The following is a 55700-nucleotide window of genomic DNA, read 5'->3' as shown; positions in this document are numbered from 1 at the left end:
GTGCATCACGGCGATTTTCGGGCTGTCGTGCAGGTAGTCCTTGAGCGCGTACAGGCTGACCTGGTCGATCAGTTGCAACAGGCTGCCGCCGTCGGTGCGGGCGCGCCACATCGGGATCACTTGCTCGGTCAGGTAGCAGTCGAAGTCGCATTGCAGCGCACGCTTGAGGAACGGCGTGAGGCTGGTGCCTTCGGTGATCGGGAATTTCGGCGGCGTGATCAGGCCGCGGCGGTTGATCAGGTCGGAGGTGAAGGCAATGTCGGCCGCCGAGAAGCGGAACGAGGTGCCGATCAGCATCGCCATCTGCTCGTTGGTCAGGTGCTGCTTGGACTGTTGCAGGTCGTAGAGCAGCGCGTCGTTGAGGTCGATGTAGCCTTTCTGCTGGAAGTAGCGCGTCAGCTTGGCCAGTACCAGCTCATAGAACGTGGTGCTGTTGTTGATGCCCTTCACTTCGGTCTGCACCAGTTTGTCGAGGTTGGTGATCGACGTGTAGAGGTTGACCGGCGGGTTGAGCAGCAGGACTTTCTTGAAGTTGAAGCTGCGGCGGGTTTCGTCCAGGTGGGCGACGAAGGCTGCGTCGAGGGCGCCGAGGCTGTAGCCGCTGAGGTAATAGTCGGTGACCGGCACTTTCGGGTTCTGCGCGCGCACGGCCTGCATCACCCGGTACATGTCCTCGGCGTCTTCCTTGGTCACGCCCGGCGTGGCGAAGCGCGAAGCGGCGCTCATGAAGTCGAAGCTGGTCGGCGACGACAGTTGCACGACGTGATAGCCGGCCTTGTAGTAGAGCTTTTTCAGGTATTCGTTGAGCGTGCTGTCATAGCGCGCGCCCGTGCCGGCGATCAGGAAGATCAGCGGCGCGGCCTTGTCCTGGGTGGCGATGCGGTAGGTCAGCTTCTTTACCGCCCAGAAGTTGTCCGGCAGGACGAACTCGCGCTCCGGGCGCAGGGTGATGCTGCGGTCGGACTGGTTGATGTCATCGTCCAGTGGCAGCTCCGGGCGCAGGTCCGGCGGCGTGGTCGCGATGGTCGCTTCGAACGGGTTGGTCAGGGGATAGCCATAACTGGCGGCGTCGATATCCACCGCCAGTGCGGACGCACTCAGAATAAGGCCGCCAAACAGGGCGGCGAAGCGCAAGGAACGGAGCATGACTGGATCCCTTAAAGGAAGGTGCCGAATGAAGTTCGCAGGCTATGACCACAGCGGTTGCGTCAAAGTGCCATGCAGCGGCACCAAACAGACGGAATTCGGGGTAATAGTAGCTGGACGATACACTTTGCAAGGTGCCGATGAACAGTTAACTGTTGTTAGTGCTTGCGTAAGCATGACGGCAGATTAAGCTGGCCGCCGATTTCCTCGATTGGAGTGTTCCATGTCCCGCCGTTTGCCCGTGATTCTGCTGCTCGTTCTGCTGCCGCTATGGCTGGCCGCCAGTTATGGCGCGCGTTATGGCTTCATGGAGGACGGGCAGTGGGTTGGCATCTGTGTCGATGAGGCCAGTCGCTGGGAATGCCAGGTGCGTTCGAACCTGGGGCTGCTGATTCATTTCCAGGTACTGGGCTGGACTGCGCTGGCGGCGGCGGTGTGCGGTTTTGTCGTGCCGGGGCGGGCCGGGTGGTGGCTGGCGGTGCTGGCGCTGGCCTGCGGTCTGCCGGCGCTGGCCTTGTACAACACCACGCTGGCGGTGTTTGCGCTGGTGATCGCCGGGTTGCGCCTGGTCCGGGCATCGCGCAGCGCTTGACCAACAGCCTTCGCGAGCAGGCTCGCGGCCACCGGTGAAATGCAATCCCTGTGGCAGCCAGCCTGCTCGCGCAGAGGCCTGATGTCTGGTTGCAGATCAGGCTTTGCGAACACGCAGGCAGCGCCACAGCGCGGCCACCATCAACCCACTCACCAGCGCCCAGCCCCACGCCTGCTGATTCAGCAGGCCTTCGCGATACAGCTGCGGCGCAATCCCCGCACCGACAATAAAGGTCAGCAAAGCAATCTCGCGACGCGGCACGCTCACCGGCCGGCACAGATAAACCAGCGCTGGCAGCACAAATGCCATGCTGGCAAAGCTGCGGTAACGCGGATCGAACACCATCTCCAGCATCATCACTGCGGCGGCAAACCCGGCTGCGGCGACCAGCCAGCCGGCGCTGCGCTCGAGTAGATTGAACGTCCGCTCACGCCAGCCAGTCCGTGCGCTCAGCGTCAGCGCAGCGTGCGCCAGCACCAACAGATTCAGCGCCGTCAGCAAGCCGACCCACAACCACTCACTGGCAAACCGCGTGGTCACCCGCGCCAGATCGCCCCAGGCGCCGATCGAGCAGGCGGCGAGGGCGCCCAGCAGCGGCAGCACCAGCGCCGAACGCGTCGTGCGAACACCACCGCCAAGGATCAGGGTGCCAAGGAAAATCAACCCACCGACCGCCAGCCATTCTTTCCAGAACGGCACATTGGTCACCGGCCCGGCGAGTACGCCCTTGTCCAGACGATCCGCGTCGAACAGCCCCCAATAGCCGCCGACCGCACCTTCACTGGCGCGCTTCCACGGCTGGTCGAAGGCTTCGATCAGGTTGTAGTGCCAGCCTTTTTGTTCGGCGAGCGTGACAAAGCCCCGAATGAACTTGGCTTCGTTGACCCGGCTCGGCAGGGCGGTTTCACGCTGGCGGCCTTCGCTGGGCCAGCCGGTTTCGCCGATCAGCACGTCCTTGGGCGCGAATTTCTTGCCGAACACCTCGCGCACCTGCGCCACGTGCTGCAGCGCCGCGTCGATGTTCGACGGATCGTCTTCCCAGTACGGCAGCAAATGGATGGTCAGGAAATCCACCGCCGGCGCGACTTCCGGGTGCTTGAGCCAGAACTCCCAGACATCCGCGTAGGTCACCGGTTGCTTGACCTGGCTCTTGACCTTGCCGATCAGCCGGGCCAGTTGCGCGCCGGTGACTTCCTTGCGCAGCAGGGCCTCGTTGCCGACGATCACTGCGCTGACCACATCGGGGTTGGCATTGGCCGAGGCGATCAACAGGTCGACTTCTTTGGCGGTATCCACCGGGTTGCTGTTGACCCAGGCACCGATCATCAGCTTCAGGCCATGCTTGCGCGCCAGTTCCGGCAAGGCCTCGAGGCCGGTCATGGAATAGGTGCGGATGCATTCGAAGCGGGTGGCCAGCAACGCGAGGTCGGCATCCATGCGTTCGGGGCGCAGCTTGAAGGGCACGTCGAACGGTGACTGATCCTTGTCGAACGGGGTGTAGGAGGCGCACTGCAATTTGTGCGTCGGCGTCGCAACGTCGGGCAACAGCACCGGTTTGCCGAGGCCGTACCAGAAGCCGCCAAGCGCAAACAGGCCCAGCAGACAGGCGAACAGATAAGGAAGAAACGGGAAGCGGGAAGTCGCGGACATGGTCAGGCCGAGTGGCTGCAAAGCGACGCATGTTACCTGCATTTATCCGGAGGTTGGTGGCCCGCATGCTTTTGCCATGCAAAGTTCGGGCGGATTATTTGGCGTCATTTATATAGACGCGCTTAATGGCTTTCTGATGTCGTTTCTCGTTGCCTCGAGGTCGCTGGCAGAGCAGGTCGCCAAGGGCGTCAGGTTGATGATCGAAGGCGTCAGTACCCTTATTGATTATTCGGCTGATGTTCGAACGAGTTTGCGGTCAGGCGTGATGGGGGCGCTGTGCACCATAACAATACGTTGACGTCGTCCGGCATCCGTCGGGCGCAGCATTTCGGGGAAGTAACGATGAAGATGCGACGACTTTTAGGCGCAGGTGCCGCTCTGGTGCTTGCGATGAGCTCCACTTTCGCCAGCGCAGAAAAACAGACCCTGAACATCGGTTACGTTGACGGCTGGTCCGACAGCGTCGCGACCACCCACGTGGCGGCCGAAGTGATCAAGCAGAAGCTCGGCTACGACGTGAAGCTGCAGGCGGTCGCGACCGGGATCATGTGGCAGGGCGTTGCCACCGGCAAGCTCGACGCGATGCTCTCGGCCTGGCTGCCGGTCACCCACGGCGAATACTGGACGAAGAACAAGGATCTGGTCGTCGACTATGGCCCGAACTTCAAGGACGCGAAAATCGGCCTGATCGTGCCGGAATACGTCAAAGCCAAATCCATCGAAGACCTCAAGACCGACGACACCTTCAAGAACCGCATCGTCGGCATCGACGCCGGTTCGGGCGTGATGCTCAAGACCGACCAGGCAATCAAGGACTACGGCCTGGACAAATACACCCTCAAGGCCAGTTCCGGCGCCGGCATGATTGCCGAGCTGACCCGTGCCGAGAAAAAGAACGAATCGATCGCGGTGACCGGTTGGGTGCCGCACTGGATGTTCGCCAAGTGGAAACTGCGCTTCCTCGACGACCCGAAAGGCGTGTATGGCGCGGCTGAAACCGTCAACAGCATCGGCAGCAAGGAGCTCGAGGCCAAGGCGCCGGAAGTGGCCAAGTTCCTGAAGAACTTCCAGTGGGCGTCGAAAGACGAGATCGGCGAAGTCATGCTGGCGATTCAGGACGGTGCCAAGCCTGACGCCGCGGCCAAGGATTGGGTCGCCAAGCACCCGGATCGCGTCGCCGACTGGACCAAATAACCCCGACAGCGCTGTAACCCGTGTGGGAGCGAGCCTGCTCGCGAATGCAATCGTTCAGTTGATGCTTATCTCGACTGATCCGACGCTTTCGCCAGCAGGCTCGCTCCCGCATTTATTTATGCATGCTTGAAATTGGCCAAACAGTCATGGCGTTCTACTACTAAGGTCGTCTGTTACCGCGCTCGCAGCCGCATACATTAGCTATGTTCCAACAATAATCTGTGCTGCGAGGATAAAAACAATGAACGACAGCATTTACCTCTCGATTCAAAACAGCCCGCGCTTCAAGGAGCTGGTGCGAAAACGGGAAAAGTTCGCCTGGATTCTCTCGGCGATCATGCTCGGGCTCTACTCGGGCTTCATCCTTCTGATTGCTTACGGCCCGCAGGTCCTGGGGGCAAAGATCAGTGCCGAATCATCCATTACCTGGGGTATTCCGATCGGAGTGGGGCTGATTGTCTCGGCCTTCATCCTTACCGGTATCTACGTGCGCCGCGCCAATGGCGAGTTCGACGACCTGAACAATGCGATTCTCAAGGAGGCTCAGCAATGATCCGGCGTCTACTGGCTCTCCTGAGCATCGCAGCGTTCGCACCTGCCGTCTGGGCTGCTGACGCCCTCACCGGCGAAGTGCACAAACAACCGCTCAACGTTTCCGCGATCGTCATGTTCGTGGTGTTCGTCGGCGCCACCCTGTGCATCACCTACTGGGCCTCCAAACGCAACAAGTCGGCCGCCGACTACTATGCGGCGGGCGGCAAGATCACCGGTTTCCAGAACGGTCTGGCGATTGCCGGCGACTACATGTCGGCAGCGTCCTTCCTGGGTATTTCCGCGCTGGTGTTCACTTCCGGCTACGACGGCCTGATCTACTCGATCGGCTTCCTGGTGGGCTGGCCGATCATTCTGTTCCTGATCGCCGAGCGCCTGCGTAACCTGGGCAAGTACACCTTTGCCGACGTGGCGTCCTACCGCCTCGGGCAAACCCAGATCCGCACCCTGTCGGCCTGTGGTTCGCTGGTGGTGGTGGCGTTCTACCTGATCGCGCAAATGGTCGGTGCCGGCAAGCTGATCCAGCTGCTGTTCGGCCTCGACTACCACGTCGCGGTGATTCTGGTCGGTATCCTGATGTGCCTCTACGTGTTGTTCGGCGGCATGCTGGCAACGACCTGGGTGCAGATCATCAAGGCTGTGCTGCTGTTGTCCGGTGCGTCGTTCATGGCGCTGATGGTGATGAAGCACGTCAACTTCGACTTCAACATGCTGTTCTCCGAGGCGATCAAGGTTCACCCCAAAGGTGAGGCGATCATGAGCCCGGGCGGCCTGGTGAAAGATCCGATCTCGGCGTTCTCCCTTGGTCTGGCGCTGATGTTCGGCACCGCCGGCCTGCCGCACATCCTGATGCGCTTCTTCACGGTGAGCGACGCGAAAGAAGCCCGTAAGAGCGTGCTGTATGCGACCGGTTTCATCGGCTACTTCTATATCCTGACCTTCATCATCGGCTTCGGCGCGATCCTGCTGGTCAGCACCAACCCGGCCTTCAAAGACGCCGCAGGCGCTCTGCTCGGCGGCAACAACATGGCGGCGGTGCACCTGGCCAACGCGGTGGGTGGCAGCATCTTCCTCGGCTTCATCTCGGCCGTGGCGTTCGCGACCATTCTCGCCGTGGTGGCGGGCCTGACCCTGGCTGGCGCTTCGGCGGTGTCCCACGACCTGTACGCCAGCGTGATCAAGAAGGGCAAGGCCAACGACAAGGATGAGATTCGGGTTTCGAAGATCACCACCATCGCCCTGGGCGTCCTGGCAATCGGCCTGGGCATCCTCTTCGAAAGCCAGAACATTGCGTTCATGGTGGGCCTGGCGTTCTCCATTGCGGCTAGCTGCAACTTCCCGGTACTGCTGCTTTCAATGTACTGGAAGAAACTGACCACCCGCGGCGCGATGATCGGCGGCTGGCTGGGTCTGGTGAGCGCGGTGGGCCTGATGATCCTCGGCCCGACCATCTGGGTGCAGATTCTGCATCACGAGAAGGCGATCTTCCCGTACGAGTATCCAGCGCTGTTCTCGATGATCATTGCCTTCATCGGCATCTGGTTCTTCTCGGTCACTGACAAGTCGGCGGCAGCGGACAACGAGCGGGCGCTGTTCTTCCCGCAGTTCGTGCGTTCGCAGACGGGTCTGGGGGCGAGCGGGGCGGTTTCGCATTGATGGTTTGATGATTTGACGTTGTAGCGAATGCCCCGGTTGAGAGATCGGGGCATTTTTTTGTGGGCGGTTATCGGACTGTCTTGGGGGAGATTTTGGTTTGTGTGTATATCCATTGCTGCGGTAACGGCCACTCAGGGTTCCGCCCTTACGGCGGGTCACTTTTGGCAAACGCCCCAAAAGTAACCAAAAGGTCTATGCCCTGACGTTCGGCCCTCGCTTAGGCTCGGGTTCCTTCGCTCCGGGATTCATCCGGGGGGCAGCGCCTCCGGTTTGCTTCGCTGCACCTCCTCTCGCTGTGTTTGGCTTCGCCAAACGGTCGCTACGCTCCCACCCCCAGATAAATCCCTCCACTCAGCCTTCCGGCGGGCCTTGAGATCAAAAGCTTTACTCGAGCTAACGCTCATCGTGTTGAGTGGGGCGGCTTTGTCGCGGGGGTAGCATGCAATTTGAACTGTATCTGCTGGCGATGGCGGCCTACGAGCCGACCAATGTCAAACTGAACACCCCCAAGCCCACTGTGGGAGCGGGCTTGCCCGCGAAGGCGGCCTGACAGCCGACCAGTCTTTAACTGAAAAAAACCAATCCCCTGTAGGAACTGCCGAAGGCTGTGATCTTTTGATCTCGCTCTGGCTCTTGATGTTGCTTTTGATCTTCATCCCCTTCGGCAGGCCGAGTGGAGGTGTCCATCAGGGGGTAGGCGCGCAGCGCCGTGCGGCGAAGCCGCATACATCGAGAGGAGGTGCAGCGAAGCAAACCGGAGGCGATGCCCCCTGGTGGGCACCGTAGCGAGGGACACTGAGCCTCAGCGAAGTGCCGTACGCCGGGGGAAGCCTTTTTGGTTACTTTTTCGCTGGGCCGGCATTCCGGCGTTTGTCAAAAGTGACTCGCTGTAAGAGCGAAACCGTCAGCGGCCGCACCCGAAGCAACGGATATACACTCAATCCGAAAGATCGTAAAAACCGCAACAACCGCAACAACCGCAACAACCGCAACAACCCAAAACGAAAAACGGCCCCCATTCTCATGGAGGCCGTTCCCGGTGCAGCGTTAAGACGCTATCGCAAGACAGCTCTTATTTGCGGTCTTCCAGCTTGGTGATGTCACGCGACTCGTAGCCGGTGTACAGCTGGCGCGGACGGCCGATCTTGTACGGGCTGGAGAGCATTTCCTTCCAGTGCGAGATCCAGCCGACAGTACGTGCCAGGGCGAAGATCACGGTGAACATGCTGGTCGGAATGCCGATCGCCTTGAGGATGATCCCCGAGTAGAAGTCGACGTTCGGGTACAGCGAGCGTTCGATGAAGTACGGATCGGTCAGGGCGATCTCTTCCAGGCGCATGGCCAGTTCGAGTTGCGGATCGTTGTTGATGCCCAGTTCCTTCAGTACTTCGTCGCAGGTCTGCTTCATTACAGTCGCGCGCGGGTCGCGGTTCTTGTAGACGCGGTGACCGAAGCCCATCAGCTTGAACGGATCGTTCTTGTCCTTGGCCTTGGCGATGAACTTGTCGATGTTCGACACATCGCCAATCTCGTCGAGCATGGTCAGCACGGCTTCGTTCGCACCGCCGTGGGCAGGGCCCCACAATGCGGCGATACCGGCGGCGATACAGGCAAACGGGTTGGCACCCGAGGAGCCCGCCAGGCGCACGGTGGAAGTCGATGCGTTCTGCTCGTGGTCGGCGTGGAGGATGAAGATGCGGTCCATGGCCTTGGCGAGCACCGGGCTGATCGGTTTGATCTCGCACGGGGTGTTGAACATCATGTGCAGGAAGTTTTCCGCGTACGTCAGGTCGTTGCGCGGGTACATCATGGGTTGGCCCATGGAGTACTTGTAAACCATCGCTGCCAGGGTTGGCATCTTGGCCACCAGGCGGATCGCGGAGATTTCGCGATGCTGCGGGTTATTGATGTCCAGGGAGTCGTGGTAGAAGGCCGAGAGGGCGCCGACTACGCCGCACATGACGGCCATCGGGTGGGCGTCGCGACGGAAGCCGTTGAAGAAGGTTTTCAGCTGCTCGTGAACCATGGTGTGGTTTTTCACGGTGCTGACGAACTGGGCCTTCTGTTCTGCGGTCGGCAGTTCGCCGTTGAGCAGCAGGTAGCAGGTTTCCAGGTAGTCCGACTTTTCAGCCAGCTGTTCGATCGGGTAGCCGCGGTGCAACAGAATGCCGTTGTCGCCGTCGATATAGGTGATCTTCGACTCGCACGAGGCGGTCGACATGAAACCAGGGTCGAAAGTGAAGCGGCCCGTGGCCGTCAGGCCCCGAACATCAATGACATCGGGACCAACGGTGCCGGTTAAAATGGGCAGCTCGACGGGGGCTGCGCCCTCGATGATCAACTGCGCTTTTTTGTCAGCCATGTGGCCTCCTATTTATGCTTGAACCATCAGACAGACCCCCCACGCAGGGCCCGCACCACTATAGTGAGATAAATTCGAATGTCAATTTGCCTAAAGTCTTGCTCCAGAAGGCTTTAAGCGCACTTTTTCCTCGAAATTGCCTGCCATTTACGCCTTTTATTCAACTTGTGCAATCAGCTATTGGGGGTAGGTGATTGCGTTGTCATTAGTAGCCTAACTGTCTATACTCGGCCACCGACCGCCAAGGGCTTTTGGGCCTGCTTTATTGGGGGTCGCATCCCTGGGTGGTGGTTACCTGACCAGTGCACTCCCCAACAACTTTGCCCTGATTGTTAGGGGCTCTTCAGTGTGAAAAAAAAGCCGTGAAAAGCCAACGACCTGTAAACCTAGACCTAAGGACCATCAAACTCCCCATCACCGGCGTTACGTCGTTTCTTCACCGTGTTTCCGGCATCATCCTCTTCCTGGGCTTGGGCTTCATGCTTTATGCATTGGGCAAGTCTCTGGGTTCCGAGGAAGGTTTCGCCGAGGTGAAGGCATGCTTGACCAGCCCGCTGGCCAAGTTCGTAGCATGGGGCCTCCTGTCCGCTCTGCTGTATCACCTGGTAGCCGGTGTGCGCCACTTGATCATGGATATGGGCATCGGTGAGACGCTGGAAGGCGGCCGCCTGGGCTCGAAAATTATCATCGCCGTTTCCGTGGTGTTGATTGTTCTGGCAGGAGTTTGGATATGGTAACCAGCGTTACGAACTTTTCGCGTTCGGGCCTCTATGACTGGATGGCGCAACGTGTGTCTGCGGTTGTTCTCGCGGCTTATTTCATTTTCCTGATCGGATACCTCGCAGCGAACCCGGGCATTGGCTACGACCAGTGGCACGGCCTGTTCGCCCACAACGGGATGCGTATCTTCAGTCTGCTGGCCCTCGTTGCCCTCGGCGCTCACGCCTGGGTCGGCATGTGGACCATCGCGACCGACTACCTGACGCCGATGGCGCTGGGCAAGTCCGCGACCGCAGTACGTTTCCTTTTCCAGGCAGTTTGCGGCATCGCGATGTTCGCTTACTTCGTCTGGGGTGTGCAGATTCTCTGGGGTATCTGATTCATGGCTAACATTCCAACGATTTCTTTCGACGCCATCATTATTGGTGGTGGCGGTGCCGGCATGCGCGCAGCGCTGCAACTGGCACAGGGCGGTCACAAGACGGCCGTGATCACCAAGGTTTTCCCGACCCGTTCGCACACTGTGTCGGCCCAGGGCGGCATCACCTGCGCGATCGCGTCTGCCGATCCGAACGATGACTGGCGCTGGCACATGTACGACACCGTCAAGGGCTCCGACTACATCGGTGACCAGGACGCTATCGAATACATGTGTCAGGAAGGCCCGGCCGCGGTGTTCGAGCTGGACCACATGGGTCTGCCGTTCTCGCGTACCGAGCAAGGTCGTATCTACCAGCGTCCGTTCGGTGGTCAGTCCAAGGACTACGGTAAAGGCGGCCAGGCTGCCCGTACCTGCGCAGCGTCCGACCGTACCGGTCACGCCCTGCTGCACACCCTTTATCAGGGCAACCTGAAAGCCGGTACCACGTTCCTCAACGAGTACTACGCAGTCGACCTGGTGAAAAACCAGGAAGGCGAATTCGTCGGTGTGATCGCGATCTGCATCGAAACCGGCGAAACCACCTACATCCGCGCCAAAGCCACCGTACTGGCGACCGGCGGTGCAGGTCGTATCTACGCATCCACCACCAACGCCCTGATCAACACCGGTGACGGCGTCGGCATGGCTCTGCGTGCTGGCGTGCCGGTACAAGACATCGAAATGTGGCAGTTCCACCCGACCGGCATCGCCGGCGCCGGTGTACTGGTGACCGAAGGTTGCCGTGGTGAAGGTGGTTACCTGATCAACAAGCACGGCGAGCGTTTCATGGAGCGTTATGCTCCGAACGCCAAGGACCTGGCCGGTCGTGACGTGGTTGCGCGTTCGATGGTCAAGGAAATCATCGCCGGCAACGGTTGCGGTCCGAACGGCGACCACGTGATGCTCAAGCTCGATCACCTCGGCGAGGAAGTGCTGCACAGCCGCCTGCCAGGCATCTGCGAGCTGTCGAAGACGTTCGCGCACGTTGACCCGGTGGTTGCTCCGGTTCCGGTTGTTCCAACCTGCCACTATATGATGGGCGGCGTTGCCACCAACATTCATGGCCAGGCGATCACCCAGAACGCCGAAGGTCAGGACGAAATCATTCCTGGTCTGTTCGCCGTGGGCGAAGTGGCTTGCGTATCGGTTCACGGTGCCAACCGTCTGGGCGGCAACTCGCTGCTCGACCTGGTGGTCTTCGGCCGTGCTGCCGGCCTGCACCTGGAGAAGGCGCTGACCGACGGCATCGAATACGACGACGCTACCGAAGCCGACATCGAAGCTGCCCTGGCGCGCCTGAACGCACTGAACAGCCGTACTGATGGCGAAGACGTGGCAACCCTGCGTCGCGAGCTGCAGAGCTGCATGCAGAACTACTTCGGTGTGTTCCGTACCGGCGAATACATGCAGAAGGGTATCGCCCAGCTGGCTGACCTGCGCAAGCGCATCGCCAACGTGAAGATCAACGATAAGTCGCAGGCGTTCAACACTGCACGTATCGAAGCGCTGGAACTGCAGAACCTGCTGGAAGTGGCTGAAGCTACCGCCATCGCGGCCGAAGTACGCAAAGAGTCCCGCGGTGCTCACGCCCGTGAAGACTACGAAGACCGTGACGACGAAAACTGGCTGTGCCACACCCTGTATTTCCCGGGTGAGAAACGCGTCGCCAAGCGTGCCGTTAACTTCTCGCCGAAGACTGTTCCGACTTTCGAACCAAAAGTCCGGACTTATTAAGGGTGATCGCCATGTTGCAAGTCAGTGTTTATCGTTACAACCCTGATCAGGACGCTGCGCCGTTCATGCAGGAATTCCAGGTCGATACCGGTGGTAAGGACCTGATGGTGCTGGACGTGCTGGCTCTGATCAAAGAGCAGGACGAGGGTTTCTCCTATCGTCGCTCTTGCCGTGAAGGCGTCTGTGGCTCCGACGGCATGAACATCAACGGCAAGAACGGCCTGGCGTGCATCACGCCGCTGTCCGCTGTCGTCAAAGGCAACAAGTTGATCGTTCGTCCGCTGCCAGGTTTGCCGGTTATCCGTGACCTGGTTGTCGATATGAGCATCTTCTACAAGCAATACGAGAAGGTTAAGCCATTCCTGCAGAACGACACGCCGGCTCCGGCCATCGAGCGTCTGCAGTCCCCTGAAGAGCGTGAAAAGCTCGACGGTCTGTACGAGTGCATCCTGTGCGCCTGCTGCTCGACCTCTTGCCCGTCCTTCTGGTGGAACCCGGACAAGTTCCTGGGCCCGGCCGCACTGCTGCAAGCGTACCGCTTCCTGGCAGACAGCCGCGACACCAAGACTTCCGAGCGTCTGGCTTCGCTCGATGACCCGTTCAGCGTCTTCCGCTGCCGGGGCATCATGAACTGCGTCAACGTATGTCCGAAAGGCCTGAACCCGACTAAGGCCATCGGTCACATCCGTAACATGCTGCTCTCGAGCGGCGTGTGATTCAGCTGCTGTACCCGTAGAACCGCTGTACCCGCAGAGGTCAAGGCGCGGGCTTCAACCCGCGCCATGGCTATAACCAGAGCAGCAGCCATAAGCTGCGGCTCTTATTTTGAAGAAATGAGACAAGCAGGGGCATCCGGGCTGGTACCCGGACTATCAGCGTGATCCTAAGTGGCTTGTTTTGGTCGCTGCATTCGGACTTCTGCAAGTTTGCTCGGTGTCGACGCCGATGGTGTTCCCCTAACCGAGGGTGACCAAGCATGCAAGAAAGCGTGATGCAGCGCATGTGGAACAGCGCCTACCTTTCAGGTGGAAACGCTGCCTATGTGGAAGAGCTCTACGAGCTCTACCTGCACGACCCTAACGCTGTGCCAGAAGAGTGGCGCACCTACTTTCAGAAGTTGCCAGCCGACGGCAACTCTGCCACTGATGTTTCGCACTCCACAATTCGCGATCATTTCGTGCTGCTGGCAAAGAACCAGCGCCGCGCCCAGCCGGTTTCCGCCGGCAGCGTGAGCAGTGAGCACGAGAAGAAGCAAGTTGAAGTGCTGCGATTGATCCAGGCCTACCGTATGCGTGGCCACCAGGCAGCCCAGCTTGACCCGCTGGGGCTGTGGCAGCGTCCTGCACCTGCAGACCTGTCGATCAATCATTACGGCTTGACCAATGCCGATCTTGATACGACCTTCCGTGCCGGCGACCTGTTCATCGGCAAAGAGGAAGCGAGCCTACGCGAAATTCACGAAGCGTTGCAGCAGACATATTGCCGCACCATCGGCGCTGAATTCACGCACATCACCGATTCCGAGCAGCGCCAGTGGTTCCAGCAGCGTCTGGAAAGCGTGCGTGGTCGTCCGACGTACTCCGCCGACATCAAGAGCCACCTGCTCGAGCGCGTCACTGCCGGTGAAGGCCTGGAAAAATACCTGGGCACCAAATACCCGGGCACCAAGCGTTTCGGTCTGGAAGGCGGCGAGAGCCTGATTCCGATGCTCGACGAACTGATCCAGCGTTCCGGTTCCTACGGCACCAAGGAAGTCGTCATCGGCATGGCCCACCGTGGCCGTCTGAACGTGCTGGTCAACACCTTCGGCAAGAACCCGCGCGAGCTGTTCGACGAGTTCGAAGGCAAGAAGAAGGTCGAGCTCGGTTCCGGTGACGTGAAGTATCACCAGGGCTTCTCGTCCAACGTGATGACCACCGGCGGTGAAGTTCACCTGGCCATGGCGTTCAACCCGTCCCACCTGGAAATCGTTTCCCCGGTGGTCGAAGGTTCGGTGCGTGCCCGCCAGGATCGTCGCAACGACCCTACCGGCGAGAAGGTTCTGCCGATCTCCATCCACGGTGACGCGGCATTCGCCGGTCAGGGCGTGGTCATGGAAACCTTCCAGATGTCGCAGACCCGCGGTTTCAAGACCGGCGGTACCGTGCACATCGTGATCAACAACCAGGTCGGTTTCACCATCAGCAACCCGCTGGACTCGCGTTCCACCGAGTACGCCACCGACGTCGCGAAAATGATCCAGGCGCCGATCCTCCATGTAAATGGTGATGATCCGGAAGCCGTGTTGTTCGTGACCCAGCTGGCCATCGACTACCGCATGCAGTTCAAGCGTGACGTGGTGATCGACCTGGTCTGCTACCGTCGTCGCGGCCACAACGAAGCGGACGAGCCAAGCGGCACCCAGCCGTTGATGTATCAGCAGATCACCAAGCAGCGCACCACCCGTGAGCTGTACGCCGACAGCCTGACCCAGGCCGGTGTCCTGGATGCCGAGCGCGTTCAGGCCAAGGTCGACGAATACCGCAACGCGCTGGACAACGGTCTGCACGTAGTGAAATCGCTGGTCAAAGAGCCGAACAAAGAGCTGTTCGTCGACTGGCGTCCGTACCTGGGCCACGCCTGGACCGCGCGTCACGACACCCGTTTCGATCTGAAGACCCTGCAGGAACTGTCCGCCAAGCTGCTGGAAATTCCGGAAGGCTTCGTGGTGCAGCGTCAGGTCGCGAAGATCTACGAAGATCGCCAGAAGATGCAAGCCGGCGGCCTGCCGATCAACTGGGGTTACGCCGAAACCATGGCGTACGCGACCCTGGCGTTCGAAGGTCACCCGATCCGCATGACCGGTCAGGACATTGGCCGCGGTACGTTCTCGCACCGTCACGCCGTCCTGCACAACCAGAAAGATGCCAGCACCTATGTACCGCTGCAGCATCTGTATGACGGTCAGCCGCGTTTCGACCTGTACGACTCGTTCCTTTCGGAAGAAGCCGTACTGGCGTTCGAATACGGTTACTCGACCACCACGCCGAACGCGCTGGTGATCTGGGAAGCCCAGTTCGGCGACTTCGCCAACGGTGCGCAAGTGGTGATCGACCAGTTCATCACCAGTGGCGAGCACAAGTGGGGCCGCCTGTGCGGTCTGACCATGCTGCTGCCGCACGGTTATGAAGGTCAGGGCCCCGAGCACTCCTCGGCACGTCTTGAGCGTTACCTGCAGCTGTGCGCCGAGCACAACATTCAGGTGTGCATGCCGACCACGCCGGCGCAGATCTACCACTTGCTGCGTCGTCAGGTGATTCGTCCGCTGCGCAAGCCGCTGGTCGTGCTGACGCCGAAGTCGCTGCTGCGCCACAAGCTGGCCGTCTCGACCCTGGAAGATCTGGCCGAAGGTTCGTTCCAGACCGTTATCCCGGAAATCGATGCCCTGGACCCGAAAAAGGTCGAGCGCATCGTTCTGTGCAGCGGCAAGGTCTACTACGATCTGCTGGAAAAACGCCGTGCCGAAGGCCGTGACGATATCGCCATCGTGCGTATCGAGCAGCTGTACCCATTCCCTGAGGACGACCTGAAGGAAGTCCTGGCTCCGTACACCAACGCCAAGCATGCCGTCTGGTGCCAGGAAGAGCCGATGAACCAGGGCGCGTGGTACTGCAGCCAACACCATCTGCGTCGCAGCATCAGCCACCTCAACAAGTCTCTCGTACTCGAGTACGCGGGCCGTGAGGCTTCTGCTGCCCCTGCATGCGGTTATGCATCGATGCACGCCGAGCAGCAGGAAAAACTGCTGCAAGACGCGTTTACCGTTTAACGCCTTCGCGCACCTGAAACCGAATTTAAGGAACCACAGACAATGGCTATCGAGATCAAAGCCCCCACTTTCCCGGAATCGGTTGCCGATGGCACCGTTGCCACCTGGCACAAACAACCGGGCGACGCCGTCAAGCGTGACGAACTGATCGTCGACATCGAAACCGACAAAGTCGTACTGGAAGTGCTGGCAACGGCCGACGGCGTGCTGGGCGCAATCGTCAAGGGCGAAGGCGAAACCGTGCTGTCCGACGAAGTCCTGGGCTCCATCGTTGAAGGCGGTGCTGCTGCCGCTGCTCCGGCTGCCGCTGCTGCTCCGGCCGCTGCACCTGCCGCAGCCCCGGCTGCCGGCGCTGACGAAGACGCTATCGCTGCTCCGGCCGCGCGCAAGCTGGCTGAAGAAAACGGCATCAACCTGGCGTCCGTCAAAGGCACCGGTAAAGACGGCCGTATTACCAAGGAAGACGTGGTAGCTGCAGTTGAAGCCAAGAAAGCCGCTCCGGCTGCCGCACCGGCCAAGGCTGCTGCTCCGGCCGCTGCCGCTCCTGTGTTCGCCGCTGGCGACCGCATCGAGAAGCGCGTACCGATGACCCGCGTTCGCGCGACCGTCGCCAAGCGTCTGGTAGAAGCTCAGTCGAACATGGCCATGCTGACCACTTTCAACGAAGTCGACATGACCGAAGTCATGGCCCTGCGTTCGAAGTACAAGGACCTGTTCGAGAAGTCCCACAACGGCGTACGCCTGGGCTTCATGTCGTTCTTCGTCAAGGCAGCCACCGAAGCGCTGAAACGCTTCCCGGCGGTCAACGCGTCGATCGACGGCAACGACATCGTTTACCACGGTTATGCCGACATCGGCGTGGCAGTTTCCAGCGACCGCGGTCTGGTCGTTCCGGTGCTGCGTAACGCCGAGCACATGAGCCTGGCTGAAATCGAAGGCGGCATCGCCACCTTCGGCAAGAAAGCCCGTGACGGCAAACTGTCGATGGACGAAATGACCGGTGGTACTTTCACCATCACCAACGGTGGTACCTTCGGTTCGATGATGTCGACCCCGATCGTCAACCCGCCGCAGGCAGCGATCCTGGGCATGCACAACATCATCCAGCGTCCGATGGCCATCAACGGTCAGGTCGTGATCCGTCCGATGATGTACCTGGCACTGTCCTACGATCACCGTCTGATCGATGGCAAAGAAGCTGTGACTTTCCTGGTGACCATCAAGAACCTGCTGGAAGATCCGGCTCGTCTGTTGCTGGATATCTAAAAAACAGCTGCAAGCTTCGAGCTCCAGGCCACCCGCTCAACGCGAGCGCGGTGGCTGGGAGCTTTTAGCCTGCGGCTTGTAGCTTTGTTGCTAAAGAGGATTTTTTGAATGTCGCAGAAATTTGACGTAGTAGTGATCGGTGCCGGCCCTGGCGGCTATGTAGCTGCCATCAAGGCCGCGCAGCTGGGTCTCACCACTGCCTGCATCGAGAAGTACACAGACGCTGAAGGCAAGCAAGCCCTCGGCGGTACTTGCCTGAACGTCGGCTGCATTCCGTCCAAGGCGCTGCTCGACAGCTCCTGGAAGTACAAGGAAGCCAAAGAGAGCTTCAACGTTCACGGTATTTCGACCGGCGAAGTGAAAATGGACGTCGCCGCGATGGTTGGCCGCAAGGCCGGCATCGTCAAGAACCTGACCGGCGGTGTTGCCACCCTGTTCAAGGCCAACGGCGTGACTTCGATCCAGGGCCACGGCAAGCTGCTGGCCGGCAAGAAAGTCGAAGTGACCAAGCCGGATGGTTCGGTTGAAGTCATCGAAGCGGAAAACGTCATCCTGGCGCCAGGTTCGCGTCCGATCGACATTCCACCGGCTCCGGTCGACCAGAACGTCATCGTCGATTCGACTGGCGCCCTGGAATTCCAGGCCGTACCTAAACGTCTGGGCGTGATCGGCGCTGGCGTGATCGGTCTGGAACTGGGTTCGGTTTGGTCGCGTCTGGGTGCAGAAGTGACTGTCCTGGAAGCCCTGGACACCTTCCTGATGGCCGCCGACTCCGCGGTATCCAAGGAAGCACTGAAAACCCTGACCAAACAGGGTCTGGACATCAAGCTGGGCGCTCGCGTCACCGGTTCGAAAGTGAACGGCGACGAAGTCGTGGTGAACTACACCGACGCCAACGGCGAACAGACCATTACTTTCGACAAGCTGATCGTAGCCGTTGGTCGCCGTCCGGTGACCACTGATCTGCTGGCGGCCGACAGCGGCGTGACCCTCGACGAGCGCGGTTTCGTGCACGTTGACGATCATTGCGCCACCACCGTACCGGGCGTCTACGCCATCGGTGACGTGGTGCGCGGCATGATGCTGGCTCACAAAGCCTCGGAAGAGGGCATCATGGTGGTCGAGCGCATCAAGGGCCACAAAGCCCAGATGAACTATGACCTGATCCCTTCGGTTATTTATACTCACCCGGAAATCGCGTGGGTTGGCAAAACCGAGCAGGCCTTGAAAGCTGAAGGCGTTGAAGTTAACGTCGGCACCTTCCCGTTCGCCGCCTCCGGGCGTGCCATGGCCGCCAACGATACCGGTGGTTTCGTCAAGGTCATCGCCGATGCCAAGACTGACCGCGTATTGGGCGTGCACGTGATTGGCCCGAGCGCTGCAGAACTGGTTCAGCAGGGCGCGATCGGTATGGAATTCGGCACCAGCGCTGAAGACCTGGGCATGATGGTTTTCTCCCATCCGACCCTGTCTGAAGCCTTGCACGAAGCTGCTTTGGCAGTGAATGGCGGCGCCATCCACATTGCCAACCGCAAGAAGCGTTAACAGACAATAAGAAACCACGGCGGTAACGGCCCGTCGTGAGCCTTGCGAGCAAGTCTCACCGCGGAATGTCCGCTGGACGCAGTCTTGCGTAGCTGCACCGGGTATCCGGAAAGGCTACGCAAGCAGCAGTCACAGGTGGCGCGGCACTCAAACGAGCGCAGCGCCGAATGCGCAGTACCTAACGAAGACGGTAAAAAGCATGAATCTTCACGAGTATCAGGGTAAGCAGCTGTTCGCTGAATACGGCCTGCCAGTTTCCACTGGTTACGCAGTAGACACCCCGGAAGCAGCAGCAGAAGCTTGCGACAAAATCGGCGGCAGCGAGTGGGTTGTCAAAGCCCAGGTTCACGCCGGTGGTCGCGGTAAAGCGGGCGGCGTCAAGCTGGTTCGCAGCAGAGAAGACGCCAAAGCCTTCGCACAGCAGTGGCTGGGCAAGCGTCTGGTGACTTACCAGACTGACGCCAACGGCCAGCCAGTCACCAAAATCCTGGTTGAATCGTGCACTGATATCGCTAAAGAGCTGTACCTGGGCGCTGTCGTTGACCGTTCGAGCCGTCGCATCGTGTTCATGGCTTCCACCGAAGGCGGCGTGGACATCGAGAAAATCGCTCACGACACGCCAGAAAAAATTCTGAAAGCCACTATCGATCCACTGGTTGGCGCTCAGCCATTCCAGGGTCGCGAGCTGGCATTCCAGCTGGGTCTGGAAGGCAAGCAGGTTGCTCAGTTCGCCAAGATCTTCACCGGTCTGGCCAAGCTGTTCAAGGATCACGACCTGGCTCTGCTGGAAGTGAACCCGCTGGTGATCAAGGCTGACGGCGATCTGCACTGCCTGGACGCCAAGATCAACATCGACGCCAACGCCATGTACCGTCAGCCTAAGCTGAAGACTTTCCACGATCCGTCGCAGGACGATCCGCGCGAAGCGCACGCTGCCAAGTTCGAACTGAACTACGTAGCGCTGGAAGGCAACATCGGCTGCATGGTCAACGGTGCCGGCCTGGCCATGGGTACCATGGACATCGTCAACCTGCACGGCGGCAAGCCAGCCAACTTCCTCGACGTAGGTGGTGGTGCTACCAAAGAGCGCGTGACCGAAGCCTTCAAGATCATTCTGTCCGACAGCAATGTCGCCGCAGTACTGGTCAACATCTTCGGCGGCATCGTTCGCTGCGACATGATTGCCGAAGGCATCATCGGCGCCGTGAAAGAAGTCGGCGTGAAAATCCCGGTTGTTGTTCGTCTCGAAGGCAACAACGCTGAACTGGGCGCTAAAGTACTGGCAGAAAGCGGTTTGAACATCATCGCTGCTACCAGCCTGACCGACGCTGCTCAACAAGTCGTTAAAGCTGCGGAGGGCAAGTAATGAGCGTCCTGATCAATAAAGACACCAAAGTCATCTGCCAGGGCTTCACCGGCGCGCAGGGTACTTTCCACTCCGAACAAGCCATTGCCTACGGCACCAAAATGGTTGGCGGCGTGACTCCAGGCAAAGGTGGCACCACTCACCTGAACCTGCCTGTGTTCAACACCGTGAAAGAAGCAGTAGAAGCCACTGGCGCCACCGCCAGCGTGATCTACGTTCCGGCTCCTTTCTGCAAGGACTCGATCCTGGAAGCGGCTTTCGGCGGCATCAAGCTGATCGTCTGCATCACCGAAGGCATTCCTACCCTGGACATGCTGGACGCGAAAGTTAAGTGCGACGAGCTGGGTGTTACCCTGATCGGCCCTAACTGCCCAGGCGTGATCACTCCGGGCGAATGCAAGATCGGCATCATGCCAGGTCACATTCACTTGCCAGGCAAGGTCGGTATCGTTTCCCGTTCCGGCACCCTGACCTACGAAGCTGTGAAGCAGACCACTGACGCCGGTTTCGGTCAGTCGACCTGCGTCGGCATCGGCGGTGACCCGATCCCGGGTTCGAACTTCATCGACATCCTGAAGCTGTTCCAGGAAGACCCGAAGACCGAAGCGATCGTCATGATCGGTGAGATCGGCGGTTCGGCTGAAGAAGAAGCGGCGGCCTACATCAAGGCTCACGTGACCAAGCCGGTTGTTTCCTACATCGCAGGTGTGACTGCTCCTCCGGGCAAGCGCATGGGCCATGCTGGCGCAATCATCTCTGGCGGCAAAGGCACTGCAGACGAGAAATTCGCTGCACTGCAGGACGCAGGCGTGAAAACCGTGCGTTCGCTGGCAGACATCGGCAAGGCCCTGGCCGAGCTGACCGGTTGGGAAGTGAAGAAGTAAGCTTCGGCTGACTTTTCAGCTCCAGCCAACAAAGGCCACCTTCGGGTGGCCTTTGTCGTTCTGCTGGCTTTGAAAGGAAAAATAGATGCGTAAACGCGACACGGACACGTCGCGTATCGGATAGTTCGCCCTCAAACAGTGCGTTTGTCAGGCAAATTCGTTAGGCTAGCAGCCATTTTTGCGTCTGCCGCCCACAAGGTATGCAACGCGCTAAACGGGTCAGTCCCATACGGATTGACAGCATTTCCCTCACCCCACAGGGAAATCCCCCTCTAAATTCCGATTCAGTAGTGTGGTATTTCCTTAATGAAAGTTTTGAAAGGTCAGGACATCCTGGCACTTGGCTTTATGACATTCGCCCTGTTCGTCGGGGCCGGCAACATCATCTTCCCGCCTATCGTCGGCTTGCAGTCCGGACCCAACGTCTGGATGGCGGCGCTGGGCTTCCTGATCACCGCGGTCGGTCTGCCGGTGATCACTGTCGTCGCGCTGGCCAAGGTCGGTGGGGCGATGGATGCGCTGAGCAGCCCGATCGGCAAAATCGCCGGTGGCGTGCTCGCTGCCGCGTGCTATCTGGCGGTCGGCCCGCTGTTCGCCACGCCGCGCACCGCGACCGTATCGTTCGAAGTGGGTCTGGCGCCGCTGACCGGCGAGAGCCCGCTGGCGCTGTTCCTCTACAGCTCGGTGTACTTCCTGCTGGTGTTCTTCATCTCGCTGTATCCCGGGCGTCTGCTGGACACCGTGGGGCGTTTCCTCGCACCGCTGAAAATCATCGCCCTGGCCGTACTCGGCATCGCCGCGTTCGCGCTGCCGGCCGGTGATATCGGCGTGGCTACCCCGGAATACGTTGCGGCACCGTTCTCCCAGGGCTTCATCAATGGCTACCTGACCATGGATACCCTCGGCGCCCTGGTGTTCGGCATCGTCATTGTCAACGCGATCCGTTCCCGTGGCGTCGAGTCGCCAGCGCTGATCACCCGTTACGCGATCATCGCCGGGCTGATCGCCGGCGTTGGCCTGGCACTGGTGTACATCAGCCTGTTCCGCCTCGGTTCGGGCAGTCATGAAGTGGCGGCCGGTGCAACCAATGGCGCGGCCGTGCTGCACGCCTACGTGCAACACACCTTCGGTTCGCTGGGCAGCGGTTTCCTCGCGGTGCTGATTTCCCTGGCATGTCTGGTGACGGCGGTAGGCCTGACCTGCGCCTGCGCCGAGTACTTCAGCCGGGTGCTGCCACTGTCCTACAAGACCCTGGTGATCATCCTCGCTGCGTTCTCGCTGTTGGTGTCCAACCTGGGCCTGACCAAGCTGATCGCGTTCTCGATCCCGGTGCTGACCGCCATCTACCCGCCCTGCATCGTTCTGGTAGCCCTGAGCTTCTGCAAGGACTTCTGGCATGAGCACGGCCGAATCCTCGGCCCGGTGATGCTGGTGTCGTTCCTGTTCGGCACTGTCGACGCGTTGAAAGGCGCCGGTCTGGCCGACTGGATGCCATCGCAGCTGGCGCATCTGCCGCTGAGCGAGCAAGGCCTGGCGTGGCTGGTGCCGTGCGTGATGACCCTGGTGGTTGCAGTGATTTGCGACCGCCTGCTGGGCAAGCGCAGCGAAGCCATGGCGTAAGGCTGCCGGACCTGCCACAAGCGGGTCCTGCGCGGTTAAACGGAAATGCCCCGTATCAATCGATACGGGGCATTTTTTATGGTCGTCTGGCAGTGTCTTTTTCCCTGAGCCAACGTCGAAAGGTTGCCTGATTTCCCTCAGGTGTCCGATTGACCGCTTTTCATCACAAGGAATTGCATGTCGTTCATCCAAGCCAACCTGATCCATCTGCTCGCCGCACTCTGGTTTGTCATCTGCTGGGGCGGTTATACCCGCTATGCCACCTGGAAGGGCCGTGACACCGCGTGCCTGGCCAGCGTGCTGCATCTGTATCGCGAAGACTGGATGCGCCGCATGCTGCTGCGTGACAACCGCATCGCCGATGCCAGCGTGATCGGCAACCTCGAGCGCAACGCCTCGTTCTTCGCTTCCAGCACCCTGATCATCCTGGCCGGTATTCTCACCGTGCTCGGTGCATCCGAGCGGGCGGTGTCGTTACTGGCGGACATCCCGATGGTGCAACAGGCTTCCCAGGGCATGTCGGAGATCAAGTTGCTGTGCCTGGCGCTGGTATTCGTCTATGCGTTCTTCACCTTCAGTTGGTGCATGCGCCAATACAACTTCGCCGCGATCCTGATCGGCTCGGCGCCGATGATTGGCGAGCGACATGTCTCGGAGCAAGAGCGCAAAGCCTTTGCTTCGCGGGCGGCGCGGGTTATTTCGATGGCGGCCAACCAGTTCAACTTCGGCCTGCGTTCCTATTACTTCGGCATGAGCATGCTGGCCTGGTTCGTCAGCCCGTGGTTGTTCATGTTGATGAGTGCCGGCGTCGTGCTGGTGCTGTATCGCCGCGAGTTTCATTCCGACGTTCTCGACGTGATGGTCTATACCCCTACAGAGGCACCATTGCCCGAAGTCAACAAAGAGGCGGCTTGATGAGTATTCCGTTCTGGTGTGTGTTTATCAGTGCATTGTTGATTTACATTGCGCGGATTCCGGTGGGCAAGGCCATGAAAGAGCAGGGTGGTTACAACAATCACCTGCCGCGCCAACAACAGGCGCAACTCACTGGCTATGGTGCGCGGGCACTGGCGGCGCATCAAAACAGCATCGAAGCGTTCATTCTGTTTGCCGTCGGCGTGCTGATGGCGCACACCACACAAACCCAAGGCTGGTTGATCGATGCCCTGGCGATCATCTTTGTGATCGCGCGGATTCTCTACCTGTGGTTTTACCTGGCTGATAAACCATCGCTGCGCAGCCTGATGTGGCTGGTCGGCCTGATATGCTCTTTGCTGTTGATGATTAGTCCGACTTTTAGAACCGTGTTGCTCTAAGCGGCCCGGGTGAAAAATCACAGGCAAAAGAAAACCCGCACTTGGCGGGTTTTCTTTTTTCTGCAGCAAGTCGCAATTATTGCTTCTTGGCAGCTTCTTCCTGAGCAGCTTGATTCGATTCAGCCTGAGCTTTGGCAGCTTCGGCGTTTTCTTTTGCTGCGTCGTTCACTTTATCCTGAGCTTTGTTCATGTCTTGCTGAGCTTGCTCAGCATGTTGGTTGGCATCTTGAGCTTTGTCCTCGGATTTTTTATCGCAGGCAGCGAGACCGAGGGAAGCGGTCAACATCAAGGCAATAGCTAAAGTCTTACGCATGGGGTGTTTCTCCTTATGGAAAATAACTACTGGCCTTAAGAGCGTGAGGCCAAAGGTTAAGTTCCTCATTTTGTTCAGATATATAAGTTTGTTTTTCAGTGGAACTTTTGCCGTATTTCTCACTACTGGCAAAAGGCTTTAACGAGAGTAATTATCAAATGGCTGAAAACCCCGTTTTTGAGCGCGCAACGCGATTTCTTTCGGCCTTGCGCCATTGTCAGGTGCTCGGTTTGACCGTCCACAGCGCCAGTAGCGAGGGGCTGACGGTGAAGCTGCCGTACAGCCCGCAAATCGTCGGCAACCCGCAGACGGGTGTCATTCACGGCGGCGCCCTTACTTCGCTGATGGACACCGCGTGCGGCATGTCGACCCTCTGCGTGCTGCCGGAATTCGAGGTGTGCCCGACCCTCGACCTGCGCATCGACTACATGCACGCCGCCGAGCCGCACAAGGACGTCTATGGCTTCGCACAATGCTATCGCGTCACCACTGATGTGATTTTCGCTCGCGGCTTTGCCTATCAGGATGATCCCCAGCAGCCGATCGCCCACGTCGTCGGCACCTTCATGCGCATGGGCAGGGGCCTCAAGGGCACCAAGGGTTTTGCCGGCGCGATCAAAGGGGGCGGACAATGAGCAGCGACTTCAAGCAGCAATTGCAGGACGCGCATGCCAAGGGTGATTACGCGCCCCTGCTGCAATTGATCCCCTATGCCGGGCTGATCGGCGTCGAATGTTCCCGGGTTGGCGATGAGCTGCTGTTCAAGCTGCCGGCGAACAAAGACAACATTGGTAACCCTTTATTGCCGGCGATCCACGGCGGGGTGATCGCCGGGTTTATGGAGTTGTCGGCGGCGCTGCACCTGCTGATCTTCACCGGAGCGCCGGGGGTGCCGAAAATCATCGACTTTTCCCTCGATTACCTGCGCGCCGGGCAGTTTCGCGACACCTGGGCCAAGTGTCAGGTCTGCCGTCAGGGGCGCCGCGTGGCCAACGTCGCGGTCTCTGCATGGCAATCGACCGAAAGCGAGCCGATCGCCACGGCCCGGGCCCATTTCAAAATCGACGAGCCCTTGAAATCCTCAACAGCGCCCCCAACTCAGTGAACAACCCGCCGCCGACCATCTGGGTCGCGGCCAATGCCATCTGATTGGAGTTTGATGACCATGAGTGTGGAAACTCAAAAGGAAACCCTGGGCTTCCAGACCGAGGTGAAGCAACTGCTGCACCTCATGATCCATTCGCTGTATTCCAACAAGGAAATCTTCCTTCGCGAATTGATCTCGAACGCCTCTGACGCCGTCGACAAATTGCGCTTCGAAGCCCTGGCCAAGCCTGAGTTGCTCGAAGGTGGCGCTGACCTGAAAATCCGTGTGAGCTTCGACAAGGACGCCAAGACCGTCACCCTCGAAGACAACGGCATCGGCATGAACCGCGACGATGTGATCACCCACCTGGGGACCATCGCCAAATCCGGCACCGCCGATTTCATGAAAAACCTGTCGGGCGACCAGAAGAAGGATTCGCACCTGATCGGTCAGTTCGGCGTCGGTTTCTACTCCGCGTTCATCGTTGCCGACAAGGTTGACGTGTACAGCCGCCGTGCCGGCACCCCGGCCAGCGAAGGCGTGCACTGGTCGTCGAAAGGCGAGGGCGAGTTCGAAGTCGCCACGATCGACAAGCCAGAGCGCGGCACCCGCATCGTCCTGCACCTGAAGGCCGGTGAAGACGAGTTCGCCGATGGCTGGCGCCTGCGCAACATCATCAAGAAATACTCCGACCACATCGCGCTGCCGATCGAGCTGCCGAAAGACGTCGCACCTGCCGAAGGCGAAGAAGCGCCGGCGGCCGAGTGGGAAACCGTCAACCGCGCCAGTGCCCTGTGGACCCGTCCGCGCACTGAAGTGAAGGACGAGGAATACCAGGAGTTCTACAAGCACATCGCCCACGACTTCGAAAACCCGCTGGCCTGGAGCCACAACAAGGTCGAAGGCAAGCTTGAGTACAACTCGCTGCTGTACGTGCCGGGCCGCGCCCCGTTCGACCTGTACCAGCGCGAAGCGCCGAGAGGCCTGAAGCTGTACGTGCAGCGCGTGTTCGTGATGGATCAGGCCGAATCGTTCCTGCCGCTGTACCTGCGCTTCATCAAGGGCGTGGTCGATTCCAACGACCTGTCGCTGAACGTGTCGCGGGAAATCCTGCAGAAAGACCCGATCATCGATTCGATGAAAACCGCGTTGACCAAGCGCGTGCTGGACATGCTGGAAAAACTGGCGAAAAACGAGCCTGAGCAATACAAGGGCTTCTGGAAGAACTTCGGTCAGGTCATGAAAGAAGGCCCGGCAGAAGATTTCGCCAACAAGGAAAAGATTGCCGGTCTGCTGCGTTTCGCATCGACCCATGGCACCGACGGCGAGCAAATCGTCGGTCTGGCCGACTACCTGGCACGCGCCAAGGAAGGTCAGGACAAGATCTACTACCTCACCGGCGAAACCTACGCGCAGGTCAAGAACAGCCCTCACCTGGAAGTCTTCCGCAAGAAAGGCATCGAAGTGCTGCTGCTGACCGACCGCATCGACGAGTGGCTGATGAGCTACCTCAGCGAATTCGACGGCAAGAGCTTCGTCGACGTGGCACGCGGTGACCTCGACCTGGGCAAGCTGGACTCGGAAGAGGACAAGAAGGCGGCAGAAGAAGTCGCCAAGTCCAAAGAGGGGCTGGTCGAGCGTTTGAAAACTGCGCTGGGCGATTCCGTTGCCGAGGTTCGCGTGTCCCATCGTCTGACCGACTCGCCAGCCATCCTGGCCATCGGCGAACAGGACCTGGGCCTGCAAATGCGCCAGATCCTCGAAGCCAGCGGGCAGAAAGTGCCGGATTCCAAGCCGATCTTCGAATTCAACCCGAGCCACCCGCTGATCGAGAAACTCGACGGCGAGCAGAGCGAGGAGCGTTTTGGCGACCTGTCGCACATCCTCTTCGATCAAGCCGCGCTGGCGGCTGGCGAAAGCTTGAAAGACCCGGCCGCCTATGTGACCCGTCTGAACAAGCTGCTGGTTGAGCTGTCAGCCTGATCACGTTGCATAAAAACCCGCTTCGGCGGGTTTTTTCATTCTGGTGTTTACCCTTCAGGAGTCAGAAATGAGCCAAGTCACTGTACGTTCCGTGGTCTATCAGATCGACGGCCAGCCTTATGAAGGTCGCCTGGCCTTTGACGCCGAGCACAAGGGCGCGCGCCCCGGCCTGTTGATGGCGCCGAACTGGATGGGCGTCAGCGCCGGGGCGGAAGAGATCGCCAAGTCGGTGGCGGCCAAGGGCTACGTGGTGTTGATTGCCGACGTGTACGGCCAGGCAGTGCGTCCGCAGAATGCGGATCAGGCTGGCGCGGCAATGATGCCGCTGAAGAACGACCGGGCCCTGCTGCGCGAGCGCCTGCAGGCGGCGTTCGAGCAATTGCAGCAGCAGGGCGAGGCCGCTGTCGATACGACGAAACTGGCGGTGTTCGGTTTCTGCTTCGGCGGTTGCTGTGCCCTGGATCTGGCGCGTACCGGTGCGCCGGTGAAAGCGGCGGTGTCGTTCCACGGCACGCTGGACTCGCCGAACCCGGCGGACGCGCAGAACATCAAGGGTTCGGTGCTGGTGCTGCACGGCGCATCCGACCCGTTGGTGCCGAAGGAGCAGTTGCCGGCCTTCGAAGCTGAAATGAATGCGGCCAATGTCGACTGGCAGTTGCTGAGCTACGGCGGCGCAGTGCATTCGTTCACCGATCCGCACGCCAATGTGCCGGGCAAAATGATGTACGACGCGAAGACCGCTGCGCGGGCGTTCAAGTCGATGCATGACTTGCTCGACGAAGTGTTCAAGGGCTGATTGTGCAGTCAGGCACTGACTCGGTCGGTGCCTGATCTGGCCTCATCGCTGGCAAGCCAGCTCCCACAAGTTTTTTCGTCGGACTCAAATGCTGCAGACGACGCGAATACTGTGGGAGCTGGCTTGCCAGCGATGACTGACTGACAGGCGACACAGCGCTAAGGCAATTCGATCCGCTCGACTTCCCCCGGCACCGTCGGCCAATCGCCGGATGCCCACTTGCGTCGCGCCTCATCGATGGCTGCCGGATCACTGGCGACGAAATTCCAGTTGATCCGCCGCGGGCCGTCCAGTGGCGCGCCGCCGAATACCACGGCATGGACATCGCTGTCGGCAAACAGACTCATCTCTTCCCCAACCGGCAACACCACCAGCGCATGCGGCTCGATCGCTTCGCCATTCAACTGCGCATCACCACTCAACACATACACCGCGCGTTCTTCATGCTCGGTGGGGATCAGCAGGGTGGTCGCCGTTTGCATCTTCACTTCGGCGTACAACGTAGGAGAAAGCACCGGCACCGGCGATTCCAGGCAAAAGCCTGACCCGGCAATCATCCGGATCTGCACGCCGAGGTTCTCGCTGACCGGCAACGTCGCCGCTGGATGATGACTGTAGTGGCCCGGGCCCTGCTCATGAGCCTGGGGCGAGGCGAGCCAGATCTGCAAGCCATGCATTGTGAACCCTTGATCCCAAAGTGCCGCAGGCGTGCGCTCGACGTGGGCGATGGCGCTGCCCGCGGTCATCCAGCTGACGTCGCCGGCGTTGACCACCTGATCCGAGCCCAGGCTGTCCTTGTGCTGGATCTGGCCTTGAAACAGATAGGTGAGGGTCGACAGGCCGATGTGCGGGTGCTGGCGGATATTCATGCCTTTGCCCGGCGGATAAACCGTTTCGAGCATGTGGTCGAAAAACACGAACGGCCCGACGCTGCGGCATTTGGCCGACGGCAGCGGGCGCAGGATCGGCTGGCCTTCGACGTCTTCGGCGCGCGGGCGGATGATCAGGGGGTGCGTGTCCATGGTGCATTCCAGGCTGGGCGGGTGATGCCAGAAGCATAACCCGCCGCTGGCAAGAGGGTGATTACTGGCTGTCGAAGCCTTGTGGAGCGTGGGTTTCGATGGTCACTTCGCTGGTGGTCATCAGCTTGTGGATCGGGCAGCGATCGGCCACCCGCAGCAGCTCTTCACGCTGGGCGTCGGTCAACACACCCTTGAGCGTGAGGGTGACGTGCAGGGCGTACTTGCCTTTCTGCTCTTCGCTGTTGTCGCGTTTGACTTCCACACCGACGCCGGTCAGCGGGATGTCCTTTTTCTTCGCGTACATCTTCAGGGTCAGTGCCTTGCACGCGCCGAGGGCGGCGTCGAAATAATCGTGCGGTTCGGGCGCCGAGCCTTCGCCGCCGACTGTTTTCGGTGCGTCGGCAAACAATTCGTGGTCATCGATCTGTACGGAGTGACGCAAACCTTCGGCGGAGACGGTATTGACGGTAACGGTCATGGGAACCTCGCAAGCAGTAGGAAAAAGTCAGTCGATCAAACAAGACCTTGCAGTTATAGAGCATTCCCACAGAAGCGCGTTCCACTTTCCTGCAGGGTGAACCCTTGTTGTCGGGTCGGGGTCTAGGCTAGGCGCACTTGCCGGAGATTACTTGTGTCCCTGTTTCGTTTAAGCCTTGCCAGTCTGTTGTTCGTTGCCGGCGCAGCCCATGCCCGGGAATACACCTACAGCGACGCGCACTTGCACTACGTGGATTTTTTTCAGGAAACCGCTGGCATGCCGAAACTGCTGACGGCCATGAGGGACAATGCCATCGAGCACGTGATGATTTCCGGGATTCCCGTGGCCAAGAAATGGCACGAAGACGAGCCGAAGCGCCCGCGCTACTACGCCGGCGATGACGCCGACGCCTACTGGTACAGCGCCACGGACGTTATCGTCGCCGACGCGGTGCAGAAACTGACGCCCGAGCAGCGCGCGCATTTCCATCCCTTTCTCTCGGGCTTCAATCCCAATGACAAGAACTCCGCCGCGCACATCCAGCGCATGCTCGACCTGTATCCGGGGCTGTGGCAGGGCATCGGCGAGGTCTTCACCCGTCATGACGATCTCACCGCACTCACCTCCGGCGACACGCCGCGAGCCAATAACGAAGCCATGACCCGTATCTATCACCTGGCGGCGGAAAATGACTTGCCGGTGATGCTGCATTCCAACATCACTTCCAAGCGTGAGAAAAATCCTCTGTACCTGAAGGAAATCGAGGAGCCGTTGCGCAATCATCCGCATACGCGATTCATCTGGGCGCACGCGGGTACAAGTGCCGAGATCCATCGGCATCAGACGCAGCTGGATTTCCTCCTGCCGACCCTCACGCGCCTGCTCGAGGCGTACCCGAATCTGTTTATCGATCTGTCGTGGAGCATGCTCACGCCGTATCTGCTGGACGAACAGGGCACGCCACGCCGGGAATGGCTGGCGCTGGTGGAGCTTTACCCGCAGCGCTTTATGCTTGGCTCGGATGTGGTCGGGCGTTTCAACAAGCTCGGTCAGGAAATGCACAGCTTTCAGCCGTTTCTCGATGCGTTGCCGGAGGAGGTCGCCAACAAAGTCGCGCGGGATAACTTCCTGGCGATCCTGCCGCGATCAGCGCTCAAGTCCGGCGACCAGCGCTGAATCGTTCATGCCAGGCATTCGAAGTATTAAGGCCTTTTGATATCACGTTTTGGTCTTACGCAATTTTTCCCCGGGCCGATACCTTCTAAAGCAACCAGCTGCAGGGTTGATGCAGCGCTTTTGGAAGGAACCAGAGCAATGAGTATCCGTAGTCTCAATATTGCCCCGCGCGCCGGACTCGGCTTCGGTCTGCTGGCGTTGATGGTGTTCGCCCTGGGGGCGTTCGCCCTGCTGCAAATGTCCAACATGCGTGCGCAGTCCGATGAAGTCGACAACAACTGGCTGCCCAGCGTGATGGCTGTCGGCGAGATGAGCCAGGACATGCTGCGCCTGCGTGCGTTGACCATGCGCCTGCTGCTCAACCGCGATCCGCAGGCGCTGGAGCAGAATGTGGCCAAGCTCAATGACCTGCGCGGAGTGCTCAGTGAGGCGCAGCAGCGTTATGACGTGCTGATCGTGTTGCCCGAGGAGCGCGCGCTGTTCGATCGCTTCAAGGTTGCCGAGCACAAGTACCTGGAGTTGCAGGCGCAGGTGATGGCGTTGTCGGCCCAGGGCCGGGTGGAGGAAGCAGCGGCCATTCTCAACGCCCAGATGAGCCCGTTGGCCGACGACATCGCCGTGACCCTGCGTGAATTGGTGGAGCTGAACAAACACAACGCCAACCTGGCGACGGAGGCTGCGCGGCTGGTGTTTATCAATTCGCGGGTGTGGGTCGGGGTGATGATCGGCATCACGGCGCTGATCACCATCGGCCTGGCTGTGTGGCTGACCCGCAGCATCGTCGTGCCCCTCGCGCAATCGCTGGGGGTCGCCGAAGTCGTGGCCGCTGGCGACCTGACTGGCGACATCCGTGTCACCGGCAAGGATGAGCCGGCGCGGCTGCTGGATGCACTGAAAAGCATGCAGCACAATCTGCGCGACACGATCCGGCGGATTTCCGAATCGTCCAGCCAGTTGGCTTCGGCGTCCGAGGAGCTCAGTTGCGTCACCGAAGACGCGACGCGCGGGTTGCACCAGCAGAGTCTGGAGATCGAGCAGGCGGCGACCGCAGTGAACCAGATGACGGCGGCGGTGGAGGAGGTGGCGAGTAACGCGGTGGCGACGTCCGAGGCCTCGCGCGAGTCGGATCGCATTGCCCAGCATGGTCGCGAGCAGGTGCGCCAGACCGTGTCGTCCATCGAGTCGCTGGCGGACGACGTCACCGCCAACGCCGTGCAGGTCGAGGATCTGGCGCAAAAGGTCTACAGCATCAGCAAGGTCCTGGATGTGATCCGTTCGATTGCCGAGCAGACCAACCTGCTGGCCCTGAATGCGGCAATCGAAGCGGCTCGCGCCGGCGATGCCGGGCGCGGCTTTGCGGTGGTGGCCGACGAGGTGCGGGCGCTGGCCCACCGTACGCAGCAATCGACCCAGGAAATCGAGCAGATGATCGGTGGCATCCAGCAGGGCACCGATTCGGCGGTCAGTTCGATGCAGCAAAGCAACGTCCGTGCGCGCTCGACCCTGGAGCTGGCCAAGGCCGCCGGCGTGGCACTGGAGGAAATCGCCTCGGCATTCACCCTGATCAACGAGCGCAACCTGGTGATCGCCAGTGCCTCGGAAGAGCAGGCGGCCGTGGCGCGGGAGGTCGACCGCAATCTGATGAACATTCGTGACCTGGCGATGCAGACTTCGGCCGGCGCCAATCAGACCAGTGCCGCGAGCCAGGAGCTGTCGCGGCTGGCGGTGGAACTGAACAATATGGTGGCGAAGTTCTCGGTCTGAGCCTGTCCCAGCAGGCATTGGGAAAAACGCCAGGCACAAAAAAGCCCCGCATGTGCGGGGCTTTCGGTGTAGCGGCGGGTCAGCTGCCTTTGACCGTCTTGCCGTTGACCGTGCCGTCGAGGAGCATGATGTTGTACTCCTTGCCGTCGGTTTCAACCTGTTGCAGACGAACCAGCAGGTAATCCCAGTCCTTGGCGAACCAGAGGACGGTAATGCGCTTGCTCTGTGTCGGGTCGCGGACACGCTCGACCTTGATGGCGTCGATCTTGCCCGCCTTGGTGTCGACTTTCTCGGCACCCAGCACACGGAAATCGTAGGTATCGACTTCGCCATCATCGACTACCTGATAGCTCATGCTTTTCTTGCCGGCGGCCACGTCATGCTGCAGCGCCAACTGGTAGGTGGACTTGTCGACCATGCCGCGATTGAGCGGAATCTTCACCGCGTCGCCGCGATCGGTGCCGGTCACCAGTTTGTTGGCCCAGTCGAAGTCCAGGTCAGCCTTTTTCGCCTTGCCCAGGCCACCGCGTTCGAAGTGGTAGGACTGTGGCAGCAGGGTGTCCTTGTCCAGGGTCAGGGTGCTTTCTTCAGTCAGGCTGGCGATCATCATCGACGCCTTGAAGCTGAGTTTCCAGACGCCGTTGGCTTCCTTGGTCAGGCTGCGTTCGGCGGTGCCGCTCATGGGCAGCTGCTTCCAGTCGGCGGTGTAGCTGGCGGAGAACGGTTGAAGGTCTGCCGCCTGTGCAAAGGGCAGGGCGAGCAGAGCGCAAGCGAAGAGCAGGGCGCGACGCATAATATCTCCTAGTTTCGAATCAAGTGACCGCTGGCCGGCAATGGCTGGCCATTCAGTAAAGCACCTTCCTCGCCGAGGGTAAGCCGTCCTTCGGCAAACCAGCGTACGGCCAGCGGGTAGATCAGGTGTTCCTGAGCGTGAACCCGTTGCGCCAGACTCTGCGGCGAATCGTGCAACTCTACCGGTATTACTGCCTGTACGACCAGTGGTCCGCCATCGAGTTCCTCGGTGACGAAGTGCACGGAACAGCCGTGTTCGGCGTCGCCGGCCTCCAGCGCGCGCTGATGGGTGTGCAGCCCCTTGTACTTGGGCAGCAGCGACGGATGGATGTTGAGCAGGCGGCCCTGGTAGTGACGCACGAAGCCGGCGCTGAGGATGCGCATGAAGCCGGCGAGTACCACGAGTGCGGGGTTGAAGGCGTCGATCAGTTCGATCAGTGCGGCATCGAAGGTCTCGCGACCTTCGAAAGCCTTGTGATCCAGCGAGCGGGTAGCGATACCCGCGTCCCTGGCGCGTTGCAGGCCGTAGGCGTCGGCGCGGTTGGAAATCACCGCAGCGATGCGGACCGGGCTGTCGCCGGTCCGCGTGCTGTCGATCAGGGCCTGCAAGTTACTGCCGGTGCCGGACAACAGCACCACGACATCACAGGTCTGGGACATCAGTGAGCCTTGAGGTTTTTCAGCTCGACCTGAGCAGCGCCTTCGGCAGCGGCAGCGATCTGGCCGATGACCCAAGGCTGTTCGCCGGCGTCACGCAGGGTATTCAGGGCGACTTCGACGTGCTCCTGGGCCACGCAGATCACCATGCCCACGCCGCAGTTCAGCACGCGGTGCATTTCAGTCTCGTCGACGTTGCCTTTCTCTTGCAGCCAGTCGAAGACCGCCGGGCGAGTCCAGCTGGCCACGTCAACCACCGCCTGCGCGCCTTTTGGCAGTACGCGCGGGATGTTGTCGAGCAGGCCGCCACCGGTGATGTGGGCCATGGCCTTGACCGCGCCGGTGTCCTTGATCAGCTTGAGCAGCGGCTTGACGTAGATGCGGGTCGGGGCCATCAGCAGGTCGGTCAATGGCTTGCCGTCGAGCTGGGTGTTTTCGATGTCGGCGCCGGACACTTCGATGATCTTGCGGATCAGCGAGTAGCCGTTGGAGTGCGGGCCGGAGGACGGCAGGGCGATCAGGGCGTCACCGGTGGCGACTTTCGAGCCGTCGATGATTTCCGCTTTTTCCACGACGCCGACGCAGAAGCCGGCCAGGTCGTAGTCTTCGCCTTCGTACATGCCAGGCATTTCAGCGGTTTCGCCACCGACCAGCGAGCAGCCGGACAGTTCGCAGCCGGCGCCGATGCCGGTGACAACCTGAGCGGCGGTGTCGACATTGAGCTTGCCGGTAGCGTAGTAGTCGAGGAAGAACAGCGGCTCGGCGCCGCACACCACCAGGTCGTTGACGCACATGGCGACCAGGTCGATGCCGATGCTGTCGTGTTTGTTCAGGTTCAGTGCCAGGCGCAGCTTGGTGCCGACGCCGTCAGTGCCGGAAACCAGCACAGGCTGCTTGTAGCCGGCCGGGATTTCGCAGAGGGCGCCGAAACCGCCCAGGCCGCCCATGACTTCCGGGCGCGCAGTGCGCTTGGCGACGCTCTTGATGCGTTCGACCAATGCTTCACCGGCGTCGATGTCTACACCGGCGTCCTTGTAGCTCAGGGAGGGTTGCTTGCTCATGATCCAGGCCTTTAGGGGAGGGGATTCAGGGGTAACGACCGAGTTCAGCGGGAACGCCGAATTCGCCAGGGGCGATTGCCTCACGCGAAGTTCGGGGTGCCCGGCTGTTGCCGGTCTGCGAAGGCGCGCGATTTTATCAGGCTTGAGGGGCAGCGGCCATCCTCACGCCGACGGGCAGGGGCATATCGCCGGAAAAATTTTCCAATTGCGCCGGTGGCCGACAGCGCGGCTGCCTGTATAAGGTGTCGCGATTAACCGTCTATCGTTAGGACGAAGGAAAAACTTACCGCCCGCGTGTGAATGTTTTGCAACGCCCCGTGGTCACAGGCTTGCTCAACCGGTTCACGCGGCCTGTTCCAGCCGCTCTTGTCGACGGGAATTCTCCATGCGTTTTTGCAAATTGTTGGTTGTGGGATGTTTGTCGCTGGTCAGCCTGGCCAGTCACGCGGAAAACCTCAAGGGCCTCTATCAAGTGCGGCAGCCGGTCACGAGCCAGGCGCCGGAAGAGCGCGACCGGGCCACGCAGGCGGCACTGGACACGCTGGTGCTGCGTCTGACCGGCGACCCGAAAGCCCCGCAGAACCCCGGGCTGGCGGCGATTCGCAAGGATCCGCAGCAGATCATCAGCCAGTACGGCTTCGACGCCGGGCCGCCGGAAGTGCTCAAGGTCGATTTCGATCCGGGCACCACCGAGCAGGCCTTGCGCCGCGCCGGGCTGGCGCTGTGGGGTGGCAATCGGCCGTCGATCCTCGGCTGGTGGCTGAACGATTCCACCGAAGGCTCGAGCCTGGTCGGTGACGGCCAGGCCAGTGCCGCGGCGTTGCGCCGTGCCGCCCAGCATCGCGGCCTGCCGTTGCGTCTGCCTCTGGCGGATCTGAGCGAGCAACTGGTGGCCACTGCGCCGACGCTCGAAGGCAGCGATCCGGCACCGTTGCGCGCCGCCTCCGAACGCTACAACGCCGATGCGTTGCTGGCGGTGCACGCCCGTGAAGAGGGTGGGCAGTGGCAAGGCAAATGGCACTTGTGGCTCGGCGATCAGAAAGAGGCCGGCAGCGTGCAGGGCGCCGATCAGGCCGCCCTGGCCGATGCCGTGATGCTGGCGGTGGCCGAGCGTCTGGCGCCGCGCTTCGTCGCCAAGCCCGGCGCGTCGGGGCAGCAGACCCTGGAAGTGCAGGGCATGAATCTGGAGCACTACGCGGCGCTGCTGCGCATGCTCGAGCCGTTTGGCGTGCGCGTGCAGAGTGTCGACGGCGACCGGATCGTCTATCGGGTCAACGGCAGCGCCGATCAGTTGCGCGCGCAATTGTCGCTGGCGAAGTTGCAGGAGCTGCCGGCCGAAGCGCCCACGCCGGTACCGGCACCGCAGCCGGCCACGGCGGGGGCGGCGCCTGTCGCAGCGCCAGCGCCGACGCCGGTTGCACCGTCGTTGCGGTTCCGCTGGTAACGTTTTTCCTTATATAGAAAGCAGGAGGCTACATGGCCGATACACGGCGTTGGTTCTGGCTCGGTGGGGTAGTCCTGCTTTGCGCGTTCGTCTGGTTGCTGCACCCGATTCTCACGCCGTTCCTGGTGGCGCTGTTGCTCGCCTATCTGTTCGACCCGCTGGTGGATCGCCTGGAGCGGCTCGGCCTGTCGCGCACCTGGGGCGTGATTGCGGTGTTTGCCTTGTTCACCCTGATCGTCACGGCGCTGCTGCTGGTGCTGGTGCCGATGCTCGCCAAGCAGTTGCTGCGTTTGTATGAGCTGGCACCGCAGATGCTCGACTGGCTGCAACACACGGCAGTGCCGTGGGCGCAGTCGAAGCTGGGGCTGTCGGACGGGTTCTGGAAATTCGACAAGGTCAAGGCCGCGATCAGCGAGCACATGGGCCAGACCACCGACATCGTCGGCGTGGTGTTGAGCCAGGCCACTGCATCGAGCCTGGCGCTGATCGGCTGGCTGGCGAATCTGGTGCTGATTCCGGTGGTGAGCTTTTATCTGCTGCGCGACTGGGACGTGATGATGGCGAAGATCCGCAGTCTGCTGCCACGCGATCGCGAAGAACGCGTGGTGGCACTGGCCGGCGAATGCCATGAAGTGCTGGGCGCTTTCGTCCGCGGGCAGTTGCTGGTGATGCTGGCGCTGGGGGTGATCTACGCCGCCGGGCTGATGATCGTCGGCCTCGAACTGGGGCTGTTGATTGGCCTGATCGCCGGCCTGGCGGCCATCGTGCCGTACATGGGCTTCGTGATCGGTATTGGTTCGGCACTGGTTGCCGGGCTGTTCCAGTTCGGCGGCGACCTGTATCCGATGATCGGGATCGTTGCGGTGTTCATGGTCGGCCAGGCACTGGAGGGCATGGTGCTGACGCCGTTGCTGGTGGGCGACCGCATCGGCCTGCATCCGGTGGCGGTAATCTTCGCGATTCTCGCCGGCGGCGAGTTGTTCGGCTTCACCGGGGTGCTGCTGGCGCTGCCGGTCGCGGCGGTGATCATGGTACTGGTGCGCCATGTGCACGACGTATACAAGGACTCCGACATCTATAGTGGTGTGGATGATCCGCAGTTGTAGTCTCGGCAGCGGGCGACCCGGCAGGCACCGGGTTGGCCCGCGTTGTGCACGCGCGGCGTCAGAGAAACTGTCATGAAACCAGTGTGTTAACGCAAACCTTTGATTTTGCTTGGAGTCTGTCGCATTGTGCGCTCCGTCTCACGGGTATAAACTTCGCACACTTTACACAGAGGCCACTAACGGTTCCTTGAGAACTGTTCAGTCAGCATGAAACCGATTCAGCTGCCCCTAGGTGTGCGTCTGCGTGACGACGCCACCTTTATCAACTACTACCCAGGCGCCAATGCCGCTGCACTCGGCTATGTCGAGCGTCTATGCGAAGCCGACGCCGGCTGGACCGAAAGCCTGATCTACCTGTGGGGCAAGCACGGGGTAGGGCGTACGCACCTGTTGCAGGCCGCATGCCTGCGTTTCGAGCAGATGGGTGAGCCGGCGGTGTATCTGCCGCTGGCCGAGTTGATGGATCGCGGCATCGAAATTCTCGACAACCTTGAACAGTATGAGCTGGTCTGCCTCGACGATCTGCAGGCGGTCGCCGGCAAGGCTGACTGGGAAGAGGCGCTGTTTCATCTGTTCAACCGTCTGCGCGACAGCGGCCGGCGTCTGCTGATTGCCGCGTCGACCTCGCCGCGCGAGCTGCCGGTGAAACTCGCCGACCTGAAATCGCGCCTGACCCTGGCGCTGATTTTCCAGATGCGCCCACTCTCCGACGAAGACAAACTGCGTGCCCTGCAATTGCGTGCGTCGCGTCGCGGTCTGCACCTGACCGATGAAGTCGGGCATTTCATTCTGACTCGCGGTACCCGCAGCATGAGTGCCCTGTTCGATCTGCTCGAGCAGCTCGATCAGGCGTCCTTACAGGCCCAGCGCAAGCTGACCATCCCTTTCCTGAAAGAAACCCTGGGCTGGTGAAACCCGCTGGGCACGCGGCTTTCAGCGGGTTTCGGCAGATTCCAGGCGCCAGAAAACCCGCTTTCCTGTGCATCGCGCAGGCTGCGTATCGGTTGAAATGGGCTTAAGCGCTTAGATGTAAACGAGAAACCGAGAAGTCACAAAAAGATCGATTGAATTTGCAAATGAGGTCGATAGCGGGCATAGTCTCGGCTTCTTTACAACTTCAGCCACGGTCGTGCCCATGCTAAAGCGCTTCGCACCCCTCGTGCCTCTCGCACTCGTTACCCTGTTGTTCGGTTGCGCTGCTCATTCACCTGTTAACCAAGAGCAGCCTCAACAGGTCAAGAATTCTGCCACTGCCCAGTCTTCCGTTATCTACCAGGAAGAGCTGGACACCGAAAAAGAACTCGCCGACTTCAACGGCAAGAAGCCTTACCAGCTTCCGGTTCTGGCCGACAGCATCCTCGAACGCGGCATGTCCCTGATCGGTACCCGTTACCGTTTCGGTGGTACCTCCGAAGCCGGTTTCGATTGCAGCGGTTTCATTGGTTACCTGTTCCGCGAAGAAGCCGGCATGAACCTGCCACGGTCCACTCGCGAAATGATCAACGTGGACGCGCCGCTGGTATCGCGCAGCAACCTCGAGCCGGGCGACCTGCTGTTCTTCGCCACCAACGGTCGTCGCGGTCGCGTCAGTCACGCCGGGATCTACCTGGGTGACAACCAGTTCATCCACTCCAGCAGTCGTCGCAGCGGCGGTGTTCGCATCGACAGCCTGGGTGACAGCTACTGGAGCAAGACCTTCATCGAAGCCAAACGGGCTTTGGCGAACGCGCCAACGGTCGTCACCGCGCGCAAGTAATCCCCGCCTTGTCGCCATTCCATGGCGACAAAACGGCGCTTCAAGGGCAATAGACCTAAACTTTACAAGGTGAAGTTAAAGTCTTACTTGAAGTTTGCCGCGTAGCCGCTAGAATCCAGATCTATATTGATGGCAAACCGCCTGCGTCCCAACGCAGGCGGTTTTGTTTCTGTCGAATCGGCAGTCAAAGCCGCAGCCCAGATCAGGATGTTCTGCATATGACGATGTCGGCCCGCCTCCTCGCCTTGATGTGTTTCGCCGCGCTGCTCAGCGCATGCGCCAGTCGCACCCCGCCGCCGGCGCCGGTCGTTCGCGCACCGGTGGTATTCGGGCCTTCCCAGGCCTTTTCCCCTGCTGCCGAAGACGTGCTGTTCCGCGCGCTCGGCCTGGTGGGCACGCCGTATCGCTGGGGCGGCAACACCCCGGACTCCGGTTTCGATTGCAGTGGCCTGATCGGTTTCGTTTACCGCGACGCCGCCGGCATCAGCCTGCCGCGCTCGACGCGCGAGATGATCGTCATGCAGGCACCGAATGTCGGCAAGGAAGGCCTGCAGACCGGCGATCTGATCTTCTTCGCCACCAACGGCGGCTCGCAGGTCAGTCATGCGGGGATCTACGTCGGGGAAGGGCGCTTCGTTCATGCGCCGGCCACGGGCGGCACGGTGAAGCTCGACAGCCTGTCCAAGGCCTATTGGCAGAAAGCCTATCTGAGCGCCAAGCGCGTGCTGCAGCCGGAGCATCTGGCGCACAACCCGTAAAAAATGTGGGAGCGAGTCACCTCGCTCCCACACGGCTTTCTGCTGTTCGGTCAGCTTATTTCGCCGCCGACACTCGCCACACCTTGTTGCCCACGTCATCGGCCACCAGCAGGCCGCCTTGCTGGTCGATCACCACGCCCACCGGGCGCCCCAGCGCATTTTCATCCTTGTCGAGGAAACCGGTCAGCACATCCACCGGTTGTCCGCTCGGTTTGCCGCCGGTAAACGGCACGAAAATCACCTTGTAGCCACTGTGCGGCTTGCGGTTCCACGAGCCGTGCTGGCCGATGAATGCGCCTTCCTTGAATTGCGCCGGCAACGTGTTGCCCTCGGCGAAGGTCAGGCCCAGCGAGGCGGTGTGCGGGCCGACGGCGTAGTCCGGGGCGATGGCCTTGGCCACCAGGTCCGGATTCTGCGGCTCGACGCGAACATCCACATGCTGGCCGTAGTAGCTGAACGGCCAGCCGTAGAACGCGCCGTCCTTGACCGAAGTGATGTAGTCCGGCACCAGGTCGCTGCCGATTTCGTCACGCTCGTTGACCGCCGTCCACAGCGCGCCGCTTTGCGGTTCCCAGGCCAGGCCGTTGGGGTTGCGAATGCCCGAGGCGAAGATCCGGTGATTGCCGGTGGCGCGATCGACTTCCCAGATCGCTGCGCGGCCTTCCTCCTGATCCAGACCGTTCTCGCCGACATTGCTGTTCGAGCCGACCGTCACGTAGAGCTTGTTGCCGTCCTTGCTGGCAATGACGTTCTTGGTCCAGTGGTGGTTGAGGGTGCCGCCCGGCAGGTCGACGACCTTGATCGGCTGTGACTTGATTTCGGTCGCGCCAGGTTCGTAGTGAAAACGCAGCAGGCGATCAGTGTCGGCCACGTACAGGTCATTGCCGACCAGCGTCATGCCGAACGGCGAGTTGAGGTTTTGCAGGAATACCGTGCGTGTTTCGGCGACGCCGTCGTGATCGGCATCGCGCAACAGGGTAATGCGGTTCGGGCTGGGTACGCCGGCGCCGGCGCGGCCCATGACTTTTTTCATCACCCAGCCACGGATGCCCTTGCTGTCGTCAGGCTTGGGCGGCGCATTGGTCTCCGCCACCAGCACATCGCCGTTGGGCAGTACGTAGAGCCAGCGCGGATGGTCGAGGTTGTCGGCAAACGCCGCGACCTGGGTGCCGGCGGCTGCGGTCGGTTTGCCACCCGCCGGCCAGCCGACCGCCGGGGCGATATTCACCGTCGGGATCAGGGTCTTGTTCGGTTCGGGCAGTTTCGGCGAGGCGCCGGTGCCGTCGGAAACTTGCAGGCTGGAGGATTCACCGCAGGCAGCGAGCCCTCCGGCCAGGGCGATGACGATAACGAGCTGGGGCTTGCGCATTGCTGATCTTCCCTATGAATGCATTCCTAATCATAGAGAAGTGCGCGTGCCCGATGGTTCAACCGCTCAACCGCGCGCTTCCTTGAACAGCACGGCGATGCCCGGATGATAGTTGCCGGCCTCGCTGCGCAATTTGCGGTAGGCGTAAGGGAAATACCAGGCGACGGCGCAGGTGTGTTCTTTCTGCAGGTCGTCGACCATATCCTGCAACTCCTCGGGACTGGCGCTGTGCTGGGCCTTTTGCGGGGCGACGAACAGGCAGCCGAGCTTGAGATCGCTGGCGTAGCTGATGCGCCTGGCATCGCTTGTGATGTCCAGCAGGGCCTGGGTCAGGTTGAGGTTGTTGACGCGCGGCCAGCGCTGGGTCGCCTGGATGAAGGCGCGATCCTCGGCACCGGCGACAAACAGATCGGCGCGGGCATTGCGCTCGCCGTCCTCGGTCTGTTTGCGCGTGGCGGTATCGCGCAGGGTCACCAGTTCGGCCATCCAGGCTGCCGCCGACAGCAGGCCGAGATTGGCTTTCTCGTCATGCCAGTACGGCGTGTCGTTGTCGCCGCGCACAGCGTTGTAGCGGTCGATACAGTCAAACCAGCGTTCCAGCACCGGGCGCAGGAATTCCAGGCGCGGGTTGCTGATGATCATGCCTTGCATGGGGCTCACCTTGTTCTTGTGATGGTGTGAGGATGTGAGGATGTGGCTCTTTGATATCACTGCTGGCAGTGTGGCACAAGATTGGCGTCGGATAATTGATCGACGGCAGTTATTCGCTGCACGCCCGGCCCTCTTTAATTGACGCTCCACCCCCAACCCTCTAACCTTCGCCGCTTGTTTCAGGTGCTCTGTGACGCAGGTCGACAGAGTGAAACAGGGAAGCCGGTGAGGGTGCTCTTCAAACGAAGCGCCACCACGATCCCGGCGCTGCCCCCGCAACGGTAAATGAGTGAAAGCTGCGCTTTATGTCACTGCATCCAGATGATGCGGGAAGGCGCGCAGCCCGGCCAACGCCGCTCATGAGCCCGGAGACCGGCCTGATCCATCCAGCGGCATCACGGTGGGCGATGCCAGGCTTGTTGCCGTCTATTCTTGTGCCTGCCCGCCGTTATCCAGCCTCAACGGAGAGCTCCCCATGACCGATTCCCCCGAGCGTGACGAACGCCATCTGGCGCGCATGCAGCGCAAAAAAGCCGTGATCGACGTGCGCATCGCCAATTCGCCCGACGAATGTGGCCTGGTGCTGGTGTTGACCGGCAATGGCAAAGGCAAAAGCAGCTCGGCGTTCGGCATGCTCGCCCGCGCCATGGGCCATGGCATGCAGTGCGGCGTGGTGCAATTCATCAAGGGCCGCAACAGCACCGGTGAGGAGCTGTTTTTCCGTCGCTTCCCCGAGCAGGTGCGCTTCCATGTGATGGGCGAGGGCTTCACCTGGGAAACCCAGGATCGCCAGCGTGATATCGCCGCCGCGGAAGCGGCGTGGGCCGTCTCGCGCGAACTGCTGCGCGATCCGTCGATCGGTCTGGTGGTGCTCGACGAGCTGAACATCGCCCTCAAGCACGGTTACCTCGACCTCGATCAGGTGCTCAGCGATTTGCAGGCGCGTCCGCCGATGCAGCACGTGGTGGTCACCGGCCGCGGCGCCAAGCCGGAAATGATCGAGATGGGCGACACCGTCACCGAGATGGGCATGCTCAAGCACGCCTTCCAGGCCGGGATCAAAGCGCAGAAAGGCGTCGAACTGTGAGTCAACCACGGCATTGCCCGGCGGTGCTGATTGCCGCGCCGGCCTCCGGTCAGGGCAAGACCACCGTCACCGCTGCGCTGGCCAGGTTGCATCGCAATCAGGGGCGCAAGGTGCGCGTGTTCAAGTGCGGCCCGGACTTTCTCGACCCGATGATCCTCGAGCGCGCCAGCGGTGCGCCGGTCTACCAACTGGACATGTGGATGGTCGGCGAGCAGGAAAGTCGACGGCTGTTGTGGGAAGCCGCCGCCGAGGCTGATCTGATTTTGATCGAAGGCGTGATGGGTCTGTTTGACGGCACCCCGTCCAGTGCTGATCTGGCGCGGCACTTCGGTGTGCCCGTGCTCGGTGTGATCGACGGCACGGCGATGGCGCAGACCTTCGGGGCATTGGCGTTGGGCCTGGCGAAGTATCAGCCGGATCTGCCATTCGCCGGCGTGTTGGCCAATCGCGTTGGCACCTTGCGCCACGCGCAATTGCTTGAAGGCAGTCTCACCGAAGGTCTGCGCTGGTATGGCGCGTTGTCTCGCGAAACCGGGATCGAACTGCCGAGCCGCCATCTCGGCCTGGTCCAGGCCAGCGAGCTGAATGACCTCGACCTGCGTCTCGACGCCGCCGCCGAAGCCTTGGCCAGCAGTTGCGAGGTAGCGCTGCCACCGGCCGTGGCATTCGCTGCGCCTGAAGTGATCCCTGCTGAGCCGCTGCTCGAAGGCGTGCGCATCGCCGTCGCCCGCGACGAGGCCTTTGCCTTTACCTACGGCGCCAGCCTCGACCTGTTGCGGGCGATGGGCGCCGAGTTGAGCTTCTTTTCGCCGATCCGCGATGCGCAATTGCCCGACGCCGACAGTCTGTATCTGCCCGGCGGTTACCCGGAATTGCACCATGTCGCGCTGGCACAAAACACCGCGATGCTCGCTGCGATCCGCGCGCACCACGCCGCCGGCAAGCCGCTGCTCGCCGAGTGCGGCGGCATGCTCTATCTGCTCGACTCGCTGACCGACGTTGATGGCATCCGTGCCGAACTGGTCGGGCTGCTGCAAGGGGATGCGGTGATGCAGAAACGTCTGGCGGCGCTGGCACTGCAAGCGGTGGATCTGCCGGAAGGCTCGCTGCGCGGCCACACCTATCATCATTCCCTGACCAGCACCGAACTGACGCCGATTGCCCGGGGCATCAGCCCGAATGGCGGGCGCGGGGCGGAGGCGGTTTATCGGCAAGGGCGGATGACGGCTTCGTACGTGCATTTCTACTTTCCGTCGAATCCGACGGCGATTGCCGCGTTGCTTGCGCCAGACCTCGAGGCCGTCTTCGCTGGCAGGCCAGCTCCCACAGTGGCCGGTGTCTTGCCTGAAAATACGCAATCCCCGGTAGGCGCTGGCTTGCCAGCGATGGGGCCATGACCGACCACGCCTATTCCGAGGCCGAGCGCGCAGCGGTCTATAAAGCCATCGCCGAACGCCGCGACATGCGCCACTTCAGCGGCGGCACGGTTGAACCGCAGCTGTTGCGCCGCCTGCTCGAAGCTGCACATCAGGCCCCCAGCGTCGGCCTGATGCAGCCATGGCGCTTCATCCGCATCAGCGATCGCGCCTTGCGCGGGCAGATCCAGAGCCTTGTTGAGGAAGAGCGCGTCCGCACTGCCGAGGCTCTTGGCGAGCGCAGCGATGAGTTCATGCAACTCAAGGTTGAAGGCATCAACGACTGCGCCGAAGTGCTGGTCGCCGCACTGATGGACGATCGAGAACGACACATTTTCGGCCGCCGGACGCTGCCGGAAATGGACCTGGCCTCGCTGTCCTGCGCGATCCAGAATCTGTGGCTGGCCGCTCGTGCCGAGGGACTGGGCATGGGCTGGGTCTCGCTGTTCGAGCCGCAGGCGCTGGCCGAGCTGCTGCAATTGCCGGCCGGGGCCAAACCGCTGGCGGTGCTTTGCCTGGGGCCGGTCAAGGCATTCTATCCGGCGCCGATGCTGGTACTCGAAGGGTGGGCGCAGGCGCGTCCGCTGAATGAGTTGCTGTATGAAAATTATTGGGGAGTGAGGCAATGAGTGTGGCGTTGTTGAGTGTCGCCGCCGTGGCGCTGGATGCGCTGCTGGGTGAACCGAAACGCTGGCATCCGCTGGTGGCGTTCGGCAATTTCGCCGGGCGCATCGAGCAACGTTTCAACGCCGGCGGACGCGGCTGGCGCAGCCATGGCGTCACCGCCTGGGTGATCGCGGTACTGCCGCTGACGCTGCTCGCCACGGCGTTGTCCTGGGCGCCTTACGTGGGCTGGATCGTTGAAATCATTGCGCTGTATTGCGCGCTCGGCATGCGCAGCCTTGGCGAGCACGTCGAACCGGTCGCCAAGGCGTTGCGCAGCGACAATCTGGAGGAGGCGCGCAAGCGCGTGGGGTATCTGGTCAGCCGCCAGACCAGCGAACTGGACAGCACCGCCGTGGCCCGCGCGGCCACCGAATCGGTGCTGGAGAACGGCAGCGATGCGGTGTTCGCCGCGTTGTTCTGGTTTGCCGTGGCCGGTGCGCCGGGCGTGGTGCTCTATCGCCTGAGCAACACCCTCGACGCCATGTGGGGTTATCGCAACGAGCGTTTCGAACGCTTCGGCTGGGCGGCGGCGAAAATCGACGACGTGCTCAACTATATTCCGGCACGGCTGGTGGCGTTGACCTACGCGCTGCTGGGCAAAACCCGCCTGGCGCTGAAATGCTGGCGCACGCAGGGGCCGCAGTGGGACAGCCCGAACGCTGGGCCGGTGATGGCGGCCGGTGCCGGGGCGCTGGGTGTCGAGCTGGGAGGTCCGGCTATTTACCACGGCGAATTGCATCAGCGTCCGCAACTCGGTGAAGGCCTGCCGGCGGATGCCGATGCCATTGACCGTGGCTGGCAATTGGTCCAGCGCGGGGTATGGTTATGGCTGCTGATTCTCTGCGTGGGGGCTGAATTCTATGCTTGAGCACGGTGGCCGGCTGCGCAAGGCTGCACTCCAGTACGCTATCGCCGAAGAGGACTGGCTCGACCTTTCCAGTGGTCTGGCGCCGTGGCCGTTTCCGATCCCGGACATTCCGTTGCGGGCCTGGGCGCGCCTGCCGGAAACCGATGACGGCCTGGAGCAGGCCGCCTGCGACTACTACGGCGCCACGCAGGTGCTGCCGGTGGCCGGTTCGCAGATGGCCATCCAGTTGCTGCCGCGCCTGCGCCGGGCCGGCAAGGTCGGCGTATTGTCGCCGTGTTACGCCGAGCACGCCGAAGCCTGGCGGCGCAACGGCTACATCGTGCGTGAAGTGCTGGAGCAGGAAGTCGACTTCTTCATCGACAATCTCGATGTGCTGGTGGTGGTCAACCCGAACAATCCCACCGGCCTGAGCCTGACCCCGGCGCGGCTGCTCGACTGGCACGCACGGCTGGCTCAGCGCGGCGGCTGGCTGGTGGTCGACGAAGCGTTCATGGACAACACTCCGCAACTGAGCCTGGCGCCGCATGCGCATCAGGTCGGCCTGATTGTGCTGCGTTCGTTCGGCAAGTTTTTCGGGCTGGCCGGGGTGCGCCTGGGTTTCGTCCTGGCCGAGCGCAAGTTGCTCCGCCTGCTCGCCGAACAGGTCGGGCCCTGGGCCGTGAGCGGGCCGACCCGGGTGCTCGGCCAGGCCTGTCTGCAAGATACCGAAGGTCACACCCGCCAGCGCATACGCAGCGACGAGGCCAGCGAACGCCTGGCAGCGTTGCTCGAGCGCTACGGCTTCAAGCCCCAGGGCGGCTGCGCCCTGTTCCAGTGGCTGGTCACCGAACACGCCGCCGCGCTGCATGAGTTCATGGCCCGGCGCGGCATTCTCCTGCGCATTTTCACCCACAACAGCAGCCTGCGTTTCGGCCTGCCTGCCGATGCGGCGCAAGAGGCGCGCCTCGAACAGGCCCTGCAAGCATTCGCCAAGGACATCGCATGACCACGCTGATGGTGCAGGGCACCACTTCCGACGCCGGCAAAAGCACGCTGGTGACGGCGCTGTGCCGCTGGGCAACCCGTCAGGGTGTCGCGGTGGTGCCGTTCAAACCGCAGAACATGGCGCTCAACAGCGCGGTGACGGCCGATGGCGGCGAGATCGGCCGGGCGCAGGCGGTGCAGGCGCAAGCGGCGTTTCTCCAGCCGCACACCGACATGAACCCGGTGCTGCTCAAGCCGAACAGCGACACCGGCGCCCAGGTCATCATCCACGGTCGCGCTGTCACCACGATGAATGCGCTGGCCTACCACGACTACAAAGCCATCGCCATGCAGGCGGTGCTGGCCTCGCACCAACGACTCAGTGCGACGTATCCGCTGGTGATGGTCGAAGGCGCAGGCTCGCCGGCGGAGATCAACCTGCGCGCCGGCGACATCGCCAACATGGGCTTCGCCGAAGCCGTGGACTGCCCGGTGCTGCTGATTGCCGACATCAATCGTGGCGGCGTCTTCGCTCATCTGGTCGGTACCCTGGAACTGCTCTCGCCGAGCGAGCAGGCGCGGGTCAAAGGCTTCATCATCAACCGTTTTCGTGGCGACATCGCCTTGCTGCAACCGGGCCTCGACTGGCTCGAACAGCGCACCGGCAAACCGGTGGTGGGCGTGCTGCCCTATGTGCTCGACCTGCATCTGGAGGCCGAGGACGGCATCGATCAGCGCCAGACCGACAAGGCCGAGCAAGTGCTGAAAGTGGTGGTGCCGGTGCTGCCGCGCATCAGCAACCACACCGATTTCGATCCGCTGCGCTTGCATCCGCAGGTGGATCTGCAATTCATCGGCCCCGGCCAAGCCATTCCGCCGGCCGACCTGATCATTCTGCCGGGCTCGAAAAGCGTGCGCAGCGACCTGGCCTATCTGCGTGCCAATGGCTGGGAAATGGCCATCCAGCGCCACTTGCGCTACGGCGGCAAGCTGCTGGGGATCTGCGGCGGCCTGCAAATGCTCGGCGCACAGGTGCACGACCCGTTGGGGCTGGAAGGCGCGCCGGGTTCCAGCGCGGGCCTCGGCCTGCTGGCGTTCGACACCCGGCTGGAAGCCGAAAAGCAGCTGCGCAACGTGCGTGGGCGGCTGGCGCTGGAAGATGCCGAGATCAGCGGTTATGAGATTCATGCGGGCGTGACAGTGGGGCCGGCGCTGGAGAACGCCGCGGTGCATCTGGAGGATGGTCGCTGCGACGGTGCGCAGAGTCTGGATGGACAGGTGTTCGGCACCTATCTGCACGGCTTGTTTGAATCACCGCAAGCCAGTGCCGCGTTGCTGCGCTGGGCCGGGCTGAGCGATGTGCAGCAGGTCGATTACCACGGCTTGCGCGAGCGCGATATCGAGCGCCTGGCGGATCTGGTGGAGAAGCATCTGGATACCGGGCTGCTGCGTCAGCTCTGCGGGATTTAGGCTGGCTGTCACGGCCTCTTCGCGAGCAGGCTCGCTCCCACTTTGGAACGCAATCCCATGTGGAAGCGAGTTTGCTCGCGAAGAGGTCGGTTGCCTCAACACATAATTTTCAGGATGTGCCCATGCTGCAACTGATCCTCGGTGGTGCCCGCTCCGGCAAGAGTCGCCTGGCGGAACAACTCGCCAGCGACAGCCAACTGGCGGTGACTTACATCGCCACCAGCCAGCCGCTGGATGGCGAGATGAACGAACGTGTGGCCCATCATCGCGCCCGGCGTCCGGCTGAGTGGGCGCTGATCGAAGAGCCCGTGGAACTGGCGCGGGTGCTGCGCGCCAGCGCCAGCGCCGAGCGTTGCCTGCTGGTGGATTGCCTGACCCTGTGGCTGACCAATCTGCTGATGCTCGAAGACGCCGAGCGTCTGGCCGCCGAACGCGATGCCTTGCTCGATTGCCTGGCGTCACTGCCGGGAGAAATCATTTTTGTCAGCAACGAGACCGGAATGGGTGTCGTGCCGCTGGGCGAATTGACTCGCCGCTACGTCGATGCAGCCGGTTGGCTGCATCAAGCTCTGGCCGAGCGTTGTCAGCGAGTCGTCCTGACGGTTGCCGGCCTGCCCCTGACTCTGAAAGGACCTGCGTTATGACCCAAGCCTGGTGGCTGAACCCTTGCAAACCCGTGGCTCACGACGCCGTTGCAAGCGCGGCGGCGCGGCAACAGCAATTGACCAAACCCGCCGGCTCGCTCGGTCGCCTGGAAGCGGTGGCGGTGCAACTGGCCGGACTGCAGGGCCAGACCAAGCCGCGAATCGATCAGGCGTGGATCACGATTTTTGCTGGTGACCATGGCGTGGTGGCCGAAGGCGTGTCGGCGTTTCCCCAGGAAGTCACCGGTCAGATGCTGCTCAACTTCGTCAGCGGCGGTGCGGCGATCAGCGTGCTGGCGCGGCAACTCGGCGCACAGCTGGAAGTGGTCGACCTCGGCACCGTGACGCCGAACCTGGACCTGCCAGGCGTGCGTCACCTCAACATCGGCCCCGGCACGGCGAATTTCGCCGTGGGCCCGGCGATGACCCCGGCCCAGGGCGAGCTGGCCCTGCAGGCCGGACGCGACAGCGTGTTGCGGGCCCAAGCGGCCGGCGCGCAGCTGTTCATCGGTGGCGAAATGGGCATCGGCAACACCACGGCCGCCAGTGCGCTGGCCTGTGCCTTGCTCGACTGTCCGGTTGCGCACCTGACCGGACCGGGCACCGGCCTCAACGCTGCAGGTGTCAGCCACAAGGCGCAGGTGATCGAACGCGCACTGGCTTTGCACGCCGCGCAGCGGGGCGACGCCTTGCAGACCCTGCTCAATCTGGGTGGCTTCGAGATCGCGGCGCTGGTCGGCGCCTATCTGGCCTGTGCGCAGGAAGGCGTTGCGGTGCTGGTGGACGGCTTTATCTGCACGGTCGCCGCGCTGGTGGCGGTGCGCCTCAACCCGGCCTGCCGCGAGTGGTTGTTGTTCGGGCATCGCGGCGCCGAGCCGGGGCACCACCATGTGCTGGAGACGCTCAACGCCCAACCGCTGCTGGAACTCGGCCTGCGCCTGGGCGAGGGCAGTGGTGCGGCGCTGGCCGTGCCGTTGCTGCGTCTGGCCTGTGACCTGCACGGGCAGATGGCGACCTTCGCCGAGGCGGCGGTGGCGGATCGGCCGGCATGACCCTGCGCCTGGATCTGCTGCGTCACGGTGAAACCGAACTCGGTGGCGGCCTGCGTGGCAGTCTCGACGACGCGCTCACCGAACGTGGCTGGGCGCAGATGCGCGCGGCCGTGACCGGGCAGGGGCCGTGGGATCGTCTGGTCAGTTCGCCGCTGCAGCGCTGTGCGCGGTTTGCCGGCGAACTCGGGGCGCAGCTGGGGTTGCCGGTAACCGAAGATGCGCGTCTGCAAGAGCTGCATTTCGGCGCCTGGGAAGGGCGCAGCGCGGCGGCGTTGATGCAGACCGATGCCGAGGCGCTGGGATTGTTCTGGGCCGATCCGTATTCGTTCACCCCGCCGCAGGGCGAGCCGGTAGCCGATTTCGCCGCGCGGGTGCTGGCGGCCATTGCACAATTGCAGGCCAGCTACGCCGGCGAGCGGATCTTGCTGGTCAGCCATGGCGGTGTCATGCGTCTGCTGCTGGCGCGGGCCCGTGGTTTGCCGCGCGAACAATTGCTCAATGTCGAAGTCGGCCATGGCGGATTGTTTTCGCTGAGCGTCGGCGCCGACGGTTCGCTCAAGGAAATCTGCTGACATGTTGCCGCTGTGGATCGCCCTGCAATTTCTCAGTAGCCTGCCGATCCGCCTGCCGGGCATGCCGGAGCCGGAACAGCTTGGCCGTTCGCTGCTGTTCTATCCGCTGGTGGGCCTGGTGTTCGGGCTGATCCTGTGGACGCTGAACCTGGCGCTGAGCGGCGCGCCGCTGTTGCTGCATGCGGCGTTGCTGCTGACAGCCTGGGTGCTGCTCAGCGGCGCCCTGCACCTCGATGGCCTGGCGGACAGCGCCGACGCCTGGCTGGGTGGCTTCGGCGACCGCGAGCGCACGCTGACGATCATGAAGGATCCGCGCAGCGGGCCGATCGCGGTGGTGACGCTGGTGCTGGTGCTGCTGCTCAAGTTCTGCGCGCTGCTGGCGTTGCTCGAGCACGGGCAGGCAGTGATGCTGATCATCGTGCCGGTGTTGGGACGTGCGGCATTGCTGGGGTTGTTTCTGACCACGCCGTATGTGCGCGCGGGCGGATTGGGGCAGGCACTGGCTGATCATCTGCCGCGCCGGGCCGGTTGGTGGGTGCTTGGGGGGAGTGCGCTGGGCTGTTTGCTGATTGCCGGCGGCAAAGCGATGGTTGCCTTGCTTGTCGCGTTCGGGGTTTTTGTCTGGTTGCGACAGGTAATGATGCGGCGGTTGGGCGGGACCACGGGGGATACGGCGGGGGCGTTGCTGGAATTGCTGGAAATGCTGGTATTGGTGGGCGTGGTGGTGGTCTGACAGATTGCTGAGACAGTAGCGGCCTCTTCGCGAGCAGGCGCGCTTCCCCAGGGGAGCGCGTGCCGGATGTGGGAGTGCGCCTGCTGGCGAAAGCGGCCTGTCAGGCGCTACAAATATCGGGGTAAAACCCATGTGTAACTTGATTTAACAGACTCGCGGGTATATACACGCATCATGCTTCCTTCTCAGTGTTTGTGCACCAACCTGCGTCGCGCCGCGCGTGGCGTCAGCAGGCATTACGACGGCGCTCTCGACGGCTTCGGGATCAACGTTGCCCAGTATTCTCTGCTGTGCAACCTGCAGCGCCTGGATCAACCGAGCATTTCCGAACTGGCCGAAGCCATGGGCCTGGATCGCAGCACCCTCGGGCGCAATGTGCGCGTGCTCGAAGGCGAGGGGTTGGTGACATTGGCCGAGGGTCAGGACATGCGCAACCGCATCGTCCGCCTCACCGACAGCGGAGTACAACGCCTGGCAGATGCCTTGCCGGCCTGGGAAGCGGCGCAGCAGCGGTTGATCGACCGACTGGGCGCCGAGAAGCGTGAAACCTTGCTGAGACTGCTGGACGAACTGGCCTGAGGCCGGTTTTTCCGGACTTAAGCGGGTATATACCCGCGAATGGAGAATAACAATGAGTTCGATGTGGCGTACGTGTGGTTGGGTGCTGCTGGGGAGTGCGCTGATTCTGGCGTTGTCGTTGGGCGTGCGGCACGGCTTCGGCCTGTTCCTGTCGCCGATGAGCGCCCAGTTCGGTTGGGGGCGTGAGGTGTTCGCCTTCGCCATCGCCTTGCAGAACCTGATCTGGGGCCTGGCCCAGCCTTTCACCGGGGCGCTGGCCGACCGCTTCGGCGCGGCGAAAGTGGTGCTGATCGGCGGGGTCCTCTACGCCCTCGGCCTGGTGTTCATGGGGCTGTCCGATTCGGCGCTGACGCTGTCGCTGAGTGCCGGTCTGCTGATCGGCATCGGCCTGTCCGGCACCTCGTTCTCGGTGATCCTCGGCGTGGTCGGCCGTGCCGTGCCGCCGGAGAAACGCAGCATGGGCATGGGCATCGCCAGCGCCGCCGGCTCCTTCGGCCAGTTCGCCATGCTGCCCGGTACGCTGGGGCTGATCGGCTGGCTGGGCTGGTCCGCCGCGTTGCTGGTGCTGGGCTTGCTGGTGGCGCTGATCGTGCCGCTGGTGACCATGCTCAAGGACAAACCCTTGCCGGTGCTGGGTCATGAACAGACCCTGTCCGAAGCGCTGCGTGAGGCCTGCTCGCACTCCGGATTCTGGCTGCTGGCGTTCGGCTTTTTCGTCTGCGGCTTCCAGGTGGTGTTTATCGGCGTGCACCTGCCAGCGTATCTGGTCGATCAGCATCTGCCGGCCACCGTCGGCACCACCGTGCTGGCGCTGATCGGGTTGTTCAACATCTTCGGCACCTACACCGCCGGCTGGCTCGGCGGACGAATGTCCAAGCCGCGCCTGCTGACGGCGTTGTATCTGCTGCGGGCGGTGGTGATCGTGCTGTTCCTGTGGCTGCCGGTGACGACGACCTCGGCCTACCTGTTCGGCATGGCCATGGGCTTCCTGTGGCTGTCGACGGTGCCATTGACCAACGGTACGGTGGCGACCTTGTTCGGCGTGCGCAACTTGTCCATGCTCGGGGGCATTGTGTTCCTGTTCCATCAGCTCGGTTCGTTTCTCGGTGGCTGGCTGGGCGGGGTGGTGTATGACCGTACCGGGACTTATGACTTGATCTGGCAAGTGGCGATTCTGCTCAGTCTGCTGGCGGCGGCCCTCAACTGGCCGGTGCGCGAGCGTCCGGTCGAGCGCCTGCAGCCAGGGGCGAGCGCCGCATGAAGCGGGTCTGGCCGCAGATCGCCATCAGCGCACTCGGCGCCGCCCTGCTGGCGCTGGTGTGGTGGGGCTGGCACCAGGGCGGGCTGGCGCTGATGCAATTGGGCATGGGCGCTTGCTAGTGAGCCCGCAGGGCGAGTAACGTCGAAGCCTGATGACTGCTCAAGGATGCCCGACATGCTGATGCGCTGGTGTGCTGTTCCCGCGTTGCTGATGGCGTTGACCGGACTGGCCCAGGCCGCGGATTGTCCCGAAGTGCTGCAAGGCTCGTTGCCCAAATTGCGCGCCAAGGAATCGATCGACCTCTGTCAGCGCTACGCCGACAAACCGCTGGTGGTGGTCAATACCGCCAGTTTCTGTGGTTTCGCCCCGCAGTTCGAAGGCCTCGAGGCGCTCAATCAGCGCTACAAGGCGCAGGGCCTGGAAATGCTCGGCGTGCCGTCCAACGACTTCAAGCAAGAATCCAAGGACAGCGCCGAGACGGCCAAGGTCTGCTACGCCAACTACGGCGTGACCTTCACCATGACCGAGCCGCAGAAGGTTCGTGGCGACGATGCCACCCACCTGTTCCAGGTGCTGGCTGCGCAAAGCAGCGCGCCGAAGTGGAATTTCTACAAGTACGTGATCGACCGGCAGGGCAAGGTCATCGCCAACTTCTCCAGCCTGACCAAGCCGGACGATCCCGAGTTCATCGCGGCCATCGAGAAGGCGATCGCCTCGAAGCCATTGAAACCCTGATCGACGCCGACAAAAAAGCCCCGCCTCGGTAACGAGAGCGGGGCTTTTTTTGTCGGCGAGGGGTGAGCCTCGCCGTGCTGCATCAGAAGCGGTAGGTCGCGCCGACACCGAAACCGTTCGCCGAGTTTTCATACTTGGCGTCGTAGCTCTGGCCACGATTGTTTTCGTTGTGGATCTTCACCGACTCTTCCTTCAGGTACGAGTAGGCGACGTCGATGGTCAGGTCTTCGGTCGGGCTCCAGCCGGCACCGATGCTGAAGATCGTACGGTCGCCGGTAGGAATGCGCGGCGAGCGGTCGACGTTGTTGGTCGGCGACTGGTCGAAGGTCAGGCCGGTACGCAGTACCCATTCCTTGTTCAGCTGATACGAAGTACCCAAGGCGTAGGCCCACGAGTCGTGCCAGTTCTGCTCTTCGGTGATCTCGCCGAACTGGCCGGCCAGCAGAGGCTGCACGCCGGAGTTCTTCACGGTGATTTTTTCCAGCTGGCTCCAGCGGGTCCAGGTGGTACCGGCATACACGTTCCACTGGTCGTTGATGGCCTGGGTGACCGAGAAGTCGACGGATTCAGGCGTGGTGATCTTCAGCGAAGCGTCGTACTTCTGGTTGGCGCCGAGGCCGACGGCAGCCAGTGCGCCGTAGTTGACCTTGGTGTCACCTTCGAGCTTGTAGTCGACTTTCGAGTGGTAGGTCAGACCCAGGCGAGTGGTGTCGGTGGCCTGCACCAGTACGCCGATGTTGTAGCCCAGTGCGGTGTCGTCACCCTTGATCTTGACCTTGCCGTCCGGCAGGGCCTGAGTGATCGACAGGTTGGATTCCAGGGTGCCGTCGATGCGGTTGATGGTCGGACCGAAACCGATCGAAACCTTGTCGTTGAAGGCGTAGCTGACGGTTGGCTGGAACGTGATGACCTGAACTTCGGACTTGCTGCCGAAATAGCGGCCGGCGAAGCCTTTTTCGTAATCGGTAATCAGGCCGAACGGAACATACACGCCCAGGCCGAAGGCCCAGTGGTCGTCGATCGGTTTGACGTAGAAGCCCATAGGTACGGAGGTGAAGGGCACCATGTCGCCTTTGTTGCTGCCGCCGTTAGGGCTGGAGCTGGCGTCGCTGATATCGGTCTTGGCATCGAGGAATGCAACACCGCCAGTCACTTGTTCGCGCTTGATGCGCGACATGCCGGCAGGGTTGCCATAAACAGTGCTTGCGTCGTCGGCAGAAGAAGATCGCCCGGCGTACCCAGTCCCCATCCCGCTGATGCTGTGTTCGTTGATGGCAAAGCCAGCTGCGAAGATCTGGGTGGATGCCAAGGAAACGGCGAGGCTAAGGGTGGTTTTGAGCATTACTTTTTTCATTATTAGAACTCCTGGTGATCACCGGGGCGAAAATTACCAACATTTTCGTCCCAGCGCTATAGTCCGTATGGCCTGAGTTAGAGCGGTTTTGTAGGACAATCCGACCAGATTCGCGACCTGTTGGGCGATCTTGCGAAACTGGCGAGTCAGCACGCGACCTGATTCAGCGGTGAAACACAGGTCTGCCAGGCGCAGGTGAAATCACGCAGACGCCCCTGGGGCTGGAAGGTCTGGCGCCAGATGCGCGCCATGCCCA

55 protein-coding genes and 1 riboswitch (2 of these 56 running past the window's edge) are annotated in these 55700 nt (G+C 61.5%); of the genes, 42 read left to right on the top strand and 13 right to left on the bottom strand.

Features of this window, described 5'->3' with window-relative positions:
• A protein-coding gene (gene mlaY / locus QRN70_RS07450; RefSeq protein WP_285416692.1) for a lipid asymmetry maintenance lipase MlaY crosses the window boundary here: on the bottom strand, window positions 1-1146 show its 5' portion. The gene continues 153 nt to the left of window position 1, outside the view; only the first 1146 of its 1299 coding nucleotides appear in the window; its start codon is at window positions 1144-1146; its stop codon lies beyond the left edge, outside the window.
• 223 nt (window positions 1147-1369) lie between these two features.
• Between mlaY and QRN70_RS07445 the strand changes: the two genes are divergently transcribed.
• Entirely contained in the window at window positions 1370-1738 is a 369-nt protein-coding gene (locus tag QRN70_RS07445; RefSeq protein WP_285416691.1) for a hypothetical protein, read from the top strand.
• Between the two features lie 96 nt (window positions 1739-1834).
• Here the strand turns inward: QRN70_RS07445 and QRN70_RS07440 are convergent, their stop codons facing one another.
• Complete coding sequence (locus QRN70_RS07440) at window positions 1835-3430, bottom strand: glycoside hydrolase family 17 protein (RefSeq protein ID WP_285416690.1); 1596 nt, start codon at window positions 3428-3430, stop codon at window positions 1835-1837.
• Between QRN70_RS07440 and QRN70_RS07435 the strand changes: the two genes are divergently transcribed.
• The 4 genes from QRN70_RS07435 to QRN70_RS07420 all read left to right on the top strand — a co-directional run bounded on the left by QRN70_RS07435 (window position 3387) and on the right by QRN70_RS07420 (window position 6790).
• Entirely contained in the window at window positions 3387-3686 is a 300-nt protein-coding gene (locus QRN70_RS07435) for a hypothetical protein (protein WP_285418092.1), read from the top strand. The two genes, QRN70_RS07440 and QRN70_RS07435, sit on opposite strands and share 44 nt — an antisense overlap.
• A 44-nt stretch (window positions 3687-3730) precedes the next feature.
• A complete protein-coding gene (locus tag QRN70_RS07430; RefSeq protein ID WP_285416688.1) occupies window positions 3731-4582 on the top strand; it encodes a glycine betaine ABC transporter substrate-binding protein in 852 nt (283 codons plus the stop codon).
• A gap of 241 nt (window positions 4583-4823) precedes the next feature.
• A complete protein-coding gene (locus QRN70_RS07425; protein ID WP_285416686.1) occupies window positions 4824-5135 on the top strand; it encodes a DUF485 domain-containing protein in 312 nt (103 codons plus the stop codon).
• A complete protein-coding gene (locus QRN70_RS07420) occupies window positions 5132-6790 on the top strand; it encodes a cation acetate symporter (protein WP_285416685.1) in 1659 nt (552 codons plus the stop codon). Before QRN70_RS07425 ends, QRN70_RS07420 begins: the two co-directional genes overlap by 4 nt.
• 1072 nt (window positions 6791-7862) lie before the next feature.
• On the opposite strand, the gene gltA is transcribed toward QRN70_RS07420, so the two are convergent.
• Window positions 7863-9152: a citrate synthase gene (gltA, locus tag QRN70_RS07415; protein ID WP_003222994.1), complete on the bottom strand. Its 1290-nt coding sequence runs from the start codon at window positions 9150-9152 to the stop codon at window positions 7863-7865.
• Between the two features lie 362 nt (window positions 9153-9514).
• On the opposite strand from gltA, the gene sdhC reads away from it, so the two are divergent.
• The 12 genes from sdhC (at window position 9515) to QRN70_RS07355 (ending at window position 23832) form a co-directional block, all read left to right on the top strand.
• Window positions 9515-9889: a succinate dehydrogenase, cytochrome b556 subunit gene (sdhC, locus tag QRN70_RS07410; RefSeq protein WP_015096190.1), complete on the top strand. Its 375-nt coding sequence runs from the start codon at window positions 9515-9517 to the stop codon at window positions 9887-9889.
• The gene (gene sdhD / locus QRN70_RS07405; protein WP_285416682.1) at window positions 9883-10251 is read left to right on the top strand and encodes a succinate dehydrogenase, hydrophobic membrane anchor protein; all 369 of its coding nucleotides are present in this window, start codon (window positions 9883-9885) and stop codon (window positions 10249-10251) included. The genes sdhC and sdhD overlap by 7 nt, the downstream gene beginning before the upstream one ends.
• 3 nt (window positions 10252-10254) lie before the next feature.
• Entirely contained in the window at window positions 10255-12027 is a 1773-nt protein-coding gene (sdhA, locus tag QRN70_RS07400) for a succinate dehydrogenase flavoprotein subunit (RefSeq protein WP_285416681.1), read from the top strand.
• A gap of 11 nt (window positions 12028-12038) precedes the next feature.
• Window positions 12039-12743: a succinate dehydrogenase iron-sulfur subunit gene (locus tag QRN70_RS07395; protein WP_007959035.1), complete on the top strand. Its 705-nt coding sequence runs from the start codon at window positions 12039-12041 to the stop codon at window positions 12741-12743.
• A 260-nt stretch (window positions 12744-13003) separates the two neighbouring features.
• On the top strand, window positions 13004-15835 hold the full coding sequence (locus QRN70_RS07390) for a 2-oxoglutarate dehydrogenase E1 component (protein ID WP_285416679.1): 2832 nt from the start codon (window positions 13004-13006) through the stop codon (window positions 15833-15835).
• A gap of 42 nt (window positions 15836-15877) precedes the next feature.
• A complete protein-coding gene (gene odhB / locus QRN70_RS07385) occupies window positions 15878-17101 on the top strand; it encodes a 2-oxoglutarate dehydrogenase complex dihydrolipoyllysine-residue succinyltransferase (RefSeq protein ID WP_285416677.1) in 1224 nt (407 codons plus the stop codon).
• 108 nt (window positions 17102-17209) lie between these two features.
• Window positions 17210-18646 (top strand): dihydrolipoyl dehydrogenase, encoded by a 1437-nt coding sequence (gene lpdA, locus QRN70_RS07380; RefSeq protein ID WP_285416676.1) that lies wholly within the window; start codon window positions 17210-17212, stop codon window positions 18644-18646.
• A gap of 199 nt (window positions 18647-18845) precedes the next feature.
• Window positions 18846-20012: an ADP-forming succinate--CoA ligase subunit beta gene (gene sucC / locus QRN70_RS07375; RefSeq protein ID WP_285416675.1), complete on the top strand. Its 1167-nt coding sequence runs from the start codon at window positions 18846-18848 to the stop codon at window positions 20010-20012.
• Window positions 20012-20896, top strand: coding sequence for a succinate--CoA ligase subunit alpha (gene sucD, locus QRN70_RS07370; protein WP_007959025.1), 885 nt, complete (start codon window positions 20012-20014; stop codon window positions 20894-20896). The genes sucC and sucD overlap by 1 nt, the downstream gene beginning before the upstream one ends.
• Window positions 20897-21202: 306 nt before the next feature.
• Window positions 21203-22516: a branched-chain amino acid transport system II carrier protein gene (gene brnQ / locus QRN70_RS07365; protein ID WP_285416674.1), complete on the top strand. Its 1314-nt coding sequence runs from the start codon at window positions 21203-21205 to the stop codon at window positions 22514-22516.
• A gap of 177 nt (window positions 22517-22693) precedes the next feature.
• Entirely contained in the window at window positions 22694-23431 is a 738-nt protein-coding gene (locus QRN70_RS07360) for a DUF599 domain-containing protein (RefSeq protein WP_285416672.1), read from the top strand.
• Window positions 23431-23832: an MAPEG family protein gene (locus QRN70_RS07355; protein WP_285416670.1), complete on the top strand. Its 402-nt coding sequence runs from the start codon at window positions 23431-23433 to the stop codon at window positions 23830-23832. The genes QRN70_RS07360 and QRN70_RS07355 overlap by 1 nt, the downstream gene beginning before the upstream one ends.
• 76 nt (window positions 23833-23908) lie before the next feature.
• Here the strand turns inward: QRN70_RS07355 and QRN70_RS07350 are convergent, their stop codons facing one another.
• A complete protein-coding gene (locus QRN70_RS07350; RefSeq protein WP_007962865.1) occupies window positions 23909-24145 on the bottom strand; it encodes a hypothetical protein in 237 nt (78 codons plus the stop codon).
• A gap of 158 nt (window positions 24146-24303) precedes the next feature.
• On the opposite strand from QRN70_RS07350, the gene QRN70_RS07345 reads away from it, so the two are divergent.
• The 4 genes from QRN70_RS07345 to QRN70_RS07330 all read left to right on the top strand — a co-directional run bounded on the left by QRN70_RS07345 (window position 24304) and on the right by QRN70_RS07330 (window position 28011).
• Entirely contained in the window at window positions 24304-24780 is a 477-nt protein-coding gene (locus tag QRN70_RS07345; RefSeq protein ID WP_285418045.1) for a PaaI family thioesterase, read from the top strand.
• Window positions 24777-25250 carry a PaaI family thioesterase gene (locus QRN70_RS07340; RefSeq protein ID WP_285416669.1) on the top strand — a complete coding sequence of 158 codons (474 nt, stop codon included), beginning with the start codon at window positions 24777-24779 and terminating at the stop codon, window positions 25248-25250. Before QRN70_RS07345 ends, QRN70_RS07340 begins: the two co-directional genes overlap by 4 nt.
• 60 nt (window positions 25251-25310) lie before the next feature.
• A complete protein-coding gene (htpG, locus tag QRN70_RS07335; RefSeq protein WP_285416667.1) occupies window positions 25311-27215 on the top strand; it encodes a molecular chaperone HtpG in 1905 nt (634 codons plus the stop codon).
• Between the two features lie 67 nt (window positions 27216-27282).
• Entirely contained in the window at window positions 27283-28011 is a 729-nt protein-coding gene (locus tag QRN70_RS07330) for a dienelactone hydrolase family protein (protein WP_285416666.1), read from the top strand.
• A gap of 158 nt (window positions 28012-28169) precedes the next feature.
• Here QRN70_RS07330 and QRN70_RS07325 read toward each other — a convergent pair whose 3' ends face one another.
• The gene (locus tag QRN70_RS07325) at window positions 28170-29033 is read right to left on the bottom strand and encodes a pirin family protein (protein WP_285416665.1); all 864 of its coding nucleotides are present in this window, start codon (window positions 29031-29033) and stop codon (window positions 28170-28172) included.
• Between the two features lie 61 nt (window positions 29034-29094).
• Window positions 29095-29511, bottom strand: a complete 417-nt coding sequence (locus tag QRN70_RS07320) for an OsmC family protein (protein ID WP_285416664.1) — start codon at window positions 29509-29511, stop codon at window positions 29095-29097.
• A 153-nt stretch (window positions 29512-29664) separates the two neighbouring features.
• On the opposite strand from QRN70_RS07320, the gene QRN70_RS07315 reads away from it, so the two are divergent.
• A complete protein-coding gene (locus QRN70_RS07315) occupies window positions 29665-30687 on the top strand; it encodes an amidohydrolase family protein (protein WP_285416663.1) in 1023 nt (340 codons plus the stop codon).
• 138 nt (window positions 30688-30825) lie between these two features.
• Entirely contained in the window at window positions 30826-32451 is a 1626-nt protein-coding gene (locus tag QRN70_RS07310; RefSeq protein WP_285416662.1) for a methyl-accepting chemotaxis protein, read from the top strand.
• A gap of 79 nt (window positions 32452-32530) precedes the next feature.
• Here QRN70_RS07310 and QRN70_RS07305 read toward each other — a convergent pair whose 3' ends face one another.
• From QRN70_RS07305 to purM, 3 genes are read right to left on the bottom strand one after another with little or no spacing between them, the layout of a single operon-like run.
• Window positions 32531-33244, bottom strand: coding sequence for a DUF3108 domain-containing protein (locus QRN70_RS07305; protein WP_285416661.1), 714 nt, complete (start codon window positions 33242-33244; stop codon window positions 32531-32533).
• A gap of 8 nt (window positions 33245-33252) precedes the next feature.
• The gene (gene purN, locus QRN70_RS07300; RefSeq protein WP_285416660.1) at window positions 33253-33903 is read right to left on the bottom strand and encodes a phosphoribosylglycinamide formyltransferase; all 651 of its coding nucleotides are present in this window, start codon (window positions 33901-33903) and stop codon (window positions 33253-33255) included.
• A complete protein-coding gene (gene purM / locus QRN70_RS07295; RefSeq protein WP_285416659.1) occupies window positions 33903-34961 on the bottom strand; it encodes a phosphoribosylformylglycinamidine cyclo-ligase in 1059 nt (352 codons plus the stop codon). The genes purN and purM overlap by 1 nt, the downstream gene beginning before the upstream one ends.
• 385 nt (window positions 34962-35346) lie before the next feature.
• Between purM and QRN70_RS07290 the strand changes: the two genes are divergently transcribed.
• The 5 genes from QRN70_RS07290 to QRN70_RS07270 all read left to right on the top strand — a co-directional run bounded on the left by QRN70_RS07290 (window position 35347) and on the right by QRN70_RS07270 (window position 40025).
• Entirely contained in the window at window positions 35347-36405 is a 1059-nt protein-coding gene (locus QRN70_RS07290) for a DUF2066 domain-containing protein (RefSeq protein WP_285416658.1), read from the top strand.
• Window positions 36406-36437: 32 nt separating this feature from the next.
• Complete coding sequence (locus QRN70_RS07285) at window positions 36438-37511, top strand: AI-2E family transporter (protein WP_285416657.1); 1074 nt, start codon at window positions 36438-36440, stop codon at window positions 37509-37511.
• 207 nt (window positions 37512-37718) lie between these two features.
• A complete protein-coding gene (gene hda, locus QRN70_RS07280; RefSeq protein WP_285416656.1) occupies window positions 37719-38423 on the top strand; it encodes a DnaA regulatory inactivator Hda in 705 nt (234 codons plus the stop codon).
• Between the two features lie 223 nt (window positions 38424-38646).
• Window positions 38647-39267, top strand: coding sequence for a C40 family peptidase (locus QRN70_RS07275; RefSeq protein ID WP_285416655.1), 621 nt, complete (start codon window positions 38647-38649; stop codon window positions 39265-39267).
• A 218-nt stretch (window positions 39268-39485) separates the two neighbouring features.
• Complete coding sequence (locus tag QRN70_RS07270; protein ID WP_285416654.1) at window positions 39486-40025, top strand: C40 family peptidase; 540 nt, start codon at window positions 39486-39488, stop codon at window positions 40023-40025.
• Window positions 40026-40080: 55 nt separating this feature from the next.
• Here QRN70_RS07270 and QRN70_RS07265 read toward each other — a convergent pair whose 3' ends face one another.
• Together QRN70_RS07265 and QRN70_RS07260 are read right to left on the bottom strand one after the other, a co-directional pair.
• Window positions 40081-41394, bottom strand: coding sequence for a PQQ-dependent sugar dehydrogenase (locus QRN70_RS07265; protein ID WP_285416653.1), 1314 nt, complete (start codon window positions 41392-41394; stop codon window positions 40081-40083).
• Window positions 41395-41460: 66 nt separating this feature from the next.
• A complete protein-coding gene (locus QRN70_RS07260) occupies window positions 41461-42045 on the bottom strand; it encodes a hypothetical protein (protein ID WP_285416652.1) in 585 nt (194 codons plus the stop codon).
• A gap of 164 nt (window positions 42046-42209) precedes the next feature.
• Window positions 42210-42440, top strand: a riboswitch (cobalamin riboswitch).
• An 80-nt stretch (window positions 42441-42520) separates the two neighbouring features.
• On the opposite strand from QRN70_RS07260, the gene cobO reads away from it, so the two are divergent.
• The 14 genes from cobO to QRN70_RS07190 all read left to right on the top strand — a co-directional run bounded on the left by cobO (window position 42521) and on the right by QRN70_RS07190 (window position 54090).
• Window positions 42521-43132 carry a cob(I)yrinic acid a,c-diamide adenosyltransferase gene (cobO, locus tag QRN70_RS07255; RefSeq protein WP_285416651.1) on the top strand — a complete coding sequence of 204 codons (612 nt, stop codon included), beginning with the start codon at window positions 42521-42523 and terminating at the stop codon, window positions 43130-43132.
• Window positions 43129-44529 carry a cobyrinic acid a,c-diamide synthase CobB gene (locus tag QRN70_RS07250; RefSeq protein WP_285416649.1) on the top strand — a complete coding sequence of 467 codons (1401 nt, stop codon included), beginning with the start codon at window positions 43129-43131 and terminating at the stop codon, window positions 44527-44529. The genes cobO and QRN70_RS07250 overlap by 4 nt, the downstream gene beginning before the upstream one ends.
• Entirely contained in the window at window positions 44526-45176 is a 651-nt protein-coding gene (gene bluB / locus QRN70_RS07245) for a 5,6-dimethylbenzimidazole synthase (RefSeq protein WP_285416648.1), read from the top strand. Before QRN70_RS07250 ends, bluB begins: the two co-directional genes overlap by 4 nt.
• Window positions 45173-46081 (top strand): adenosylcobinamide-phosphate synthase CbiB, encoded by a 909-nt coding sequence (cbiB, locus tag QRN70_RS07240; protein WP_285416647.1) that lies wholly within the window; start codon window positions 45173-45175, stop codon window positions 46079-46081. Before bluB ends, cbiB begins: the two co-directional genes overlap by 4 nt.
• A complete protein-coding gene (gene cobD, locus QRN70_RS07235) occupies window positions 46074-47066 on the top strand; it encodes a threonine-phosphate decarboxylase CobD (protein WP_285416646.1) in 993 nt (330 codons plus the stop codon). Before cbiB ends, cobD begins: the two co-directional genes overlap by 8 nt.
• Window positions 47063-48514: a cobyric acid synthase gene (locus QRN70_RS07230; protein WP_285416645.1), complete on the top strand. Its 1452-nt coding sequence runs from the start codon at window positions 47063-47065 to the stop codon at window positions 48512-48514. Before cobD ends, QRN70_RS07230 begins: the two co-directional genes overlap by 4 nt.
• 122 nt (window positions 48515-48636) lie before the next feature.
• Window positions 48637-49158 carry a bifunctional adenosylcobinamide kinase/adenosylcobinamide-phosphate guanylyltransferase gene (cobU, locus tag QRN70_RS07225; RefSeq protein WP_285416643.1) on the top strand — a complete coding sequence of 174 codons (522 nt, stop codon included), beginning with the start codon at window positions 48637-48639 and terminating at the stop codon, window positions 49156-49158.
• The gene (gene cobT / locus QRN70_RS07220; protein WP_285416642.1) at window positions 49155-50210 is read left to right on the top strand and encodes a nicotinate-nucleotide--dimethylbenzimidazole phosphoribosyltransferase; all 1056 of its coding nucleotides are present in this window, start codon (window positions 49155-49157) and stop codon (window positions 50208-50210) included. The genes cobU and cobT overlap by 4 nt, the downstream gene beginning before the upstream one ends.
• Complete coding sequence (cobC, locus tag QRN70_RS07215) at window positions 50207-50782, top strand: alpha-ribazole phosphatase family protein (protein WP_285416641.1); 576 nt, start codon at window positions 50207-50209, stop codon at window positions 50780-50782. Before cobT ends, cobC begins: the two co-directional genes overlap by 4 nt.
• 1 nt (window position 50783) lies before the next feature.
• Entirely contained in the window at window positions 50784-51515 is a 732-nt protein-coding gene (locus QRN70_RS07210) for an adenosylcobinamide-GDP ribazoletransferase (RefSeq protein WP_285416640.1), read from the top strand.
• Between the two features lie 174 nt (window positions 51516-51689).
• A complete protein-coding gene (locus QRN70_RS07205; protein WP_285416639.1) occupies window positions 51690-52094 on the top strand; it encodes a MarR family winged helix-turn-helix transcriptional regulator in 405 nt (134 codons plus the stop codon).
• A gap of 52 nt (window positions 52095-52146) precedes the next feature.
• Entirely contained in the window at window positions 52147-53355 is a 1209-nt protein-coding gene (locus tag QRN70_RS07200; protein ID WP_285416638.1) for an MFS transporter, read from the top strand.
• On the top strand, window positions 53352-53474 hold the full coding sequence (locus QRN70_RS07195) for a hypothetical protein (RefSeq protein WP_285416637.1): 123 nt from the start codon (window positions 53352-53354) through the stop codon (window positions 53472-53474). Before QRN70_RS07200 ends, QRN70_RS07195 begins: the two co-directional genes overlap by 4 nt.
• Before the next feature lie 55 nt (window positions 53475-53529).
• Complete coding sequence (locus QRN70_RS07190) at window positions 53530-54090, top strand: glutathione peroxidase (protein WP_285416636.1); 561 nt, start codon at window positions 53530-53532, stop codon at window positions 54088-54090.
• A gap of 82 nt (window positions 54091-54172) precedes the next feature.
• Here QRN70_RS07190 and QRN70_RS07185 read toward each other — a convergent pair whose 3' ends face one another.
• Entirely contained in the window at window positions 54173-55444 is a 1272-nt protein-coding gene (locus QRN70_RS07185; RefSeq protein WP_285416634.1) for an OmpP1/FadL family transporter, read from the bottom strand.
• Window positions 55445-55590: 146 nt separating this feature from the next.
• Window positions 55591-55700, bottom strand: the end of a protein-coding gene (locus QRN70_RS07180; protein ID WP_285416633.1) for a hypothetical protein. The gene runs 373 nt beyond the window's last position; the window shows 110 of its 483 coding nt (coding positions 374-483); the start codon falls outside the window, past its right edge — the gene reads right to left on this strand; it ends in the stop codon at window positions 55591-55593.

This window comes from Pseudomonas sp. efr-133-TYG-5 (assembly GCF_030209175.1).
In the GTDB taxonomy this organism is placed as follows: domain Bacteria; phylum Pseudomonadota; class Gammaproteobacteria; order Pseudomonadales; family Pseudomonadaceae; genus Aquipseudomonas.
Note: the sequence above shows the minus strand (reverse complement) of the source record. Positions and strands in the feature narration are given on the sequence as shown.

Coding starts and splice junctions, on each gene's coding strand:
- cobO (WP_285416651.1), top strand. CDS start 42,521: ATGACCGATTCCCCCGAGCGTGACGAACGCCATCTGGCGCGCATGCAG.
- bluB (WP_285416648.1), top strand. CDS start 44,526: ATGACCGACCACGCCTATTCCGAGGCCGAGCGCGCAGCGGTCTATAAA.
- QRN70_RS07345 (WP_285418045.1), top strand. CDS start 24,304: ATGGCTGAAAACCCCGTTTTTGAGCGCGCAACGCGATTTCTTTCGGCC.
- QRN70_RS07195 (WP_285416637.1), top strand. CDS start 53,352: ATGAAGCGGGTCTGGCCGCAGATCGCCATCAGCGCACTCGGCGCCGCC.
- odhB (WP_285416677.1), top strand. CDS start 15,878: ATGGCTATCGAGATCAAAGCCCCCACTTTCCCGGAATCGGTTGCCGAT.
- QRN70_RS07340 (WP_285416669.1), top strand. CDS start 24,777: ATGAGCAGCGACTTCAAGCAGCAATTGCAGGACGCGCATGCCAAGGGT.
- QRN70_RS07420 (WP_285416685.1), top strand. CDS start 5,132: ATGATCCGGCGTCTACTGGCTCTCCTGAGCATCGCAGCGTTCGCACCT.
- QRN70_RS07390 (WP_285416679.1), top strand. CDS start 13,004: ATGCAAGAAAGCGTGATGCAGCGCATGTGGAACAGCGCCTACCTTTCA.
- QRN70_RS07200 (WP_285416638.1), top strand. CDS start 52,147: ATGAGTTCGATGTGGCGTACGTGTGGTTGGGTGCTGCTGGGGAGTGCG.
- cbiB (WP_285416647.1), top strand. CDS start 45,173: ATGAGTGTGGCGTTGTTGAGTGTCGCCGCCGTGGCGCTGGATGCGCTG.
- QRN70_RS07265 (WP_285416653.1), bottom strand. CDS start 41,394: ATGCGCAAGCCCCAGCTCGTTATCGTCATCGCCCTGGCCGGAGGGCTC.
- QRN70_RS07210 (WP_285416640.1), top strand. CDS start 50,784: ATGTTGCCGCTGTGGATCGCCCTGCAATTTCTCAGTAGCCTGCCGATC.
- QRN70_RS07445 (WP_285416691.1), top strand. CDS start 1,370: ATGTCCCGCCGTTTGCCCGTGATTCTGCTGCTCGTTCTGCTGCCGCTA.
- QRN70_RS07440 (WP_285416690.1), bottom strand. CDS start 3,430: ATGCAGGTAACATGCGTCGCTTTGCAGCCACTCGGCCTGACCATGTCC.
- brnQ (WP_285416674.1), top strand. CDS start 21,203: ATGAAAGTTTTGAAAGGTCAGGACATCCTGGCACTTGGCTTTATGACA.
- htpG (WP_285416667.1), top strand. CDS start 25,311: ATGAGTGTGGAAACTCAAAAGGAAACCCTGGGCTTCCAGACCGAGGTG.
- QRN70_RS07285 (WP_285416657.1), top strand. CDS start 36,438: ATGGCCGATACACGGCGTTGGTTCTGGCTCGGTGGGGTAGTCCTGCTT.
- QRN70_RS07320 (WP_285416664.1), bottom strand. CDS start 29,511: ATGACCGTTACCGTCAATACCGTCTCCGCCGAAGGTTTGCGTCACTCC.
- sucC (WP_285416675.1), top strand. CDS start 18,846: ATGAATCTTCACGAGTATCAGGGTAAGCAGCTGTTCGCTGAATACGGC.
- QRN70_RS07290 (WP_285416658.1), top strand. CDS start 35,347: ATGCGTTTTTGCAAATTGTTGGTTGTGGGATGTTTGTCGCTGGTCAGC.
- QRN70_RS07435 (WP_285418092.1), top strand. CDS start 3,387: ATGGTCAGGCCGAGTGGCTGCAAAGCGACGCATGTTACCTGCATTTAT.
- sucD (WP_007959025.1), top strand. CDS start 20,012: ATGAGCGTCCTGATCAATAAAGACACCAAAGTCATCTGCCAGGGCTTC.
- QRN70_RS07325 (WP_285416665.1), bottom strand. CDS start 29,033: ATGGACACGCACCCCCTGATCATCCGCCCGCGCGCCGAAGACGTCGAA.
- QRN70_RS07260 (WP_285416652.1), bottom strand. CDS start 42,045: ATGCAAGGCATGATCATCAGCAACCCGCGCCTGGAATTCCTGCGCCCG.
- QRN70_RS07330 (WP_285416666.1), top strand. CDS start 27,283: ATGAGCCAAGTCACTGTACGTTCCGTGGTCTATCAGATCGACGGCCAG.
- QRN70_RS07185 (WP_285416634.1), bottom strand. CDS start 55,444: ATGAAAAAAGTAATGCTCAAAACCACCCTTAGCCTCGCCGTTTCCTTG.
- lpdA (WP_285416676.1), top strand. CDS start 17,210: ATGTCGCAGAAATTTGACGTAGTAGTGATCGGTGCCGGCCCTGGCGGC.
- QRN70_RS07230 (WP_285416645.1), top strand. CDS start 47,063: ATGACCACGCTGATGGTGCAGGGCACCACTTCCGACGCCGGCAAAAGC.
- QRN70_RS07275 (WP_285416655.1), top strand. CDS start 38,647: ATGCTAAAGCGCTTCGCACCCCTCGTGCCTCTCGCACTCGTTACCCTG.
- purN (WP_285416660.1), bottom strand. CDS start 33,903: ATGTCCCAGACCTGTGATGTCGTGGTGCTGTTGTCCGGCACCGGCAGT.
- QRN70_RS07395 (WP_007959035.1), top strand. CDS start 12,039: ATGTTGCAAGTCAGTGTTTATCGTTACAACCCTGATCAGGACGCTGCG.
- sdhA (WP_285416681.1), top strand. CDS start 10,255: ATGGCTAACATTCCAACGATTTCTTTCGACGCCATCATTATTGGTGGT.
- purM (WP_285416659.1), bottom strand. CDS start 34,961: ATGAGCAAGCAACCCTCCCTGAGCTACAAGGACGCCGGTGTAGACATC.
- cobD (WP_285416646.1), top strand. CDS start 46,074: ATGCTTGAGCACGGTGGCCGGCTGCGCAAGGCTGCACTCCAGTACGCT.
- QRN70_RS07305 (WP_285416661.1), bottom strand. CDS start 33,244: ATGCGTCGCGCCCTGCTCTTCGCTTGCGCTCTGCTCGCCCTGCCCTTT.
- QRN70_RS07205 (WP_285416639.1), top strand. CDS start 51,690: ATGCTTCCTTCTCAGTGTTTGTGCACCAACCTGCGTCGCGCCGCGCGT.
- QRN70_RS07425 (WP_285416686.1), top strand. CDS start 4,824: ATGAACGACAGCATTTACCTCTCGATTCAAAACAGCCCGCGCTTCAAG.
- cobU (WP_285416643.1), top strand. CDS start 48,637: ATGCTGCAACTGATCCTCGGTGGTGCCCGCTCCGGCAAGAGTCGCCTG.
- sdhD (WP_285416682.1), top strand. CDS start 9,883: ATGGTAACCAGCGTTACGAACTTTTCGCGTTCGGGCCTCTATGACTGG.
- cobT (WP_285416642.1), top strand. CDS start 49,155: ATGACCCAAGCCTGGTGGCTGAACCCTTGCAAACCCGTGGCTCACGAC.
- QRN70_RS07430 (WP_285416688.1), top strand. CDS start 3,731: ATGAAGATGCGACGACTTTTAGGCGCAGGTGCCGCTCTGGTGCTTGCG.
- QRN70_RS07355 (WP_285416670.1), top strand. CDS start 23,431: ATGAGTATTCCGTTCTGGTGTGTGTTTATCAGTGCATTGTTGATTTAC.
- gltA (WP_003222994.1), bottom strand. CDS start 9,152: ATGGCTGACAAAAAAGCGCAGTTGATCATCGAGGGCGCAGCCCCCGTC.
- QRN70_RS07190 (WP_285416636.1), top strand. CDS start 53,530: ATGCTGATGCGCTGGTGTGCTGTTCCCGCGTTGCTGATGGCGTTGACC.
- QRN70_RS07270 (WP_285416654.1), top strand. CDS start 39,486: ATGACGATGTCGGCCCGCCTCCTCGCCTTGATGTGTTTCGCCGCGCTG.
- QRN70_RS07350 (WP_007962865.1), bottom strand. CDS start 24,145: ATGCGTAAGACTTTAGCTATTGCCTTGATGTTGACCGCTTCCCTCGGT.
- cobC (WP_285416641.1), top strand. CDS start 50,207: ATGACCCTGCGCCTGGATCTGCTGCGTCACGGTGAAACCGAACTCGGT.
- QRN70_RS07310 (WP_285416662.1), top strand. CDS start 30,826: ATGAGTATCCGTAGTCTCAATATTGCCCCGCGCGCCGGACTCGGCTTC.
- QRN70_RS07360 (WP_285416672.1), top strand. CDS start 22,694: ATGTCGTTCATCCAAGCCAACCTGATCCATCTGCTCGCCGCACTCTGG.
- hda (WP_285416656.1), top strand. CDS start 37,719: ATGAAACCGATTCAGCTGCCCCTAGGTGTGCGTCTGCGTGACGACGCC.